The organism is Acinetobacter sp. 161(2023), assembly GCF_037027805.1.
In the GTDB taxonomy this organism is placed as follows: Bacteria; Pseudomonadota; Gammaproteobacteria; order Pseudomonadales; family Moraxellaceae; genus Acinetobacter.
The window spans coordinates 1-57,671 of sequence record NZ_JAZEYD010000013.1 but is presented as its reverse complement, the minus strand read 5'-3'; the positions used below and the strand labels follow the sequence as shown (position 1 = coordinate 57,671).

Genomic DNA, 57,671 nt, shown 5'->3' with positions numbered 1-57,671 from the left:
TAGTTTAAAAAAGATGAAAAATCGTTTGTCTTTTTATATTCGTTCGCCCTCACAAAGTGCCTTACAAATTACTGCATTGGCTTTAGGCTTAAGCCTCATTACGGTACTTAGTGTATTAAGGACGGATTTATTACAGCGTTGGCAGCAACAGCTTCCTGAAGGGACTCCTAATCAATTTGTATATGGTTTACCTCCATTCGATTTAAAACCTTTTGAGCAACAATTAAAGTTACATGGTTGGCAAAGCACGCCGCTCTATCCAAATATCCGAGGCCGAATGGTAGCAAAGAATGATGTGCCTTTTTCAGAAGAAGCCATAAAACAAAATAATTCTTTGCGCCGTGAGTTAAATCTGACGCAATCGGATCAATTACCGAATGACAATGCCATTACAAAAGGACAAACCCAGTTTAATGGCGTGGGGCAAGTTTCAGTCGAAAGTAAAACTGCCGAAAGTTTAGGAATCCAAATTGGAGACAAACTGACCTTTGGTCTGCCAGAAGGTACGTTACAAGCTAAAGTTGTGAATTTTCGCAGCGTAGAATGGGAAAGCTTCAACCCTAACTTTTTCTTTATTTTTTCACCTAAAACCTTAGACGAAAATGCTGGAAGTTATTTGGGTAGTTTTTATGTACCCAAGCAAGACCAACCCAAAATGATCAACATTATTCAGCAATTTTCAAATACAGTATTTATTGATGTTGATCGAATCTTGGATGAAGTAAAACGCTTAATGAATGTTTTGGTCAAAATTGTGACTGTATTAGCTGCCTTAGTCGGGTTTTCAGGCGTATTAGTACTGATTGCATGTTTAAACCTATTAATGGACGAGCGACGCCGTGAGGTTGCTTTACTACGCTCATTTGGTTTATCTAAAAATAAAATGAAGCAGATGCTTAGTTTTGAGATTGGTTTTTTGGGATTGTTAGCAGGCATAGTAGCCTGCTGTTTTGCAGAAGTGATTAGTGCGATTGCTAGTTATAAAATGAATATGGCAATACAGTGGCATTATGAAATATGGCTGATTTTACCCCTTGGCATGATGCTGGTTTGCGCGTTGATTGGTCGATATCGACTAGGTTACTTGTGTAACTTACCGCCATTACAAAGTTTACGCGAGCTAAACCAGATTTAAATTAGGGAATAATTCCAGGATTTTGGATGATGATTTCATGCCATAACGGAAGCAAAGGTGCGTTGAGTTGTATACAGTACATATAAAAACCACCTGTAATGATTACTGCGCCTAATAATCCTAAAATTTTGAGCGTATTTTTTAACTTGCTGACATAGCTTAAGTACCACATCAGTGCAAGCAATGTTCCAATCATCATGCCGCCAATATGTGCGGCATTATTAATGCCAGTTGCGACAAAACCAAAAATAAGGTTGATTGCCATAACCATTAATAATGCTTTTTTATCGAGTATGTAAGCTTGATGAGGCAGTGGTGGAAATAAGGAAAGTACTGTTAACGCAGCACCTAATCCCATCACGGCGCCTGAAGCACCTGCACTGACATGGGGAAGTAAGCTCTGATCAAAATGTTGCAGTAATACATGTCCATTTTGAATGGTCATATAGCTACTGAGAAGACTACCGAATAAGCCAGCAAGTAAATACAGACCAATAAAATATAACCGACCAAATAAAGCTTCAGCGACATTACCAAAAATATATAAGGCCCACATATTTAACATGAGATGAACTAAACCAAAATGAAAAAACATGCTGGTAAATAAGCGTTCGGGCTGTCCAGAAAAAGTAAGTGGTGTAAAATCAGCTCCCCAATGAATAGCATCTTTCATGGCTGGATCGCTAATATCGACGCCAGATAGAATTTGCCAGACAAACAAACCTACGTTAATTGTGATGAGCAGGGCGGTCAGCCACCAAGTTTGTACATTGAGTTTACGATTAATGTGCGGAGGCTGATATTGAGTCATGCTATGCTTTTGTTATATATGAACATGCTTTACAGCTTAACATGAAAAAAGTTGAATACAGGAGATCAAGACGAACATGAAAGCTTTTATTGTTCGCGTGTTGTTAATTTTTATTGGGGCGATTCTCCTTATTCAACTTTGGATTTTTTCGAGTTTGGTCTGGTGGCGTACGCATGATGTAGATACAACCATGTTCATGCGAATTGATTATTGGTCTGATACTTCTGAGCCAATCATTCATGAATGGCGTAACTATGATGATATTAGCGATAATTTCAAACATGCAATTTTAGCCGGTGAAGATGCAAAATTTATTCATCATCATGGGTTCGACTGGCAGGGTATTCGTTTTGCCCTTGAGCGTAATAATGAGGAGGGTGAAGTTGTTGCTGGTGGTTCTACCGTATCTCAACAACTTGCAAAGAACTTATTCTTATATAATAAGCGTTCATTTATTCGTAAAGGCCAAGAGACTGTCGCGACTTGGATGATGGAGCGGATGTGGACAAAACACCGAATTCTTGAGGTGTATATGAATTCGGTAGAGTTTGGAAAGAATCTATATGGTATTGAAGCGGCTTCTCAATATTATTATGGTAAAAGTGCTAAAAGCTTAACGCGTGAGCAAGCTGCTTTCTTAGCCGCATTATTGCCTGATCCGAAATATTATCAAGATCACCGTAACGATCATAAACTACAATATCGAAAACGCGTTATTTTACGTTATATGAATAGCACCCAAATTCCTGAATAATGCTGTTTTAAAGATGTATTATTTTTTTGGTTTTTACCAAATTGTCATATTTTTGCAGCATACTGGTTTATAGAGATTTTGGCTGGATAGAGAATAGAGTTAGACATGAATACAGCGATTACAGCAACGACCCCAATAGAATATAGTTATAATGACCGTTATATCAATCGTGAATTGTCTATTCTTGACTTCCATTTGCGTGTATTAGAGCAAGCGGTAGACCCTTTACATCCATTGCTTGAGCGAATGAATTTTTTGCTCATTTTTTCTCGTAATCTCGATGAATTCTTTGAAATTCGTGTTGCAGGAGTGATGGAACAATTCTCTCTAGGCAATGAAAGCCGTAGCCCTGACGGTCTTACGCCAAGACAGGTTTTACAAAAAATATCTGAAACAGCTCATGCTGCGATTGAGCGTCAATATCGTATTTTAAATGAGCAAATTTTACCTAAACTACGTGAAGAAGATATTTGCTTCCTACGTCGTGGTGAGTTAACTCCAGCCCAGTCTGCTTGGGTAAAAAAATATTTTCAGGAACAAGTTGCACCTGTATTAACTCCAATTAGTCTAGATCCAGCACATCCATTTCCTCGACTTGTTAATAAAAGCTTGAACTTCATTATTACGCTTGAAGGTAAAGATGCTTTTGGTCGTCAAATTGATTTGGCTGTTGTGCCTGCGCCACGTTCATTACCACGCGTTGTACGCCTACCAGACGAATTAACTGGTGGTAAAGAACATCACGTGATGTTATCGGCAATTATCCATGAACATGTGTCTGATTTATTCCCTGGAATGACAGCAACTGGATGTTATCAATTCCGTGTTACACGTAATGCAGACTTAGCCCTGAATGAAGATGTTGAAGACTTAGCTAAAGCATTAAAAGGTGAATTAAGTTCTCGACGTTTTGGCCGTGCAGTTCGTTTGGAAGTAACCCATAACTGCCCACAGCATATTTATGAGTACTTACTTGAAGAGTTCGATTTAACTGATGAGCAATTATATAAAGTTGATGGTCCAGTAAATTTAGCGCGTCTGGTTTCAAATTTTAAACGTCCTCATTTGCGTTATGACTCGCATACGCCGGTTGTGCCTAAAGTGTTTAAAAAGACCGAGAGTATTTTCTCGGCAATGCAAAAACAGGATATTTTACTGCATCATCCGTTTGAGTCTTTTGCACCAGTTATTCAATTGCTACGCGAATCTGCACGTGATCCGCAAGTATTAGCAATTAAGCAGACGTTATATCGTAGTGGTGCTGATTCTGAAATTGTGCAAATTTTGGCTGAAGCAGCACGTAATGGAAAAGAAGTTATTGCAGTTATTGAATTACGTGCTCGCTTTGATGAAGAATCAAATATTGAAGTAGCGAACGTTTTACAAGAGGCTGGGGCAGTTGTTGTTTACGGCATAGTCGGTTATAAAACTCACGCCAAAATGATCATGGTTGTGCGCCGTGAAAATAATAAATTGGTACGTTACGTTCATTTAGGAACGGGTAACTACCATGCGACGAATGCGCGAATTTATACGGATTATGGTCTCATGACCACGGATAAAGATCTGTGTGAAGATGTACACCGTATATTCCAAGAATTGACCGGTATGGGCAAAATGGCGAAATTGAAAAAGCTATTACATGCACCATTTACCTTACATGCTCAGCTCATTAACTTTATTGATGAAGAAATTGCTAATGCTAAAGCAGGACGTAAAGCTCAAATTATTGTTAAAGTAAATGCATTAACCGAAGTCCAGTTAATCAATAAATTGTACGAAGCTTCTCAAGCGGGTGTACAGATTGACCTGATTATCCGTTCGATTTGCTGTTTACGTCCAGGTTTGCCTAACTTATCAGAAAACATTCGAGTGCGTTCAATTGTAGGGCGTTTCCTTGAGCATACTCGCGTTTATTACTTCAGTAATAATGGCGATGCACGTATTTATTGTTCAAGTGCAGACTGGATGGACCGTAATTTATTTAATCGTGTAGAAGCGTGTTTCCCTGTTGAAGACCCTGCGTTGAAAAAACGTATTTATCAACAAGGTTTGGTGAACTACTTACAAGATAATCAACAAGCATGGCTGCTACAAGGTGATGGTACTTGGATTCGTGCTGAGCCAGCAGAGGGTGAAAAATTGCATAATGCACAAAGGGCATTATTGGAAATCATTAAATAATGAGTTCATAAGATTAAATAAAAGCCGACATTTTGTCGGCTTTTTTAATTGACTGAAATTCAAAGTAATTTAGTTAGTTTTTCTAAATGGTTGCTGGATAAACGATAATAATTTGAAGCACTGCAATATGTTTTGAAAATATGTGATTTTTTACATAAAACATTGAATTTTAAAAATATACAAATCACGAGAAATCTACTTTAATACGCCGCATTAAATATACTTAACTTTGGTAAATGAATAAGATGCAATGCTTTATTAGAAGTTTACTTATTAAAATACTTTTGGGGATAATACCAGTGACCGCCTATGCTGATCAGAAGTGTTATGGAGATATCATCGTATTTCAAAGGTTTGATGATCAAGCGATATATCCTTATTTTGTAAACTCATCTAATGAAAAAGCTAATAAAAGTGGAGAGAAAAATAAAAAAATAATCATCCAAAAAAGAAAACCAAAACAAGATGAGTTTGTAGCCCAAAAGAAAATTGAAGATACCCGCACCAAGAAAGTAGAAGAAAAGAAAAATTTTGAGAGTAAAAAGCAACTTGATACAGCTGTCGCTAAAGAAATTTTAGAAAATGGTGAAAAGAAATGGATGGTACAAGTGGCGCTAGCTGCTAATCAAAATAAGGCAAGTACGCTTCAGTCGCAGTTAGAAGCAAAAGGGTACAAGGTTGTAACGAGTGCAACGACTAAAGGAATACGAGTTATGGTAGACCCTGCAAATGATTATGCCATTGCACAAATTATTAGAGAAAAAATTATTGCTGATAATAGTTTGAATATGCCATCTGCTTGGGTGTTTAAGTGGGCATCTTTAACGCCGCAATAAAATAAAAAGGAGTCCGAAGACTCCTTTTTTTATTCATGTATTCTTGTGGTGATCTTCTGCATAATTTGCAGTAATACATCGAACTCACTTTGCAATGGTGTACTTTTACGAGTCACTAAAGCTAAAGTACGGCTCGGAGCATCTTCAATTGGTTTTGCAGTAATCTGATCATTAAACTTGATCATACTATTTTCAATTGCAATTTCTGGTAAAAGCGTAAAGCCTAAATCAGAAGAAACCATTTCAACTAACGTTGGTAAAGAACTTGCTTTTAAACGGTTGTCGTTTTTACGCTCACCGATAGGGCATGCACTTAAAACGTGGTCACGTAAACAGTGGCCTTCTTCAAGCAAAATTAATCTTGATAAATCAAGATCATCTAGAGAATTTGCTTGAAGAGCATTTGTATCTTGTTTACTACATACAAGGTACAAATTTTCTTTCGAAATTTCAGCGACTTTTAGACCTCTAGTGTCAAACGGTAGAGCAAGAACGATCATGTCTAGATTACCGTGTTCCAGACGCTCTACAATTTTTTCACTTTGTGCTTCATGTAAATGCAGCTGAATTTTAGGTAGCTGCTGATGCACTTCATTAAGTAAGCGTGTCAGGATAAAAGGTGCAATGGTTGGAATAACACCCAAGTGCAAATCACCCGTTAACGGCTCACTCATTTCACGGCTCAAACGCATTAAATCTTGAGCATCTGCTAGTAGTACACGGGCACGAGCAACGACTTGTTCACCTAAAGGTGTTAAACGCACATTCTGACGATCACGTTCTACCAGAACGCCACCTAATAAACGTTCAAGCTCCATGATGCCGCCTGATAACGTCGATTGAGTGACAAAAGAGCGGCGTGCTGCTTCAGTAAAATGCAAAGTTTCCGACAACGTAACTAAATATGATAGCTGTCTTAGTGAGGGTAATGCAGCCATAGTGTCCTAGTCTGATGATTTAAAATGATGCGCAAATAAACCGCTAAGCTGTGGAATAAAATGTGCAGGGATATCATGCCCCATTCCATCAATTAATTCAAACTTAGCACCGGAAATTGCTTTTGCTACAGCCTTACCGTGGCTAGGTGGAAGTAAGCGATCGCGAGAGCCATGTAAGACTAATGCGGGTTGCTTAATTTCACGGTCCAGTTGAAGTAAGGAGCCTGTACATAATATTGCTAAAAACTGCTGAAGTACACCAGCAGGATAGTAGCTACGTTGATAAAGCTTACGCGCAGTTTGTATTGCTTCAATCTGGTTGATATAACCAGGTGAACCAATCAATTGAAATAGTTTTAAACTGTGGTTAACAATACCTTCTTCGTCACGTGTCTCGGGTTTGCCAATTAAACTCAAAAGTTGTTTCGGAAAAGGTGGTGGTAAAAAGGGCTGGTTATTGCTTGTAAACATAAGCCCTAACTTCTCAACCTTTTCTGGATATTTTGCTGCAAGAATTTGAGCAATCATTCCACCCATTGATGCACCAATCACATGTGCTTTGCTCACGCCTAAACGATCAATAAGCATAGACACATCGTCTGCCATATCATGCAGCGTATAAGGTGCACCCTGATTAGTTAGCCCTAATGCAAAGCGGCCCATCAATTTGACAGTATTTAAGCGTTTACCTTCATGACGTACTTTCGAAGAAAGGCCAATATCACGGTTATCAAAACGAATAACACGAAATCCTTGATCAATCAGCGATTTACAGAAGAAATCTGGCCAAAAAAGCATTTGGGCACCAAGACCCATAATAAGCAAAATGGTTGGATGTTCTGGTTTTCCACCAACTTCTACATGTAATTCAATTCCATTGCCTAAGTTGACTTTGGTTTCTTGCATGAAAGATGTGTAAGGTGAAATGTTAAACTGTAAGGCGCTATTCATGTTATTCATTCCTTAAAGGAATACTCTCTAAGTGAGTATTCCTGATACAAACCTTATGCTTGGGCTGGAATAAGATCTGGAACAAGCTTTGTTAAAGTTAAGCGTTGTTTACCTGCGGTTGCACCTAACAATACAAAACCACGCAATGTTCCTTCATTGTCAATTGCTTTGGCAAGCATACCATCGTCGAACTCTTCTGTTTCCCAGTTCACTTCCGCATCAACTGGAGCTGGCAAAACTGTAAGTGGAGCAGCTGGCGTTTTTACTGCAACTGGCATAGCAGGGTAGTGCACAGCAGTTTGTTGTCCACTGAGTGTCTTCGCGAGGGCACGAGCTTGTTGCATAATCGGCATTACATATGGCAGTAAAGTACCATTTACCTCTGCACAATCCCCAATTGCATAGATGTCTGCTTGATTTGTTTCCAGTAAACCATTGGTAATAATTCCACGGCTTGTTTGAATATCTGCACTTTTAGCAAGTGAAATATTTGGCTGTAAACCAATTGCAGAAAGAACAAGGTCCGCAACCAATGTTTGTCCGTTTGCGAGTGTTATCGCATAATCTTCGCCATTATTAATTTTGCTTACTTTTTCAACCGTAGTTCCAAGTGCAAATTTTACTCCTGCTTCCTCAAGATTTTGCTGGAAAGCAGAAGCAATATGTCCTGGAAGTAAACGACCCAATGGTTGCGGAGCCAAATCAATCACAGTGATGTCATATTCACTATGAAGTAAGTCATTGGCAAATTCACAACCAATTAAACCAGCACCCAAAATAACAACACGTTTATCTTTACGCTGAGCTAGATTTTCACGGAAAGCGCGGTAATCAATCAATGAGTTCACAACATGAATGTCATTACTACCATCACCTGCAATTGCAAGGCGAATTGGGTTAGCACCCACAGCTAAAATCAGTTTTGAATAGGGTTGCTTTGACGTTACACCATCTTTTTCTAAAACAAGTTCATGGTGTTCAGCTAAAATCTCTTTTACAAAAGTAAAAGGTTCAATACGCATATTGAGTTGAGTACCCATTTTAGCAGCATCGCCTAAAGGAATTTGTTCAGGTGCTTTTTTACCTGCAAATGCATTTGATAATGTTGGCTTTGCATAGTTCACTGCATCATCCGCACAAATCATCACAAGTTCTTGCTCTGGGCTAAGCTTACGGAACTCACGTGCTAAGGTATAACCCGCCATGCCTGATCCGATAATGACGATAGGATGCATTTTTTTCTCCAGAGTTAGAATTATTTATTTAATACGGTGATTGGTAATATTCGTAAAAAAGACCATGTCTATCATGGCCTTTTACTTTATGTTCTTAGATTTCGATCATTTCGAAGTCAGCTTTTGAAACGCCGCAATCAGGGCAAGTCCAGTCATCAGGAATATCTTCCCATTTTGTTCCAGCTGCAATGCCGTCTTGTGGCCAACCTTCCGCTTCGTCATAAATCCATCCACAAACGATACATTGATATTTTTTCATGAGACTCTCCGCACTGATAAGTTTGCTCAAAGCTGCCTTTCAGTAAAACTATTCCATCTATTAATAATGTAACTACGATCCGGTCAATAATAACCAATGTGCCTTTGATCGGATATCAAATTTTTACGCAGTTCTACATTCAAAGTAAAGTAAATAACGGAGTTTAATCATTCGTAAGCAAAGATGAATGGCAGGTTAGGACAAATAACTGGTTATTTAGGCAAAACTTCGCCATAAACGAATAATAACTAATGCATTCTTATAATTAATTTTATTTTTGAAAATATTATGAAATAAAGAGTGTCTAATCATTTAAAAGATTCATCTCATTTGAAAGCTAAATAACAACAAACTACGACGCTCCAGAATGTCATGATTAAAACCGAAAATTAAAATTTGCTGTCATTTAAGACGGTATAAATCAGGGAAGTGAAATATGGAAAATTTAGTATATGAAGTGGAAATTGATGCTCCTATAGAAAAAGTGTGGGACATACTTTGGAATAGCGAGACATATAACGCTTGGACGAAATTCTTTGCACCAGATTCTTCTATGCGTACTGACTGGCAAGTAGGTGGTAAAACTTATTTTCTTGATGGTGAAGGCAATGGGATGGTTTCTACCATTGAACAAATGCAAAAACCGGAAATATTGATTTTTAAACATTTAGGCATGATTAAGGAGGGTAAAGAAGATTTAGAAAGTGAAGAGGTTAAAGGTTGGAGTGGTTCCTTAGAAAAATATTTTCTAAGCCAAAAAGATAATATAACCACCTTAAAAGTTGAATTGGCCACCTTACCTGAATATATGGGCATGTTGAAAAGTGGCTTCGTTCAAGGTTTTGATGTGGTTAAAAAAATGGCAGAAGCAAAATAGAGCTTCTTTTATTCACCTATAAACCATTTTTTCTATAATCAAACGATATAAATCTAAGCCAAATATTTTTTATAAATTTTTATAATCAGATCATTAATTCGAGAAGGATAGGCCAAACGATGATGTCCACCTTCAAACGTTTCAATATTCATGTAGGGTGCAAGTTTTTCTTGAACCTGATACATATCCAGTTGCTCATCTCCTAATTCTAAATAGGCCATTTTAGGATTAGAGAGAGTGAGTTCCTCTTCAGAAAGCTGAGGGTAGTCTTCCCGAAAATTAGGTGTAAGACTTGGATTTGCCACAATCACAGCTAATTTATGTTGAGCAGCAGTTTTTAGTGCCCAGTAGCCTCCAATGCTATGGCCCACCAATAGATCTGGTTTGATCGTCTGAATCGCCTGATGGTAAAAGTACTCAACAGATGCATAACTTAAGTTACGATAATCGACGTCAATACAAAATTTTTCAGGATGTAAAATGGCATGGAACTTTGTCGATTCACGGGACGAATCCAAGCCATGTAAAAATAGAATTTTCATTATTTACGACACAATCTCATTGATAAAATAAAAGGCAAATAGGGCCTTTCGAATATCGAGGTTATTTGGATTTTTTTATATTTTACTAAATGCTTTAAAAAATGATCTTAGCGATTGGTCTAAGTCATTTTGCCTTTAAAAAGTAGTGTTTTGTTCTATAAAATTGTCTTTTTTCATTTTTGTTTGATTGAAATCATTCGAAAAACTCCCGCAATCTGTTAGGATATAGCACTTAATTTTTACTTAATCGAGGCAGAGATGACGCAACAAAACGCTCAATCGACTTCTGAACCAACTATTTCCGAAAACGATTTAATTGCACAGCGTCATGCCAAATTAAAGCAAATCCAAGATGTTGCGAAGGAAACTGGAAAGAGTCCTTGGCCGAATACGTTTAAGCGTGAACATTACGCTGCTGATCTACAAGAACAATTTAAAGATCAGTCGAAAGAACAAATTGAAAGCGCTGAGCATGTCTATGTGAAAATTGCTGGTCGTGTCATGTTAAACCGTGGTTCTTTCATGGTTATTCAAGATATGACAGGTCGTATTCAGTTATATGTTGACCGTAAAGGTTTACCAAAAGATATTCTTGAGACCATTAAAGGTTTAGATCTTGGTGACATTATTGCTGCCGAAGGTTATATCGGACGCTCAGGAAAAGGTGACCTATATGTTCACCTTGAAGGTTTTGAACTTCTTACAAAATCTCTTCGTCCTTTACCAGATAAATTCCATGGCTTAAATGACACAGAAGTTAAGTACCGTAAACGTTACCTTGACTTAATTGTGAATGAAGAAACACGTAAAACTTTTGAAATCCGTGCCAAAGTTGTTGCAGGTATTCGAGCATTCTTAAACAATGAACGTTTCATGGAAGTTGAAACGCCAATGATGCACGTGATTCCGGGTGGTGCGTCTGCACGTCCGTTTGAAACACATCACAATGCTTTGGATATGCCGTTATTCTTGCGTATTGCACCTGAACTTTATTTAAAACGTTTAGTTGTTGGTGGTTTTGAACGTGTGTTTGAAATTAACCGTAACTTCCGTAATGAAGGGGTATCAACGCGTCACAACCCTGAATTTACAATGATCGAGTTTTATCAAGCTTATGCTGATTATAAAGACTTGATGCAATTAACTGAAAACATGCTTGAAAAGCTGGCTTTGGATATTTTGGGTACAACTGATGTGCCTTACCAAGGTGAAGTGTTTAGCTTCAAAGGGCCATTCAAGAAAATCTCTATGTCTGATGCGATTTTAGAGAATAATCCACAGTTTACACCTGAAAATGTTGGTGACCGTGAGTTCCTTGCTCAATTTATTCGTGAAGAGTTAAAAGAACAAGTTAAGCCTGGTTTTGGTTTAGGTAAACTTCAAACGATTGTATTTGAAGAAACTGTTGAAACCAAACTTCGTCAGCCAACATTTATTACTGAATACCCAGCTGAAACATCTCCACTTGCTCGCCGTAATGATGATAATCCACATATTACTGATCGTTTTGAGTTTTTCATTGGTGGTCGTGAATTGGCAAATGGTTTCAGCGAGTTAAATGATCCAATCGATCAGGCTGAGCGTTTCCAAGCCCAAGTTGCAGAAAAAGATGCTGGTGATGATGAAGCAATGCATTACGATGCAGAATTCGTTGAAGCGCTTGAGTATGGTTTACCACCTACCGCAGGTGAAGGTATCGGTATTGATCGTTTGGTCATGTTATTTGCCGATGCTCCAAGTATTCGTGATGTGATTTTATTCCCGCACATGCGTCGTAAAGAAGGTTAATCTTCTCTAAAGGCAAAAAAGGCAGTATTTATACTGCCTTTTTTTATTACTTTTATATCTCAAAAACTTACCTATTTAAACCAATCTTAAAATAGCGTTAAAAAATGTAATTGCACAGTTTAACAATTGCAAAGTTCTGATAAAAAAACTAATGTGTTGCTCATAAATAACTTTGAGAATTGTGCTGACATGTTTCTAAGAAAAACACTTTCAATTGCATTATTAGCAGCTGCCTCTTCAGCTGTTTTTGCACAAGGTTTAGTGTTAAATGATGCGAATTTACGCGCAGATTTAAACTGGTTAAATCAACAAGGTGTCATTCAAATCAGCACCTCAACCTGGCCATTAAGTGGAGATGAAATTCAGCGTGCCTTATCTCAGGCAAAAATTAATAATAATGCGCAGCAAAAAGTTGTGGATTCAGTAAAGCATGCTTTAGATGCAGATAATGAAACTGTGAAGCTTGGCGTATTTGCTGAAACTGATCAAAAAGCAATGCCCCATACTTTTGCTGATCAACAAAATGCAAAATATCAGCTTTCTGCCGAGTTTAATGCAGGTGGAGAAAATTGGGATGCTAAACTCCGTGTTAATGCAGAAGATAAATTACTTATTAAGAATAACCATAAAGTAAATGTTGAAGGTTCATATTTGGCGGGGAAATTCTGGAATCAATGGGTGATTGCTGGACAAGTTCCAACCTATTGGGGTCCTGCACATGATGGTAGCTTGATTCGTGGAGATGCAAGTCGTCCTGTGTATGGTGTGACCATGCAACGTGCTGTACAAGACGCTTTTGAAACAAAATGGTTATCTTGGATTGGACCTTGGCAATATCAATTATTCGCTGGACGATTACAGGATTATGAATCTGATCCAGGGGTTAAATTATTGGGCATGCGTTTGACTGCACAGCCTTTACCTTATCTAGAATTAGGCGCATCTCGAGCAATACAATTTGGCGGTGGCGATCGTTCTGAAAACTGGGACCGTTTCTGGAAAGCAATAGTTGGCCATGACAATGTACAAGATGGTAGTGAAGATCCATCAAATCAATTGGGTGGATTTGATGCCCGTTTATCTTTACAGCCTTTATTACAGATCCCTGTAAGTATATATGGGCAGATGATTGGTGAAGATGAAGCAGGTTATTTGCCTGCAAAATGGATGTATCTTGCAGGTACAGATTTTTCATCAGTTTATAAAAATATGCCATATCAACTGTATGCAGAATGGGCTGACACTCGTACAAATCTGGGAGAAAAGACAGGAATTTCTTATACACATTATGTATATCATGATGGCTTTTACCAACAAGGTTTTCCATTAGGTCATGCTATGGGCGGTGACGGTCAAATGTATTCAGTAGGGGGGAATATCAGCTTTGATACGATGAATCGTTTAAGTGGACGTGTTCTTTATGCCAAAGTGAATCCATTAAGCCTTACTGTCAATCAGGCTTTTCCTGAGAAGGATACAATTAAAGGATTAGACCTGACTTGGACGCATTATATAAAACCAACACTTCCATTAAAAATTAATGGTTGGATAACAGACTCAGATCGTAATGGTCGAGATAATGGAGTTTCTGTAGGTGTAGAAATTCCATTAGAACGTAAAATGTTTGGTTTCTAAGATTAGATCATGCTTTAGAAAAGAGAAGCTATTAAGGCTTCTCTTTTTTTATGGCTTTTAGAGAAATCTAAAGAGCAGATCATGATTTGCTTAAGTTGGCTACACAGGCTACGATTGCCAAGTTATGCAAGTGAATCAGCATATTATATGTATATGATGAAATCGAATATCAATATGAAAAAACAAGCAAAAGGAATCGGTTTTAAATCACTATAATGCATAACTAATGCTATAAGCCTTATATAGGCTTATAGTTGGATTATCTATCACGAAAAATTGGAGTTGTTATGGCACTCGTTCCTCCACATGGTCTTCTACGTGGTGGTGTAATACCACTTCTAGATTTTATGGGCAAAATGGATAGAGAAGGACGTGTTCATGACTGAATCAAGACTCACACATCTCAAGCAACTTGAAGCTGAAAGCATTCATATTATCCGTGAAGTTGCTGCTGAATTTGAAAATCCGGTCATGCTTTACTCAATTGGTAAAGACTCGGCGGTAATGCTTCATCTTGCGTTAAAAGCATTTTATCCAGCTAAACTTCCATTCCCATTATTACATGTAGATACTGGGTGGAAATTTAAAGAGATGATCGCATTTCGCGATAACATGGCAAAAACGCATGGCTTTGATTTAATTGTTCATCAGAACAAAGAAGGTCGCGAAGCTGGAATTAATCCATTCGATCATGGTAGCTCAAAATACACAGATATTATGAAAACCCAAGCTTTGAAACAGGCTTTGGATAAATATCAATTTGATGCTGCTTTTGGTGGTGCGCGCCGCGATGAAGAAAAATCACGTGCGAAAGAGCGTGTTTATTCATTCCGTGATAGTAAGCATCGTTGGGATCCGAAAAACCAGCGTCCTGAACTTTGGAATCTTTACAATGGTAAAGTGAACAAAGGTGAAAGTATTCGTGTATTCCCTTTATCTAACTGGACTGAGTTGGATATCTGGCAATATATCTATTTAGAAAATATTCAAATCGTTCCTCTTTATTTCTCTGCTGTTCGTCCAGTTGTAGAGCGTAGTGGTACGTTAATCATGGTTGATGATGAGCGTATGCGTTTAAAAGAGGGTGAAGTTCCACAGATGAAGTCTGTACGTTTCCGTACGCTTGGCTGTTATCCATTAACTGGTGCAGTTGAGTCTGAAGCAGATACGTTACCTGAAATTATCCAAGAGATGCTTTTAGCCACGAGTTCTGAGCGTCAAGGTCGTATGATTGACCATGATGAAGCGGGCTCAATGGAAAAGAAAAAGCAAGAAGGCTATTTCTAAGACAATTTCTAAATTTGTGGAGTTTGAGCAATGTCTCATCAATCAGAATTAATCAGTCAAGATATCTTGGCCTATTTGAAGCAACATGAACAAAAAGACCTTCTGCGCTTTTTGACTTGCGGTAACGTAGATGATGGTAAAAGTACTTTAATTGGACGTTTACTCTACGACTCAAAATTGATTTACGAAGATCAATTGCAAGCTGTAACGCGTGATAGTAAAAAAGTAGGAACCACAGGTGATGCACCAGACTTGGCATTGCTTGTAGATGGTTTGCAAGCTGAGCGTGAGCAGGGTATTACCATTGATGTGGCTTACCGCTATTTTTCAACGGAAAAGCGTAAGTTTATTATTGCTGACACACCTGGGCATGAACAATATACCCGTAACATGGCAACAGGTGCATCAACAGCTGATCTTGCAATTATCTTGATTGATGCGCGTTATGGTGTGCAAACACAAACACGTCGTCATACTTTTATTGCAAGTTTGCTTGGTATTAAGAATATTGTTGTTGCCATTAATAAAATGGACTTGGTTGAATATTCACCTGAACGCTTCACTGAAATTCAGATTGAATATGATGCTTTTGTAAGTCAATTGGGCGATCGTCGTCCAGCCAATATTCAATTTGTACCGATTTCTGCTTTAAATGGCGATAACGTGGTAAATGTTTCTGAGCATACAGCTTGGTACAAGGGTCAAACCTTGATGAACATTCTTGAGTCAGTTGAAATTAGTCGTGAATCAAACAAACACGAATTTCGTTTCCCTGTTCAATACGTGAACCGTCCAAACCTCGATTTCCGTGGTTTCGCTGGTACTGTGGCTCTAGGTGAAATCAATGTGGGTGATGAAATTGTTGCATTACCATCAGGTAAGCGTTCAACAGTTAAAGAAATCGTAACATTTGATGGAAATCTGGACCAAGCTGTTGCGGGTCAAGCCGTTACATTAACGTTGAATGATGAAATTGATATTAGCCGTGGCAATGTATTAGTACGTGCAGGCGAACAGCCATTAATTTCTCGCAGTGTTCGTGCTTCAGTAGTATGGATGAATGAACATCCACTAGTGAAAGGCAAGTTGTACAACGTTAAAATTGGTACACAGACTGTTCCTGCCAAAGTAACTAACATTCACTATCGTGTGAATGTGAATACGCTTGAGCATACTCAGGTTGAAGAGCTTGAGTTAAATGCAATTGCAGACGTTGTTGTTGAGTTTGATGCACCAGTTGTATTTGATCAATATCAAGATTCACGATATACAGGTTCATTTATTTTCATTGATCGTTTAAGCAATGTAACGGTTGGTGCGGGTATGGTTGAGTCTGCGGTAGAGTGGACTGCACATAGCAATCCTGTTACTGCTGAAGATCGTGCTGCACGTCTAGGTCAAAAACCTGCGGTGATTGGGATTTCTGCACAGTTAATCGAGAAAGCTCAAGTTTTAGAAAGCTTATTGATCCAACAAGGTGTAGTTGCGATTGCAAAAGCCAACTTAACTGCTGAGCAAATTATTTTATTGCGTGAGACAGGTGTTGTGGTTATCACTACGGTTGTGGATGGCATAGATACAGAAGTTACTGCTGAAACGATAGAAGAAGCAGTTGAAAAAGTTGTGGAATTAGTCCGTCTTTAGTAGATTGAATTGATTTTGAAAAACCCGCGGAAGCGGGTTTTTTTTATTGGGTTTAGAAAATACTTTGAGTTTTTAAAGTTAAATATTCTCTTAAATCTTTAGGATAGCTCTGAATCATCTTTAAAAATATATCTCGATCACCTTGATATAAGGCGCGTGTTGCTTCCTCGTAATTTGGCATATTACCCAACATGGCAGACATAAAACGGTCGATGGCTTGTTTAGCGAGCATAATATTACCTTCAGAATTTGGGTTATTTAACTCTTTATCAATTAACTTACGAATTACTGCTGATGCACTCGCACTTTGTTGATCTAACCAATCCCAATGTTTTTTCTGTAAAGTGATTTCACGAGAAATTACTCCGAGTTTAGGTCGTCCAACTTTTTTAATTTCTTCCGGTTCAGCATAACGTTGTTGAAATTCTTGTTCTGAACCAGAAAGATCAAGATCAATTTGTTGACCTGTTTGATCATTAAAAATCAGAATATTTTCCGTTGTTTTTGGAAGATCTTTGAGTTTTTTTGCAAGTTCAACTAGGGAGTCACTCGCAATAAGCGTGCTTCCAGTGAAAGCAGTATAGGTGATTTTAGTATTCATTTTAGCTGTATATTTTATCTGGGTAAAACTATATTATCTGGGTAAAATTAATTTTGCAAATAATTAAAATTATAACCAAAGAATTATCTGATTTTATGAGTGTAGTCTCTGAAGTTAGAACTATAAAAATAGTCAAGTTAATAGGCTATTTAAAATTTTACTCTGCTTTAGTATCGCTTTTATGAGAGAATATGCCTTTAGTTTTATGTATAAGGACTCCTATGTTTGAGCAATCTCCTGAATCTCTAAGCGATATCGAAATTTTAGACATTTTACAGTCTATGAAAAAAGATAAGCTTGATACGGAAGCAAATGAGATTATCCGTAATGGGGGGAAAGCTGGGCGTCAAGAAGCACATAAACAGGCTTTAGTTGCATTAAGCGCAAACTTTGAAGACAAGTTTGTAGAAGCTGCTACGTTGGCATTAGGCTTGAATTCAGGTCAGGCGAAAAAGATTCGTTATAAAAAAGACCGTATCCGTATTTTTAAAGCACGTGGTCTTGATTATTTAGCGATGGATGGGGCAGAAACCGCTCAGGTTTTAGCTCAAGTTGCTCAAGCGATTAGTCGTGAAGATGCGATCGTGACTGAGGGTCTACACAATATTTTTCCATTTTGGAAAGAAGGTTGGCCAATGGTGCAATTCGATAATGCCTATAAAATTTTAGAAGAAGACATTACATTGCATTTTCACATTGTGTTAGATCACTTAATTGAATATGTACAGAAATAAAAAAAAGCCCCGTTTGGGGCTTTTTTATTGCATATGAATAATTAAAGCGTGCTAAAGAGTGGGAAAACACCAATCACTAAAGCGGTTCCCATCAATACCATACAAGTTATAAATGCCCACTTTAAAGTGAACTTTTGATGGTCAGCAAAATCGACTTTAGCAAGACCACATAACAAATAGGTTGATGGAACAAGAGGTGATAGCAAGTGTACAGGTTGACCTACAATCGAAGCGCGAGCAATCGCTTCTGCACTAATACCATAATGTGAAGCAGCTTCAGCAAGAATAGGTAAAACGCCATAGAAGAAAGCATCATTTGACATAAAGAATGTCAAAGGCATACTTACTAAAGCAGTAATCGGTGCAAGGTATGGGCCCATGCTCGGAGGAATCATTGCGACGAACTCTTTAGACATCGCCTCAACCATACCTGTACCAGATAAGATACCTGTGAAAATACCCGCTGCGAAAATTAAGCCCACAACAGCTAAGACACTGTCTGCATGCATTGCAATACGTTTTTTCTGCATATCAACATCTGGGTAGTTAATGAGCATTGCGATACAGAACGCTATCATGAACAATACAGACATAGGCAAAATGCCTTTGATCAAAGCAATCATAAGAATGATTGTGAGCACCATATTTACTTTGCGTAAATGTGGGCGAGTCGCTTCAGGATCTTTCGATACGGTAATATTGTCGCCATGGTGACTTTCAAGCTCAATAACGCCTAAACGTTTTTGCTCGTAACGACCATATAAATATGCCAAGAAGAATAACCAACCAATACTAATGACCATAGGAAGAATCATTGGTACAAAAATGTGGCTTGGATCAATTTGCAGGGCGCTTGCAGCACGAGCTGTAGGCCCACCCCATGGTGTTAGGTTCATTACACCACTACATAACAGCATAAGTGCAGTCATGATGAGTGTATTCATTCCTAAGCGTTGATAAAGTGGCAGCATTGCAGCTACACAAATCATATAAGTTGTTGAGCCATCACCATCTAAAGAAACCATTGTGGTTAAGAACACGGTTCCCATTGTGATTTTTAAAGGATCACCTTTAACCTTTTTCAAAATCCATTTAACCGGTGGATCGAAAAGACCTGCATCGATCATTAAGGCAAAATATAAAATTGCGAATAAAAGCATTACGCCAGTTGGCGCTAATTTTTTGATGCCTTCTAGCATCATCTCACTGAGACCTTTGAGTTCAATGTGACTCAAACTTTCAAAGTAGTGACCTAGGCCCCAGGCAATAAGAGAAAAAATAAATGGGATGAGAATTAAAGCAATAATAGGGCTTAAACGTTTGGACATGATTAAGTACATGAAGCACAAAATCATGCCAACACCAAGTAATGTCAGCATACAATCAATCCTTTGCCTATAGTTTTACTGAACAAGTTTATTCAAAACTCTGACCTTGGTTATTCTTATTAATTTTTATTAAAAAGACAAATAATATATTTAGTTTATTTGGTTAATATATATTCAGTTGGAGAGGTATATTTAGGCGAAATACTGAACATATATATTAGGATTATAGTAAGCATATAATAAATATAACTCATTATAATGGATTATAAAGGTTTTATAAAAATAAAAATTATATGATATTTTTTTTCATTATATATGTTTTGATGAGTAAGATGAGAAGGAGAACCATTTAAAGACTGGCTTTGAGCTAAGTTACATAAGTTTGGTGGTAATGTAAATTGGGGCTTAGTCGCTTCGTGCTAATTGGGATATATGGATTATTCTATTATTTTTCAGTGTTTAAGATTTAATATAAGTGATGATTTAAATAATATTGCTTTTAGATTAAAAGAGCAACTTGAATTTATGAATCTAAAATAATTATTACATATATTTGAAAAATTTATTTAGATTAAAAAACACCCCACATAAAATTGTGAGGTATTTAAATTAATATAAATCAGTTTTCATCAATTGATGAATGTACTTCGGTTTGTTCTAAAATTCGAGTTACAAGGAGCTGGTCAATTTTAAAATGATCAACATCGACTACTTCAAACTTGTATCCACCAAATTCTACAAAATCTGCTGGACGTGGAATTTTGCGTAGGCGGTACATCATGAAGCCTGCTAATGTTTCATAATTTTCTTCATCAGGCATTTCGTCAATTTCAAGTGCGTGTCTTAAGTCATCGATTGGTGTGCTGCCATCAATTAACCATGAGTTATTATCACGTTTAATGATTTGCTGGTCTTCCTCAATTGGGGTTACCCAGTCGCCCATAACTGTAATCATAATATCGCTTAAAGTAATAACACCAACGACAAGCGCATACTCATTTATTACAACCGCAAATTTTTCTTTTGTAGAGCGGAAACGATCAAGTAATTCCGAAAGGGTTAGGGTATCGGGAATCATCAAAACAGTACGAATGGTTGTTTCATTCAATTGTGTTGGAGATTGATTATTTAAAATGCGAACAAGAAAGTCTTTGGCATCGACGTAACCAATGACCTGATCAATATTTTCATTACATACCAAAAATTTTGAATAAGGATATTCTGCTAGTTTTTGGCGAATGCTATCTTCGTGTTCATTTAAAGTGAAATAAACAACATTTTCACGTGTAGTCATGCTCGAAGGTACGTTGCGTTCTTCTAATTCAAAAACATTCTCGATAAAGTGATGTTCTTGTTTTTGAAGTACGCCTGCTTGAGCGCCTGCATCCATTACTGCTGAAATATCATCAAAAGTAATGTTGTCTTCTCGGGTTGTATTCACTTTAAATAAACGGAATAGCAGGTTGGCAATTGCATTAATTCCCCAAGCTAAAGGTTTGCAAACCTTAATAAAAACCTGAATTGGATTAATAACACTAATTGCAATTTTTTCAGGTGCAATCATAGCCAAACGTTTTGGCATAAGATCGGCAAATAAAATAAACAGTGATGTCACTAAAGTAAAAGATAGGGCAAAGCCGATTGTTTGTGTCCAGGGACCTGCGTAGAAGCGGTCCACTAAAGTGACGAAATAAGGACGAAAAGCAGCTTCACCTAAAATACCGCCTAAAATCGCGACTGCATTTAGACCAATTTGAGAGGCTGCAAAAAAGTCAGCAGATTGTTCTTGTAAATCTAGTACTTGTTGGGCACGTTCTTCACCCGCTTCGGCTAGAATTTTTAGCTTAACTTTTCTGGCACCGGCTAGTGCAATTTCGGTTAAAGATAAAAAGCCTGCTCCGATGATAAGCAGTACGATGATAATGATATTTTGAAAGAGACTCACAAATCACCTGAGATTCATCATTATTATGACTATGTTTTAACATAAAAAAGCGCTGAGGTAATCAGATTGATTGCCCAGCGCCTGAAATCGACAATTAAATTAAAATTTATTTAATAGTGAGAAAATTGTGAATTGTTGGTTAGAAATTCACGGTTTTCCTCTTCAATCATTTGACGAGCAACAAATAAGATAAGTTGGCGCAGCCAGCGATGAGCAGGGTGATGATGTAATAACGGACACCAAGCCATTTTAAGTTCGAACTCTGGAATATAAAAAGGAGGATCCTTTATAACCAGTTTAGGATTTTGTGTTTGTAGGCGTGCCATCCGTGTTGGGAGGGTGGCAATAAGGTCTACATTTTGAGCAAGTAACGCTGGCATTTGGTAGTGGCGAGTAAATACAGAAATTTTACGACGCTGACCAATACGTTCTAATGCTTGATCAATCCAACCTAAACCACCTTGTTTGTCGGGGTTTACGCCAAAACCTACACCCATACCTGTTTTAGAAACCCAGATATGTTGTGCATCTAAATAGCTTTTCAAATTTAGATGAGTCACAGCAGGGTGTTTGTCGTTAAGAATACAACTGAAACTATCACGCCAAACTAAAACCTGATGGAAACTTTGCGGTATTTCATTAAATCTATTAATTGCGAGATCAACTTTACCTTGTTCCATGTCTCTATAAGACACATCACTTGGTGTAAGAAAATCAAGAACAACGTTTGGAGCTTCAGAGCGGAGCGCTTTTACAAGACGAGGAACTAAAGTTGCCTCGGCATAGTCCGATGTCATAATGCGGAAAACGCGATTACTGGTATAAGGGCGGAATTCGGTACGGGGTTCCAAAATCATGGAGAGATCAGCAAGTGCATCGCGAATACGAGGTTGTAATTCAAGAGCACGTTCTGTTGGAGTCATCCCTTCAGAAGAACGGATAAGAAGAGGGTCATTAAATAAATTACGTAAGCGACGTAAAATATTACTCATGGCAGGCTGAGTTACCCCAAGTTGTTCGGCTGCGCGTGTAACATTTTTTTCACGAAGAAGTACATCAAGATATATTAATAGATTAAGATCTACTCGCTCCAGATTCATAAAAAAAATACCGAAAATAAAACCCTGAAATTGTTTCAAATTATGCCATATCTAATAACTATTGTGTGAAAAAATGATGAGAAAAACGACATTTTTTGTAGGAATTAAGTAGGTGTAAAAAGTACTTCAAACGCTCGATTTTATTGTCTTTTCAGCATTTTTAAGTATGAAGGTGACAAATAGAATATATTTATATATAACTTATTACTTTCTAGCATGAAAATTGACTTTTAACATTGGCATAATAGCCTAATTTACAATTGACTTTTAAGGTTAAAAATGGGTGGAAAAAACTTCAGAAATTGTATAAAAATAAGACTTACTAAGTTTTTAGAATAAAATTCTATACTCCTTTAGAATAATTTTATTTTTATAAACAAAGCGTTAAAGTTTTTGGTTTTATCTATAATATCGATTTATCGGTACATTTTTTAAATAAATACTGAAGATTAATAAAGGATATTGGATTAATTGATTGGCTAAGTCTAAGCTGTGTTCATGAAGAAGCAGCTGGTGTCATAAGAAATTTAAGTACATGACTCTAGGCTTTAATCGATGAAATCCTAAAATGAATACAGGACAATATCATGACTACATATCAAACAGCGATTGATGCAATCCGCGAACTAAAAGCAAAATTCGGTAGCACTTGGCGCGATATTAGCCCAGAAGATGCTGCACGTATGCAAATGCAAAACCAATTCAAAACTGGTTTAGACATTGCTAAATATACAGCTGCGATTATGCGTCGTGATATGGCTGCTTATGATGCTGACTCTAGCAAATACACTCAATCATTAGGTTGCTGGCACGGTTTTATCGCACAACAAAAAATGATTGCGAATAAAAAATACTTCGGTACTACTGAACGTCGCTATATCTACCTTTCTGGTTGGATGGTTGCTGCTCTTCGTTCTGAGTTTGGTCCACTTCCTGACCAATCTATGCACGAAAAAACTTCAGTACCTGCATTGATCGAAGAAATCTACACTTTCTTACGTCAAGCTGATGCAAAAGAATTAAACGATTTATTCCGTGCGCTTAAAAAAGCAAACGAAGCTGGTGATACTGCTAAAGCTGCTGAAATCACTGCTCAAATCGATGGTTTCCAAACTCACATCGTACCAATTATTGCGGACATCGATGCTGGTTTCGGTAACGAAGAAGCGACTTACTTACTTGCTCGTAAAATGATTGAAGCTGGTGCTTGTGCGCTTCAAATCGAAAACCAAGTATCTGATGCGAAACAATGTGGTCACCAAGCTGGTAAAGTAACTGTTCCACATGAAGATTTCATCTCTAAAATCCATGCATTACGTTATGCATTCTTAGAAATGGGTCTTGATGACGGTATCATCGTTGCACGTACTGACTCTGAAGGCGCTGACTTGACTCAAAAAATCCCAGTGGTTAAAGAGCCAGGTGACATTGCTTCTCAATACATTGGTTTCTTAGACACTGTTGAAATTGACATTGCTGATGCTCAAGAAGACGAAATCTTGATTAAACGTAATGGTAAATTACACCGTCCTAAGCGTTTAGCTTCTGGTTTATATCAGTTCCGTGCTGACACGCAAATTGACCGTGTTGTACTTGACTGTGTATCTAGCCTTCAAAATGGTGCTGACCTTCTTTGGATTGAAACTGCGACTCCAAACGTAGAAGAAATCGCTCACATGGTTAACCGTGTTAAAGAAGTTGTTCCAAATGCTAAGCTTGTTTATAACAACAGCCCATCATTCAACTGGACTTTAAACTTCCGTCAACAAGCTTACGATCGTTGGGTTGCTGAAGGTAAAGATGTATCGAATTACGACCGTGCTAAATTAATGAGCGCTGAGTACGATGCTACTGAATTAGCTGCTGATGCAGACGCTAAGATCCGTACATTCCAAGCAGATGCTTCTCGTGAAGCGGGTGTGTTCCATCACTTGATCACACTTCCTACTTACCATACTGCTGCTCTTTCTACACATGAGCTTGCACAAGGTTACTTCGGTTCTGAAGGTATGTTGGCTTATGTTGCTGGCGTACAACGTAAAGAAATCCGTGGTGGTATCGCTTGTGTGAAACACCAAGCAATGGCGGGGTCTGATATCGGTGATGATCACAAAGAAATATTCTCTGGTGACAACGCACTTAAAGCACATGATGATGCTAAAAATACAATGAACCAATTCGCAGCTCACTAAGAATTGATTTCAAAAGAAAACCCGCTCACATGAGCGGGTTTTTTTATTATTAAAAATAATTATTTTTTCAATACATAGTGCTCAGCTAAAGAGCCTTCAACTTTCTTACCTTCCATATCTAAAGCGGTTGCCGTATTTTCACCAATGAAGAATTTACGGTTTTGAGATTTATCATCTAAGGTAATTACAGAAGTATTATCTTTGTCAAAAGTAAACGTACCATGGGTTTCAAATGGTTTCTTATCACCTTTGCCAAGATAGGTTTCAGTCAATTCATAAGTTTTATTATCTTTTAACTCTAATTTAGTTTTGATACCTTCACAGTCTGCACATGGAAGAGTGCCTTTATATGTTCCGTCCCAATCTAGTGAGTTTTCGGCTGTATGCGCGGTATCTACTGCATTGTTATTCATCTCTGTAGTTTGTGCTGGAGCAGAGGCTTGTGTTGTTGTATCGGCTTTATTTTCGTTTTTGCTACAAGCAACAAGAAGAGCACTTACAAGTGCAACTGATAATAATGTTTTTTTCATGATGATCTAAACCTCGGAAAATAAATAAAAAACAAGTAAACAGGCTATGAAATATGAGAGCTTAATAAAAGTTTAAGTATGTAATTTAATTTTAACAAAAGGTAAAGTGAGTAAATTTTGAATAATTATTAGAACAAAAATAAAAAGCAGGTATCCACTAAAACAATTTAATGAATACCTTATAAATTACGGTTGCGCTGAAACTCCACCTAGAGAGTCACATGCTGATTTATAAAGTTCATATTGTTGCTTTACCACTTCATCCAAAGGCATAGCGAATAATTCTTCACCATCGTTATAGCTTTTTACATAAGAGGTTGCTTTGTCTTTACTGACTGCTAAAGTTTGTTGGTAATAAGAATTGATAGAACTTGTAGGTATTTCACTTGTTTCAACATTTTTACATTGAAAATTATTTAATAGTTTTTCTGCACGTTTGACCTCACTAGATTGGCCAAAAATACACCCAGTTAAAAATACAAATGGTACTAACACGAAAAAGATTTTCATGGAAAAATTTATAAGAGCGAGGATGGGCGCTATTGTATAAACAATTCCATAAGTTACTGTGGTTTTATGTTAGACATTGATTATTTTTTAACTCATTAAAATCGAAAAATTGTATCTAATTTTATCAATTGCCTTATTTTGATATTTGGTGCGTATTTTGCTTATAGGTTTAAGCACTTCTTTTGAACATATGACCCAGAATGAATCAGGCACAACCGTTTTCAAAAAATTCTTCAGCACCATTTTGGTATGCGCAACTAGAACTCGGTTTTTGTTTTGAAAATTCACGCACCATAATGAGTCATAGAAAGCATTGTGGCCCTGTTAGGGTGCAAAAAATGCTCTGGCCTGAAAGAACCGGTGTATGCCATGCGATTATTGTACATCCGCCAGCAGGAATTGCAGGAGGAGATCATCTTACTTTTGAAATTGAAACTAAAGATCAAGCTCATGCGGTAGTAACGACTCCTGGAGCAGGGAAATGGTACAAAACCAATGGGAAGCAAGCTTTTCAGCATATTCATTTACAAGTGAAAGATCAGTCCATTTTAGAATGGGTTCCACAAGAAACGATGTTGTTTGATGGGGCTTTAGCGCATTCAGAAACTCATATTTATCTTGATCAGGCTGCAAGTTTTATTGGGTGGGATATGCTGGTACTTGGGCGGCAGGCACGTGCTGAGCGTTTTGTTCAGGGGAGTTATCACAACCAATTTAAATTGTGGCGGGAACATAAATTGTTGGTCGCAGATACATTGTATTTTGAAGGAGAAGATCGTTGGCTGAGTTCATGTTTAGGCATGAATAATCAAGCCGTAATGGGAAGCTTTTGGGCAGTGGCTCCTGAGGAATATCGGTCATCATTTTACTTAGAACAACAGTTAGAACTCATTCGAGAATTAATGATGCGTATGCAGGCGCCTGTCACATTAACCTTATTGGATGATGTGGTTTCTGCCCGTTTTTTGGGAAATGATGTCCGACATTGTCATGATACATTTGCAGCTATACGAGCAAGATTAAGACATTATTGGTTTGATTTAGAAGAAGAATTTCCAAGAATTTGGAAAACCTAAGTTACGTTAAATTGCGTATTTAAAAAACAGTTAAAACAAGTATGCTGTTTTTGAGCACGTATTTTGCTTAAAGAAAGTTAGATGCTATTTAGGAAAGAGAAATGGAACTCAATCCAACAGAAAAAGATAAGTTACTCATTTTTACTGCGGGCTTAGTGGCTGAGCGCCGTAAAGCTCGTGGTTTGAAACTGAATTATCCGGAAGCTATTGCTTTTATTTCAGCAGCTTTACTTGAAGGTGCACGAGACGGCATGACGGTCAGTGACTTAATGCATTACGGTACAACTTTATTAAAGCGCGAAGATGTAATGGATGGTGTGCCAGAAATGATTGCTGAGGTTCAGGTCGAGGCAACTTTTCCAGATGGCTCGAAATTAGTCACTGTTCATCAGCCAATCGTATAAAAGGAACGCTTATGATCCCCGGCGAAATCATCACCCCAGATGCCGATATTGAACTGAATGTTGGGCGACAAACTTTAAGAGTTGTAGTTGCCAACATTGGTGATCGGCCTATTCAGGTGGGTTCTCATTTTCATTTTTATGAAGCAAATGATGCATTACAGTTTGATCGCGAAATGGCGAAGGGTTTTCGACTGAATATTGCAGCTGGTACAGCAATTCGTTTTGAACCGGGACAAACTCGAGAAGTGGAGCTTGTTGCTTTGGTCGGTAAACGAGAAGTTTATGGTTTCGCAGGCCGCGTCATGGGTAAGTTGGATTAAACATAACAACTATAATGAAAGAGATGAGTAATAAGTTATGAAAATGTCACGTCGTGCATATGCTGAGATGTTTGGTCCAACGGTTGGTGATCGTATTCGTTTGGCTGATACAGAGCTCTTTATTGAAGTTGAGCAAGACTTAACGACTTATGGTGAAGAAGTTAAATTTGGTGGTGGAAAAGTTATTCGTGACGGGATGGGGCAATCACAGCTTTTAGCTGATGAAGTTGCTGATACGGTCATTACCAATGCTTTAATCGTGGATTGGTGGGGAATTGTTAAAGCTGATGTGGGCTTAAAAAATGGCCGAATTTGGAAAGTCGGAAAAGCTGGCAACCCTGATATTCAACCTGACATTACGATTCCTTTAGGAGCTGCAACAGAAGTAATTGCGGGTGAGGGGCAAATTTTAACAGCAGGCGGTATTGATACGCATATTCATTGGATTTGTCCTCAACAAGTTGAAACTGCGTTAATGTCGGGTACAACAACAATGGTCGGTGGCGGTACAGGACCAGCAGCAGGAACCTCTGCAACTACCGTGACTCCGGGACCTTGGCACATTGCTACCATGTTACAGGCCATTGATGATTTGCCGATGAATATTGGTCTATTAGGTAAAGGTAATTTGAGTTTACCAGACCCAATTCGAGAGCAAATTAAAGCTGGGGTGATTGGCTTAAAGCTGCATGAAGATTGGGGTTCAACACCAGCAGCTATTGATAACTGCTTGAGTGTGGCGGACGAGTTTGATGTGCAGGTGGCAATTCATACAGATACTTTAAATGAAAGCGGTTTTTTAGAAGAAACTTTAGCCGCATTTAAAAATCGTACGATTCATACCTACCATACCGAAGGTGCGGGTGGTGGGCATGCACCTGACATTTTAAAAGCGATTGGGCAAAGTAACGTATTGCCATCTTCAACTAATCCAACGCGACCTTATACGATTAATACCATTGATGAGCATTTAGATATGCTTATGGTTTGCCATCATTTAGACCCTGCAATTGCTGAAGATATTGCTTTTGCAGAAAGCCGTATTCGCCGTGAAACCATTGCCGCTGAAGATATTTTGCAAGATTTAGGCGCGATTGCCATGATGTCATCGGACTCTCAGGCGATGGGTCGCGTGGGTGAAGTGATTTTACGTACTTGGCAAACTGCCCATAAAATGAAAATTCAACGTGGTCCTTTAGAGGGTGACAATGAATTTCATGATAACAATCGTGTTAAACGCTACATTGCCAAATATACAATTAACCCAGCAATTACCCATGGTCTAAGCCATGAAGTCGGTTCGATTGAAGTCGGAAAACTTGCTGATTTAGTGTTATGGAAGCCAGCCTTTTTTGGTGTGAAACCTTCGATGATTATTAAAGGTGGCATGATTGCAGCAGCGCCGATGGGTGATATTAATGCTTCAATCCCGACACCTCAACCAGTGCATTACCGTCCAATGTTTGGTGCCTATCCACGTGGTGTTCATAACACTTGTATTACCTTTTTATCTCAAGCAGCGATTGATGAAAAAGTTGCTGAAAAATTAAACCTCAAGAAGCTAATTAGTCCGTGTAAAAACACGCGCCAAATTAGCAAAAATGACATGAAACACAACACATATTGCCCTGTCATGCATGTACATCCCGAGACTTACGACGTACGAGCTGATGGTGAGCTATTAACGTGTGAACCTGCTGAAGTATTACCCATGGCGCAGCGTTATTTCTTGTTTTGATGAGTTTTATCGGGGTGATTTACCTCGTTAATTTATACATATGAATGAAATAAATAAGGAGAGAAGAGCTAAATGAAAATCTATACACAACGCCTTGAACATATTTCTCCTGATCAAACATTTGAAACGGTTGAACTGACTTTTGATACACGCCAAAAATCTCGCTTTCGGGCGACTTTAGTGAGTGGTGTAGATATTGGTGCTGATTTACCACGTACTGGCATTTTGCGTAGTGGTTCATATATTGCAACTCAACAAGGTGATGTACTACGTGTAGATGCTAAGCCTGAACATTTGATGCAAGTCAGTGCAGCAAGCGATTTTGATTTGCTTAAAGCGGCTTATCACCTTGGTAACAGACATGTGCCATTAATGTTGACGCCTACAGCTTTATATTTTGAACCTGATCATGTGCTTGCAGAAATGGTAGAGGGACTGGGGCTTACAGTCTCAGAAACTGAACATCCGTTTGAACCTGAAAGCGGCGCCTATGCACAGCATAGTCATGACCACCGCTTAAGCCCAATCAAAGCTTTGCATCATGTCCATTCATAACGCAGCGCAATTACTTCAATTGCTGACATTATCTTCTACGGCACTGCCAGTTGGAGCATATTGTTATTCACAAGGTGTAGAAACAGCCATCGATATTGGCTTAATACACAATGAAACCTCAGCAATTGCTTATTTTGAAGAAGTGCTGGAAATGCTGTTAGTACGGTTTGAGCTACCAGTATTAAAACGTCTCATGCAATATCATGATGACCAAGATCAGTTTCTGGTTTGGGCAAATTTATATAAAGCAAGTCGAGAAAGCAAAGAGCTTTTGGCAGAGTCTCAGCAGCTAGCATTTTCTTTGAATGCGTGGATTAGAGATGTTTTAAAAGAACCTGTTGAAGTTAAAAAGCAGTTTGGTTTTGTGCCTGTCTATGCACAGCTCTGTGGTCGACTTGGGCTTAACGATGTTGACGTGCTCACAGCTTATACCTTTACCGTTTTAGAAAATCAGGTTTTAGCAGCAGTAAAAACTGTTCCTTTAGGGCAAATGGCTGGGCAAAGAATTTTATGGCACTTACATGGTTTAGTGCCCCAAGCTGTGGAAAAAGCCTTGCAACTTGCTGATGAGCAATTAAGTAGTGCTTTACCTCGTTATGCGATGCTGAGCATGAAACACGAAACACAATATTCACGGTTATTCAGATCTTAAGTTTAGGAAAGAAGGATAAAAATCATGACAGAACGTAGTCCATTACGAGTTGGAATTGGCGGACCGGTAGGTTCGGGTAAAACTGCGCTTACACTTAATTTATGTTTAGCCTTACGTAATAAATACAACATGGCTGTGGTGACAAATGATATTTACACCAAAGAAGATTCAAACTTTTTAACCCGTAATGAAGCGATGTCGCCAGATCGTATTGTGGGTGTAGAAACAGGTGGTTGTCCTCATACAGCAATTCGTGAAGATGCTTCAATTAACTTGGCTGCAATTGATGATTTGTGTGAAAAGTTTGAAGGCTTAGAACTCATTATCATTGAAAGTGGTGGCGATAATTTAGCTGCAACATTTAGTCCTGAGCTTTCTGATTTAACTCTATATGTGATTGATGTGGCAGGCGGAGAAAAAATTCCTCGTAAAGGCGGGCCTGGCATTACCAAATCAGATTTACTGATTATTAATAAAACTGACCTTGCGCCAATGGTCGGTGCAAATCTTGATGTGATGGATCAAGATGCGAAACGCATGCGTGGAGAAAAGCCATTCTTATTTTCAAATATGAAAACGCAAGATGGTCTTGAAGAAATTATTCAATTTATCGAGAAACAAGGGCTATTTAAAGCTTAAGGAGAGATTATGAACTTCATTAAAAAATGGGGCATAGGGCTCCTTGCATTGTTACCTACACTTGTAATGGCACACCCAGGACATGACCATGAACATTCGGGTTTTATGGCAGGCTTTATTCATCCATTTACTGGTTTAGATCACTTAGTAATGGCTTTAGCTTTCGGTGTTTTACTCTGGTCAGCAGCTAAGCAATGGAAAATTGTAGGTGTAATGACTTTGAGTGTTACCCTAATTATTGGCTTTTTAATTGGTGCTCAAGGCTTAGTGCCTGCAAATGTCGCTGAATATGGAATTGTTGCTTCTTTAGTTGTTACAGCAATTGCTCTATGGACAAAATCAAATCGGATTTTACCTATAGCTGCGGCATTACTTGTAAGCTTTCATGGCATAGCACATGGTGTTGAGTTATCACACGCAGGCCATGTCGTGGCATTAGTAACAGGTATGGTTGCAGCTATGGCCTTAATTTATGTCGGTGGATTGGCATTAGGTGCTGCGCTTACACGATATGTGCCATATGGCAAAAAAATTGTTGGCGCCTGTGCAGCAGTTGTTGCAGTGATTGGATTAAGTTAGTCATAACTTTAAAAGTAAAAGGTAGCACTAGCCTACCTTTTTTATTCAGCTACTTTCTGATAAAGCCCTGCATGAACGGTACCAGCTTTCGTTGTTTTAACTTGTTGCCACGTTGAAGGGAGGAGAAGTTGAGATAAATCTCGATCAGCTTCCACATAAATATACCCATTCTTTTTAATATGTGGTTCTGCCAAGTTTGAAAGTTCTTGCCATAAATCTAGACTATAAGGTGGATCTAGAAACACAACATCGAATTGTTCTTTTAAACGGGGTAATGCTTGTTGAGCAGTCGCATTAATTAAATGACATTTTTGGGCTTTTAATAGCTCAACGTTATCTTTTAAAAAACGTGCCTGAGTTTTGTCTGGTTCAATCATATAAACTGACGCAGCACCACGTGACAACGCTTCAAAGCCTAATGCGCCAGAGCCTGTGCAGATATCAAGCACATGCGCATTTTGAATATCCCACATGAGCCAGTTAAATAGAGTTTCACGGACTCTGTCTGGGGTTGGGCGTAAACCATCAATGCTAGCGAAGGGAAGGACTCGCCTTTTCCATTCGCCACCAATAATACGTAATTGATTTTTCATTAGTCATCGACCTCATTGGTGGCAGGGCGAGCTGGGGTAGCCTGTGGTGTTGAAGCTGCAGGTGAAGTAGTTGATGCTGGAGTAGAGCTAGCAACTTCGCCGCCGCTTGAGAGTTCACCTGGCTTAATTCCAGCGGTCATCAGTCCACCATTGACTTGATGGTTTGCTGGTCGGACTGGATTTTTCTTACGAGTTAATAGCCAGTAATCAAAAATAGGTCTTGCAAGTTGAGCAGCCGAACCACCATGACGACCATTTTCCCAAATCACGGCAATCGCAATTTCTGGTTTATCAGCAGGTGCAAATCCAACGAATAAACCATGGTCAAGTTGGCGTTCGCTCAGGGCTGACTCATTGTAGCGTTTACCCTGTGCAATACTTTTAACCTGTGCAGTTCCTGTTTTTCCTGCAATTTGATAGAGAGGTGTACGAATGCCTCGGCCAGTACCTGATTGAATTACGTCAATCATGGCATCGCGCATTTGAACCCAGTCTTCATCCGTTCCATTGAAGTTAATTTTGCCATCAGGTGCATTACGTACAGTAAATGGTTTTGCACCATGAGTTGCCCGTAAAACATGAGGGGTGACATGAGAACCATGATTGGCTGTAATTGCAGTCGCCATAGCAAGTTGTAAAGGTGTAGCTGTAAATGCACCTTGACCAATACTCACAGAAATAGTTTCGCCCTTCATCCATTTGGCTTTGCGAGTACGCATTTTCCATTCAGGATTTGGATAAAGACCTTCACTTTCACTTGGTAAGTCGACACCTGTTTTTTGACCGAACCCAAATTGACGCATCCATTGGTTCATTTGATCAATACCCATTTGATGGGCAAGAATATAAAAATAGGTGTCACATGACATAATGATGGCTTTATGCATGTTTACGATGCCATGACCGGTTTTTTTCCAGTCGCGGAATTTATGAGAATCACCAGGTAAGTGAAAATAACCAGGGTCAGAAATTGCTGTTGACCAGTTTACAATACCGTAGTGTAAGCCACCCATTGCTTCCATTGGTTTAATGGTAGAACCTGGTGGATATGCACCTTGTACAGCACGGTTATAAAGCGGTTGATCTAAACTATCACGTAAAGAACTATAATCTTTATGGTTAATACCAGTCACAAATAAATTAGGGTTGAAACTTGGACTAGATACTAAAGCTAGAATTTCACCAGTACGAGGGTCGATAGCGACAATGGCACCACGACGGCCTGCGAGCTGTTGAGATGCAACAACCTGTAAACCATAATCTAAAGATAAATAGAGGTCATTGCCACGAGTAGGGTCTTTACGGCCTAAATGGCGCAATATGTTACTGTGAGCATCTGCTTCAACAGATTCATAACCTGGTGTGCCGTGTAGCAAATCTTCATAGCTTTTCTCAACTCCAATCTTTCCAATTAGGTTGGTTCCAGCATATAAATCTTTATCAATACTTTTTAATTCTTTATCGTTAATACGCCCGACATAACCAATCACATGAGCAAATAATTCACCGTGTGGATAGTAACGGGTCATTTGCGTTTCGATTCTTACGCCAGGAAATTTATATTTAGCTTCGCTGAACTTTGCAATATTGGCTTCAGTTAAATTAAGTTTAATCGCGACACGTTCAGTTTTTCGAGCAGTTTTTATACGACTTTTGAAGCGGTCAATATCTTCTTGTGTGAGATCTAAAATAGGCTGTAGCTGCTCAACAACATGGTCGGCATCTTCCACATCTGTTTTACTTAATGTTGCTGTAAAAACAGGATAATTATCTGCCAGTAATACACCATTTCGATCATAGATATAACCACGAGCTGGTGGAAGTGGTTGTAAGCGAATTCGGTTTTTATCAGATGCAGTAGAAAATTCGTCGTAGTGAAAAATTTGCAAATAAGCGTATCGGCTAATCAGCACTAATAAGCAAACGATAACCAGACCTACGGCAAAAAAGATTCGTCCTCGATAAATGCGCTTTTCTTGCTGGATATCTTTTAAAGGAAAGTGCTGCTTCATAAGGATCGACTTAATGACATAGGGTGGAAAAATAGCTGCTTATTCTAACGCAAGAGCGTTTAAAATATTGCATAATTTTCAAAGTTTCAGTGCATTTCGATAAGATACTTTTTGACTTTGCAGACAACAAAATTGTAGATACTTGTATATAAGAAGCAAAATAATTCTGTTAAAGTCTCTCATTCAATAGAATAGGGTTGTTCTCACCATACGATTAGGGAAAATGGAGAAAATAATGAGAAAAATTTATCCCTTACTTGCAGTTTTGACGGTAAGTAGTTGGGCCCATGCTCAAGACTATTCGTTTCTTCCAGAAGCAAAATTAGCAGGACATACTGCATCTACGTGGAATGTGGGTGCTGGTTTTACACAAAAACTATTACATTTAAACGGCGAATGGGTAAACCCTTATGGTATTGCCTATGCAAAAGTTGGCGCATTTTTGAATGGTGACAAAACTGCCGGCGGCCAAGTCGGGTTTCGATATCCTTATTATCTTACTGGCACAGATAAAAATGGCTACTATATCGGTTTTTATGCTGGGCATCTCGATAGTAAAGAGGTCGATGGCGATTATAAATCCCGTTTAGGCGCTGGTGTCGATTTGGCCTATGTATTGTTGAATTCAGAAAGAATTAGTACTTTTAGTGTGGGTATTGGTGCGGCGGAAAAATTAACTGACCAAAATGGAGCAGTTGCTGCGGATACTAAACCACAAATTCAATTTTCTTATTCTCTAAGTTTTGGTTTATAAAACAAAGCAGTTTATCGTTAACTCGCCATAAGCAGAGCACAAATAAATACGAGAGTCTTACATGTTAGAGTACGTCAGCGGATTGTGGCAGACCTTTTTACACAGACCTGATTTTTGGGCCGTTTTGAGTATCATTCCAGTCACTGCCTTTGTTACATGGGCACACGTTTGGATGGCTTTAAAAATGGTGTTTTACCCAATTAAATTTTGGGGATTCCATTTAGGTCCATTACCAGTAGGTTGGCAAGGTATTGTGCCACGTAAGGCTGGACGTATCTCAGGTATTATTACTGATAATACTTTATCTAAATTAGGTTCATTGCGTGAATTTTTAGAAGCAATGGATCCTGAAGACATGGCACGCATTATTGGTGAGCAGGTTGGGTTTGAACTTGAACACCTGATTGATGAAGTCATGATCGATCGTAATGCCGTACTTTGGGAAAATTTACCTTATTCGATTAAACGCCGTATTTATGCTCAGGCACATAAACAATTACCAGGCGTGCTAAGAGAATTAGTGACTGAGCTGACTATGAACGTCGAGTCACTGGTCAATATGCGTGAAATGGTCGTGAGTCAAATGGAAGGTGATCGCCGTTTGATGGTACGCATGTTCTTAAAAGTTGGACAAAAAGAAATCAACTTTATTTGGCATATTAGCGCTTTAATTGGAATGTTCTTTGGTATTTTCCAAATGATTGTTTGGTTTGTCGTACCTTGGCACTGGACAGTCCCATTTTGGGCTTCAATTTGGGGCTTTTTAACGAACTGGATTGCAATCTGGATGGTGTTTAACCCTCTTGAACCACATTATATTCGTTACCCACAGATTTTTAGATTAACAGAAGATCGTAAGTTTCCTTGGATTGTACCCGTTCTTCGAATTGGGACCTATAATTTCCAAGGTGCTTTCATGAAGCGCCAAGAAGAAGTCTCTGATGTGTTTTCAAGCGTAGTAACAGAAGATTTGATTACGTTAAAATCGATTATGACTGAAATGATGTACGGGCCACGTAAAGATAAAACCCGTCGTATTGTGAAGCGTCATATTAACGAAATTATGGAAACACCGTTAGTTCGTACATCTTTACAGCTTTCTTTAGGGCCAAGAGAGTACGCAAGGTTAAAGACGGACTTGATTGATCGTTCAATTGAAATTACGATGGGACCCGTATGTGACCCTGCGCTAAACGCAAGCCGGGCACAGAAAATTTTTCAAATGTTTAAAGAGCGTATTCGCGAACTGACACCAAAAGAGTTTCAGAATTTGTTACGTCCTGCATTTCAGGAGGATGAGTGGATTCTTATTGTACTAGGTGGGGTAACCGGATTTATTGCTGGTACAATACATTTGTTTGTGGCTTTCTTATAATTCGATGTCGGGCAGGATCTATTGAAGATTAACGAGACTTTTTCTGCCGGGCTTCACATTCATTGTTTTAAATGAGGATGTTTTTTATGCGCATTATCTTACTCGGACCACCTGGGGCAGGCAAAGGGACTCAGGCTCAGTTGATCTGTAAGCGCTACAATGTCCCACAAATTTCAACCGGTGATATGCTCCGTGCTGCGATTCGTGAAGGTACTGAATTAGGTCTAAAAGCTAAAAGTGTAATGGAATCTGGTGGTTTGGTTTCAGATGAACTTATTATCGGTTTAGTAAAAGAACGTATTGCTCAGCCTGACTGTGCAAATGGCTGCATTTTCGATGGTTTCCCACGTACTATTCCACAAGCTGAAGCTTTGGAAAAAGAAGGGATTAGCATTGATCACGTGATTGAAATTGACGTTCCTGACGAAGAAATCGTACAACGTCTTTCTGGTCGTCGTCAGCATCCAGCTTCTGGCCGTGTTTATCATACAGTTTACAATCCACCTAAAGTGGAAGGTAAAGATGACGAAACTGGTGAAGATCTTGTTCAACGCCCAGATGACCAAGAAGAAACGATCCGTAAACGTTTAGCTTCTTATCATACAGAAACTGAGCAATTGGTTGGTTTCTATCAAAGCCGCGCTGCATCTGGTGAGAATGCACCGACTTATGACAAGCTTGATGGCTTGCGTACAATTGAAGATGTACAAAAAGATTTGTTCAACATCTTAGACAAATAATTTAATATTGTTTGTGATAATGAGCCCTCTTTGTGAGGGCTCTTTTCTTTCATTCGGTGCAGGAGAACAATATGAAAATCATATTGATTTTGGTGGTATTGCTAAGTCTGGCACTCGTCATCTTTTTGAGTTATCAGAGTTATAAAATGCTTAGGCAGGTACAAAAACAAGCAAAAGAAGAGCGTAATCAGAACAAACGTCTAAAGTAAGATTGACCGGGTATATTATCTATACCCAACCATATTTTTAAGCTTCAATATTTTTAATAGTAATTTGTTTTTGTGCGCCAAATTCAAAGCGATCAGGCCAGTTGCAAACATCTGCAACTACACATTCAGCACATTTCGGTTTACGAGCGATACAACAATAACGGCCATGTAATATGAGCCAGTGATGTGAATCTAAAATAAATTCTTTAGGAATGACCTTAATTAAGCGGTGCTCAACTTCAAGTACATTTTTACCTACGGCTAAGCCAGTTCGATTTCCCACTCGGAAAATATGGGTATCGACAGCCATAGTCGGTTGCCCAAATGCTGTATTTAAAACAACATTTGCGGTTTTACGTCCGACGCCTGGTAAAGCTTCCAAGTCTTTTCTGTTGCTTGGAACTTCGCCGTTAAATTGCTCCATTAAAATCTTACAGGTCTTAATAACATTTTCGGCTTTCGCGTTGTAAAGGCCAATTGTTTTAATATATTCCTTTAACCCATCTACGCCCAAGTTATAGATTTTCTCGGCTGTATTAGCTACCGGGTAAAGTTTATCAGTTGCCTTATTTACACTCACATCGGTCGCTTGAGCTGACAACATAACTGCAATGAGTAACTCAAAAGAAGATGAGTATTTTAACTCGGTTTGAGGAGACGGCCGTTGTTCACGAAGGCGTTCAAAGAAAATTTGAATCTGCTTTTTCGTCATATTTTTGACAGCCATTCAGACCTCCTGTAGTTGCATGAGTTGTTGTTGTAGTTCTTCGAGTTGAAGACGCTTTTTAGCATCTTCACGCACACCTAGCTGTTTTTCCAGTTTCTTAATTTGTGTACGAATTTTAGCTAACTCAATTGTAGTTTTAGCATCAGTTAGTACAGTCTCTTTAGGTTTCTCGATAAGTTCAATTGACGGTAATTCATCAAGTGCCTGAGAAAACTGCGCAAACAGTTGAGTATCAATTTCAGCACGTACCACAGGCCCTTTACGGTGACTACGACGCTTTTCTTCACGTTGAATGTGAGCGTAATAGCGTTGTCTTAAATCATCTTGCTCTGCGTTACGCTGTTGTTCATTTGGTAAGGCTTGTGTGTCCTCAACCAAATCAATGCAATCTACTGGACACGGTGGAATGCATAGCTCACAACCCGTACATAAGTCGGTCAAGATGGTATGCATGAGCTTACCACTGCCAATAATAGCATCTACAGGACAAGCACTAATACATTTGGTACAGCCAATACATTCATCTTCACGAATAATTGCTTTCATTCGCTGTGGGCGACCATCTGTTTGTACAGGCCATACGCTACTTTCAGCAATTAATGGAGAGCGATTTAATAGATTTGCGAGTGCATCAGCAACAGGTTGTCCACCTGGAACACATTTATTTGCTTCTTCACCTTCAGCAATCGACTTTGCGTAAGGTAGACATCCATCACGATGTCCACATAGACCACATTGTGTTTGTGGTAATAACGCATCAATCTCGCGTATGAGAGAAATAGATGAATTCATAGTGGGCAAATAGCTTGGTTAAAACGATGCGATAATGAAGAAAAACCTAAGTAAGGTCAATGGATTTTAACGAATTTATCGGGTTTTAATTGACCTAAAATGTCGCCAATATTGCACAATAATAGATCAATAAAAGTGAAAAGTTAAATGACTATTTCTTATTTTTAAGCAGTTTTTCTAAAAATAAGTTTTTGATAATTAAGGTGAATAAAATAATTTAAAATAACTATTGTTAAAATTGATGGAAAGGGATTTAATATTTTGCTGCTAAATGATGCATTTAATAATGTATTGCACCAATTTAATTCATTACTATGCTGAGGACCGTGCATTGAAATATAACAACCTGAATGAATTCCTGAATTACGTGCAAGCGCGTGATCCGCATCAACCTGAGTTCTTACAAGCTGTCGAAGAAGTAATGACGAGTTTGTGGCCATTTATTGAAAAAAATCCGGAATATGCAGAGCAGGGTTTGTTAGAGCGCTTAGTTGAACCTGAGCGTGTGATTCAATTTCGTGTTTCATGGATGGATGATCAAGGTCAGACTCAAGTTAACCGAGCTTTCCGTGTTCAATACAATTCAGCAATTGGTCCATTCAAAGGGGGAATGCGTTTCCACCCATCGGTCAATCTATCAATTTTAAAATTTTTAGGTTTTGAGCAGACTTTTAAAAACTCACTTACAACCTTACCAATGGGTGGGGGGAAGGGTGGTTCAGATTTCGATCCTAAAGGTAAATCTGATGCTGAAATTATGCGATTCTGTCAGGCACTCATGATTGAGCTGTATCGTCATTTAGGACCGAATACTGATATTCCTGCGGGAGATATTGGTGTGGGTGCGCGTGAAGTCGGTTATATGGCAGGTATGATGAAAAAGCTGAGTAATGACACCGCTTGTGTCTTTACTGGTAAGGGAATTTCATTTGGTGGTAGCTTAATGCGTCCTGAAGCAACTGGCTATGGTACGGTTTATTTTGCAGAGGAAATGCTAAAAGCGCGTGGACAATCTTTTGCTGGTAAAACAGTATCTGTTTCTGGCTCTGGTAACGTTGCACAATATGCAGCAGAGAAGGCCATGTTCTTAGGGGCAAAAGTTGTTACGTTGTCTGACTCTAACGGCACAGTTTATGTAAAAAATGGTTTTACAGATGAGTTGCTTGTTGAAGTCATGAATCTTAAAAACGTTAAGCGTGGTCGAATTTCTGAGTTTGCTTCTAAACATGGTTTTGAATATTTTGAAGGAAAAACGCCTTGGCATATTCCTGTCGATATTGCTTTACCATGCGCTACGCAAAATGAATTAACAGGTGAAGATGCTAAAACGCTTATTGCAAATGGTGTAATTTGTGTGGCTGAAGGCGCAAATATGCCATCTACACTTGAAGCAGTTGAACACTTCATCGAAGCTAAAATTTTGTATGCGCCAGGAAAAGCATCTAATGCTGGTGGTGTTGCAACGTCTGGTTTAGAAATGTCTCAAAATGCAATTCGTTTAAGCTGGACACATGCTGAGGTTGATGAACGCTTACATGCAATCATGAAAGACATTCATGCCAATTGCGTAAGATACGGTACCAAAGAAGATGGTACTGTTAACTATGTTGATGGTGCCAATATTGCAGGTTTTGTAAAAGTAGCTGATGCAATGCTTGCTCAAGGTATTTTCTAAAAATAGAAATAAAAAATCCGATGCAAAAGCATCGGATTTTTTTTAGTCTAAAAACTTATTTTTTAGGTTTTTTAACTAACTCTTGCTCTACAACCATATCTAATACATCAGCTTGACTAGATTGGTCTGCTGCTGGGTTTTTCACTTCAAAACGTTTTACACGTAAAATTACGCGTTGATCTGGATTGTGTTCAAAACCTTCAATTTGGCCATAATATAATGACCAGTTTTTGTCAGCGTAAGTTTTAACGCCTTTGTCATCATATTTAATTTCACGAACTTGCATACAAGTTTGTGGGGCAACACCAGTACATGATTTAGTTTGTGGAGCAACTTCTAGGAAAACAGTTTTTCCTTCAGATTGATATTTTGCTTCAGGTGTCATTTTACCAGTAAAGGTATATTTTTGACCTTGAGCATCAGATACCGTTAGAGTTGGTTGATCAACGTTTGTGGTATTGAGTTCAAATGGAATCGCACGTTTTTGGAAAAGGCTGCTAGAAAATTGTTCCTGTTTCATTAAAGCAGGTTCACATGCCATCATAGTCGACATTACATCAGCAGTTACGATGGTGTTGTTTTCAACTTTCCAAGTTGTTCCTTGGCGGTTACAACCCGTTGCGATCGATAAACGGTCGTTGGTAAAGTTAAGAACGATAGGTTTTTTTGTATTTTCAGGCTGATAAGACCAAGAGTAGTCTGTTAAAGCTTGAGTATTTACTGCTTTTTGACCTTGGAAAATATGCTTTTGACCAGTTTTATCTGTCACGCTTAAAATCACCTGACCATTATTGTTGCTAATTTCGATTGGTAATTTCGCGTCATTAAAGATGCTATTAGAAAGTTGTTCTTGTTTCATTAAATCATCTTGGCAAGCCATCATGGTTGAAACAAGATTAGAAGTAACAAGTTGGTTGCCTTCAACTTTCCAAGTACCGCCTTGACCATTACAACCTGTATTGATTGCTAATTTGCTATCTGCATTAAAGTTAAGGATAAGTGGTTTAGAAGCTTTTACATTTTGATAAGTCCAAGCATATTCACCTAAAGTGGCCGCAAGGTTTTGTTGTTGCTCAGATACAATTGGAGCCGGAGTATTCGTAACTGTTTGACATGCCATCAAAGAAAAAGGTAATAACGCAAGAATTAAATATTTAATTTTCATTTAAAAAACTTCAAGTAAAAAAACAACAGCAATAAGCTTAAAACATTCTTAAAAAAAGAAAATGTAAACATTTGATTGTTTCGGTTTTTAAAATGTATAAGTTTGTAAGTTATTCTAGTTTTCAACAAAAATAATGGTATACCCCGAAAAACGGGGTATTTGTTAATAATTAATCAAAACGATAGATATCCATGCCTAGTGAGCCCATTGTGAAGCTACTATGAACAATCGTAAAGCGATTGCCTGTGCCCATAGCAAAAAACAAAGGGGCAAAATGTTCAAGGGTAGGATGATTACGTTTTACATAGGGCAATGATTGCCAATCCAGTACGCCATCATAATCTTGATGTGTAAGTTTATTCACAACAGCATTTCTAAAAGTCGAAGCCCATTCAGGAACTTTAGAGTTGTCTCCTTGCCAAGATAACTCTGCAAGATTATGGGTAATACTGCCTGAACCAATCAATAAAACTTGTTTGTCCCGTAAAGGCGCAAGTGTTTGCCCTATACGATAAATTTCTTGTGCGCTTAAATTGGTTGGCAAAGAAATCTCGACCACAGGTATGTCAGCATCAGGATACATATGCAATAGAGGCATCCATACGCCATGGTCACGAGGACGTGTACTATTCGCATGTGCAACAAGATGAGCATCTGCCAGTAATTTTAAGATTTCTTCAGCGAGTTCTGGTTGTCCAGGTGCGCTGTAGCGAATTTCATATAACTCTTTAGGAAAGCCGCGGAAATCATGCCATGTTTCTGGACGTGTCGAAATACACACTTCAAGTGCTTTACTTTCCCAATGGGCAGACATCACAATGATTGCTTTTGGTGTGGGAAGATTTGCACCTAAACGATGTAGAGCAGGTCCTACTTGTTCTGGATCAAGTGCAAGCATGGGTGAACCATGTGAAATAAACAGTCCAGGAAGGGTTTGTAGTTCCATTGCATTGCACCTGAGTTGAAAAGCAGAATAATAGTCATTATGCCAAAATCAGGGCATGTTAAAAGTATCCTGATTTCAACGGATTGTTCCTAAAATGAAACGGTTGTTGTTTTTATGCACGGTGATAGGGATGATTATGATTAATAGTCATTGCCCGATATAGTTGCTCAATTAATAAAACACGCACCAAAGGATGAGGCATGGTTAGTTTTGAGAGTGACCAATGCCATGCCGCAGCTTTGCGTACCTGATCCGACAAACCATCTGGGCCACCAATCGCGAGTACTACATCATTGCCTTCAAGCATCCATTGTTTCATGGTGTCTGCTAACTTTTCTGTGCTGAGTTCTCGGCCACCGACCTCTAAAGCAATTAAAGTTTCATTCGGCTTTAAAGCATTTAAAATACTTTCGCCTTCAATTTGGCAATATTTTAAAATATCGGCTTCTGAATCATTCTTACCACGTTTGGCCATAGGAAGTTCAATGACTTGGGTTTGAACAAAAGGTTGGATACGTTTGAAATAATCTTCAAAACCAGTGAGAACCCAAGCAGGCATTTTTTGACCAATGGTCAGAATACGAATTTTCATATGATCTATTCATTCAAAACAGCTTGCGCATTATACCTGAGGAAGAGATCAGTTCGTGGTAACAAAGAGGCATAAAAAACGCAGTCCAAAAAATGGTATTGGACTGCGATCAAATGATCACCTGTCTGGAGTTCAGATGATCATAGAGAATAAAAACAAGGCTATCTATAAAAATAATAGATAACGAAGAATACTTAATTTAACTAAATACTCTTAATACCTATTATGAGGATGGTTGGATATTTTTCAATCAAATTGTGTAACAAAAAAAAAGAGAGCCGAAGCTCTCTTTTTTCACATTTTAATTAGTGACGTGCTGCTTTTGAACCTTCCACCGGTTTTACAATCGGTGTTTTAGGTAAAGGTTTTGGCATCGAAACTAATGCTAAAGGTAAGATGTCATCAATACTTTTCACAGCTTTGATTTCCAAACCTTCTTTAACATTCGCTGGAATTTCTGCCAAATCACGAACGTTATCTTGTGGAATAAATACAAGTTTAATTCCACCACGGTGTGCTGCAAGAAGTTTTTCTTTTAAGCCACCAATACGCATTGCACGACCACCTAAACTTGTTTCACCAGTCATTGCAATATCCGGACGAATCGCAATGCCTGTAAATGCTGATACAAGGGCAGTTGTTAATGCTAAACCAGCAGATGGGCCATCTTTTGGTGTCGCACCTTCTGGTAAATGAACGTGTACATCAGTTTCTTCAAAACGAGAAGCTTCGATACCTAGCTCATCGGCACGTGTACGTACTAAAGTCATTGCTGTAGTAATAGATTCTTTCATTACATCACCAAGTGAACCGGTCGTAATGAATTTACCTTTACCTTTTACAGCTGCAACTTCAATGGTAAGTAACTCACCACCTACAGATGTCCAAGCTAGACCATTTACGCGGCCTACTTGAGCTTCTTCTTCTGCAATACCAAAGTCAAACTTATGTGGACCTAAGTATTCTGGAAGATTGGCAGAAGTCACATCAAGTTGTAAGTTTTTAGACTTTTTACTTACTGCTTCTTTTACCACTTTGCGCGCAATTTTAGACACTTCACGTTCTAAACTACGTACACCAGCTTCACGTGTATAGCGCTGAACAATATCACGAATCGCTTCTTCATGAATTGTTAACTCTTTAGCACGTAGACCGTTGTTCTTAATCGCTTTTGGAACAAGGTAACGTTCAGCAATATTAACTTTTTCATCTTCGGTATAACCCGGTAGACGAATAACTTCCATACGGTCAAGCAATGCCTCAGGAATGTTCATGCTGTTTGCAGTACAGATAAACATCACTTCAGATAGGTCAAGATCAAGATCTAAATAGTGATCGTTGAACTTACTGTTTTGCGATGGATCTAATACTTCAAGCAACGCAGAAGCAGGATCACCACGGTAGTCTTGTGCCATCTTGTCAATTTCGTCGAGTAAGAACAGTGGGTTCTTCACGCCAACTTTTGTTAAAGACTGCACGATTTTACCTGGCATCGCACCAATATAGGTACGACGGTGACCACGAATCTCAGCTTCGTCACGTACGCCACCAAGTGCCATACGAACAAACTCACGACCTGTCGCTTTCGCAACTGACTCACCAAGCGAAGTCTTACCTACACCAGGAGGACCTACTAAACATAGAATCGGACCTTTGAGTTTTTTAACACGTGACTGAACAGCTAAGTATTCAACAATACGATCTTTAACGTCATCTAAGCCGTAGTGATCGGTATCAAGAATCTCTTGAGCTTTCGCAAGGTTAATACTGACTTTGCTCGCCTTATTCCACGGCGTATCTAAAATTACTTCTAGATAGTTACGTACAACAGCTGCTTCACTAGATGCTGGCTGCATGGCTTTAAGCTTACGGAACTCAGCTTCGGCTTTTTTGCGCACGTGTTCAGGTAAATCAGCTTCAGCAAGACGTTTTTCTATTTCAGCAACGTCATCTTCAGCGCCACCATTCATGTCAGAAAGTTCACGTTGAATGACTTTCATTTTTTCATTTAGAAAGTATTCACGTTGGTTTTTTTCCATTTGGCGTTTTACGCTGTCATGCAAAGTTTGTTCAATTTGCTGTTCGGCAGATTGATTTACCAAGTAGCTCATAAGCTCTTGCAAATGTGCTTCAAATTCATCGTGCTCTAAAAACTTCTGTTTAATTTCAATATTTAGAGGTACACGTGTTGCTACGAAGAACATTAGCTGTAGTAAGTCTTCAATTTTATTAGCAGCTGCAACCAGTTCACGTGCATTACGTAATTTTGCTTCAGCATATTGAGCAAATAAAGTACGTAACTCTTGTAAACGAGTTTCTTGAGTAGCTTTATCTACGTTAATTGTCATTGGACTTAAGCTATGTTCAGCAGTCAAATGACTATCTTCATCGATAATTTTTTCAAGCTTAGAGCGCTGTAACCCTTCAATAAGTACTTTGATGCAGTTTTCATCATTCTCATGATTTACGACCTGAACAATCTTAGCGACAGTTCCGTACTGATAAAGGTTGTCGTGATCAATATCTTCTGTAAGCGAATCTTTTTGCGCAACTACAAATACTAAATTGTCACTGTTACGAGCCACATCAACTGCATTGATCGATTTTTCACGACCCACGAATAACGCAATTTGCATGTGTGGATAGACCACTACATCACGTAACGCTAAAAGTGGTAATACACTTGGAACCTGAGGCTCTAAGTCAGTTTTTTCATTCATAATAAGTTCAGACATGGGCACTCCTAATGAGTGACAACGAGGTTGCCATGTTTTTTATAGTGATGTGTATTTCAAAAAATACAAGGGCCTATTTATAGAAAATGTGGAAAAAATGACTAATTTAGTCAACTTTTCTTTAAAAGGTTTATAAATCAATAGATTAATTCTTAAGAAGAATAAAATTTTGTAGAAGACCTAAACGTTTTAACTTAATAATAGCTTTTCTTTTACAAACGAAATACGCATCTAACGATACAAAAAACTTTGTTTAGTTTTATTTAAAAATAAATACTTTTGTGAAGTATATTTAAAATTTAAGTTGTTTTATAATTTTATTATAAATAGAATGATTCATGATTATTTATAATATACGAGTGTATTTTTAATATATGGTTTTATAGAAAATGTACATAAAAATAGATATTAATTTTAGAGTTAATATTCTATTTTAATAAAAGTACATATGTATTTTAAAAATAATAAATACTATTAATTTTATAAAAAATATTCATTTAATTAGAGTTAATATTCTATTTTAATGTAAAATCACCTTTTGTTAACAAAAACTGAACAATACATTCATTTTTAATTTTTTATTTAGTATATTCAATATGTTGAAATTAACTATAAAATTATATTTTGTGATTAAAGTCTCATATTTTTGGTGATTGCTTCGGTTTTATATTTACCCTTTAAATTTATTCATTTAGGATGCCGCCTCTTTTTTAGGGCCTGAAAATTATAAAAATGTATTTCTACATTTTTATGGGTCTTTGATTTTGGTATTTGTCTGAGAAGTTTTATGAATAAAGTTTATAAAGTCATTTGGAATGTTTCGATTGGAGCATGGGTTGCAACATCTGAAATTGCAAAAGGTAAAACTAAGACTAAATCAAAAACTTTAAATGCATCAGCGGTAGTTTTAGCAGGCGTAATTAGTTTTGCTCCAAATGCTTTCGCAGGGACAAATACCGAAGGAGGGGTTGGCCAAGGAACATCTATTTCAGGTACAACTTCATGTCGTGAGGGGAATGCGAGCACTGCCAATGAAAAAGATATTGCTATTGGTTGTGGGGCCCAAACTCAAGACAGAACTGGTTCTAATATCGCAAACCGTAATAATCCATATAATAATTCTACTGGTGCTTATGCGGGTGCAATGAAACAAGGTGGGGCAACCAGTGTAGGTACTGGCGCCGTAGTTGAGAAAGGTTTAGGAACAGCAATTGGTTCTTATGCGACAACTCAAGATATTTCAGGCGTTGCAATTGGTACAGGTGCTTTATCTTCTGGGAATACTGCTCTTGCCGTTGGACGACAATCTGCAGCAACCGCTGATTTTTCTCAAGCAATTGGTAATGTTGCAGCCGCTACAGGTAAAGGTTCTTTAGCAATTGGGCATTCGGCAACTGCAGAAGGTTACCGTGCAATTGCGATTGGTTCGCCAGATATTGAAAATGCAGATCCAGTTGCTGGGCAAGCTGGTGCTGCTTATCAACCAAAAATGGCAACAAAAGCAACAGGTAAAGACTCGATTGCATTTGGTGGCGGCGCAGTTGCGACTGAAGAAAATGCTTTAGCGATTGGTGCGTTCTCTGAGTCGAAAGGTAAAAAATCTGTTGCGATTGGTACAGGTGCAAAAGCACAAAAAGATAATGCAGTTGTTATTGGGGACCAAGCTGAGGCTACTTTCGATGGTGGTGTAGCAGTTGGTAAAGGTGCCCGTTCAGAAGCAGAAAATAGTATTGCTTTAGGTAAAGATTCAAAAGCAATTCAAGCTACGGGTGAAAGTTTCTTAACTAAACAAACGGCTCCCACAGGTGTGTTATCAATTGGTGATGTGGGAAGCGAGCGCCGTATTCAAAATGTAGCAGACGGTGCAGCAGATTCTGACGCTGCCACTATACGTCAGTTAAAAGCTGCTCGTATCCACTATGTCAGTATTAATGATAATGGTCAGCAAGGTGGTAACTTTGAAAATGATGGTGCAACTGGACGTAATGCGATTGCTGTTGGAGTGAATACTTCTGCTGCTGCTCGTGATGCAGTAGCGATTGGTGGATATGCACAAGCGATGGGAATTGGTGCAATTTCAATGGGAAGTAGCAGCCAAACAGTTGGCAGTGGTGATGTTGCTATTGGACGTAATGCATCGACTAAAGGTGCGACAGGAACACCGCCTGGTTATAGCAATCAGTCTATTGCGATTGGTGATCAGACTAAAGCAATTGGAGATCAGTCTATTGCGATTGGTGCCGATGTAATTGCAAAAGGAAACTCTTCTGTTGCCATTGGTGGGGATGATGTAGATAAAATCGCCCAAGATGCTGAGCTGAGCAAAACTTATACAGAAATTACTGGCGGTGTGCTTCAAGCAGGTAAGTATCCAACAACTGAAGCGAATCATGGCTCAACGGCTGTAGGTACTCAAGCAGTAGGTACTGGTGCATTTTCATCGGCTTTCGGTATGACTTCTAAAGCTACGGGTGATGCTTCATCTGCTTTTGGTGTGATGTCAAATGCTTCGGGTAAAGGTGCTGCTGCATTTGGTGCGGTTGCTCAAGCAACAGGTGATGGTGCCTCAGCAATGGGTATTAACTCATTGGCATCGGGTACAAATTCAACAGCAATTGGCTCTGGTAACAAACCAGGTGAAGGGGCAAAAGCGACTGGAAACAGTGCTGCTGCAATTGGTAGTGGTGCCCAAGCAACAGGCGATAACTCGGCTGCAATTGGTAAAGGGGCCGAGGCTACAAATGAAAATGCTGCTGCTGTAGGTGGCGGTGCAAAAGCTGTAGGTAAAAATGCTGCAGCCATTGGTGGAGGTGCAATTGCTGACCAAGAAAATGCAGTTGCAGTTGGTCAAGGTGCCCAGTCTTTGGTTGAAGGTGGTGTAGCTCTAGGTGCACGTAGTAAAGTAGAAGCTAAAAATAGTGTTGCTTTAGGTCAAGATGCTGTAGCAACTGAAGCGACAGGAAATTCCTTCCTGACTAATCGTGATGCTTCTAAATCTAATGGTGTTATTTCTGTTGGATCGGCTGAAAAAGAGCGCCGTATTACTAATGTTGAAGATGGTTCGGCTGACTCGGATGCAGTAACAGTACGCCAGCTTAAAAATGTTGATGGACGTGTAAATCAAAACACGAGCAATATTAGTAAAAATGCTCAGAATATTACCAATCTAAATCAAAAGTTAGATGATACAAAAACTGACTTGGGTAACCAGATTACGGATACCAACACCAAGTTAAACAATACTAAAGATCAGTTAACGACTCAGATTAATGATACCAAAACTGAGCTAAACAATACGATTGGTAATACGAAAACTGAACTGAATAGCAAAATTGATAGCACTAAGACTGAGCTTGAAAACAAAGGTCTGAACTTTGCTGGCAATAGCGGTGTAGATGTACACCGTAAATTGGGTGAGAAGTTCAACATTGTTGGTGGTGCAGCTGCGTCAATGCCAACTGCGAAAACAAGTGGTGAAAATGTTATTACCCGTACCACTCAAGATGGTATCCAGATTGAACTGTTGAAAGATTCGAAGTTTGACAGTGTGACTACTGGCAATACCACTTTGAACAATAATGGTTTGACTATTGAAGACGGTCCAAGCATTACTAAAGACGGTATTAATGCGGGTGGCAAACACATTACCAATGTGGCTGATGGTGTAAATGCTAAAGATGCAGTAAATGTTGATCAGCTAACCAAAGTGAAAGATAACTTAAATGGCAAAATCACTGATACGAATAATCAGTTAAATGATGCGAAAAAAGATTTAGGTAATCAGATTGCAGATACCAACAAAAATTTAAACGATGCTAAGAATGATCTTGGTAATCAGATTAGTGATACCAACACTAAGTTAAACAATACCAAAGATCAGTTAACGACTCAGATTAACGATACCAAGACTGAATTAAACAACACGATTGGTAACACGAAAACTGAACTGAATAGCAAAATTGATAGCACTAAGACTGAGCTTGAAAACAAAGGCTTAAACTTTGCTGGCAATAGCGGTGCAGATGTACATCGTAAATTGGGTGAGAAGCTCAACATTGTAGGTGGTGCAGCTGCTTCAACTCCAGCTTCAAAAACAAGCGGTGAAAATGTTATTACTCGTACCACTCAAGATGGCATCCAGATTGAACTGTTAAAAGATTCGAAGTTTGACAGTGTGACTACTGGCAACACCACTTTAAACAATAATGGTCTGACGATTAAAGATGGCCCAAGTATCACAAAAGACGGTATTAATGCAGGTGGTAAACAAATTACCAATGTTGCAGATGGCGTAAATGCTAAAGATGCAGTGAATGTTGATCAGCTAAGCAAAGTGAAAGATAACTTAAATGGCAAAATCACTGATACAAATAATCAGTTAAATGATGCGAAAAAAGATTTAGGTAATCAGATTAGTGATACCAACACCAAGTTAAACAATACCAAAGATCAGTTAACGACTCAGATTAACGATACCAAGACTGAGTTAAACAATACGATTGGTAATACGAAAACTGAACTGAATAGCAAAATTGATAGCACTAAGACTGAGCTTGAAAACAAAGGTCTGAACTTTGCTGGCAATAGCGGTGCAGATGTACATCGTAAACTTGGTGAGAAGCTCAACATTGTAGGTGGTGCAGCTGCTTCAACTCCAGCTTCAAAAACAAGCGGTGAAAATGTTATTACCCGTACCACTCAAGATGGCATCCAGATTGAACTGTTAAAAGATTCGAAGTTTGACAGTGTGACTACTGGCAACACCACTTTAAACAATAATGGTCTGATGATTAAAGACGGTCCAAGCATTACTAAAGAAGGTATTAATGCTGGCGGTAAACAAATTACTAATGTTGCAGATGGCGTAAATGCTAAAGATGCGGTAAATAAAGGCCAGTTAGATGATCTTGCTGCCAAGCAAAATGCAACTGATGATGCTGCGGTGAAATACGATGATGCTAAAACTAAAGATAAAGTCACCTTAAAAGGTAAAGACGGTACAGTTTTAGATAATGTGAAAGCTGGCAACATTTCATCGACCTCGAAAGAGGCAGTAAATGGCAGTCAAATCCATAATATTTCAAACAGTATTAAAAACAGTATTGGCGGTAATACAGTTGTAAATCCAGATGGAAGCCTGACCACGAATAACATTGGTGGAACGGGTAAAAACAACATTAATGACGCAATCAAGTCTGTAGATGACAAAGTCACAAACAGTGTTAATGATGTTGAAAACAAAGGCTTGAACTTTGCTGGCAACAGTGGTGCAGACGTACATCGTAAACTTGGCGAGAAGTTTAATATTGTAGGTGGTGCAGCTGCTTCAACTCCAGCTTCAAAAACAAGTGGTGAAAATGTCATTACTCGTACTACTCAAGATGGCATCCAGATTGAACTGTTGAAAGATTCGAAGTTTGACAGTGTGACTACTGGCAATACCACTTTGAACAATAATGGTTTGACTATTAAAGATGGTCCAAGTATCACAAAAGACGGTATTAATGCAGGTGGTAAACAAATTACCAATGTGGCTGATGGTGTAAATGCTAAAGATGCAGTGAATGTTGATCAGCTAACCAAAGTAAAAGATAACTTAAATGGCAAAATCACTGATACCAACACCAAGCTAGACACGACTAAAGATCAGTTAACGACTCAGATTAACGATACCAAGACTGAGTTAAACAATACGATTGGTAATACGAAAACTGAACTGAATAGCAAAATTGACAGTAACAAGACCGAGCTTGAAAACAAAGGCTTGAACTTTGCTGGCAACAGCGGTGCAGATGTACATCGTAAATTGGGTGAGAAGCTCAACATTGTTGGTGGTGCAGCTGTTTCAACTCCAACAGACAAGACCAGTGGTGAAAATGTTATTACCCGTACCACTCAAGATGGTATCCAGATTGAACTGTTGAAAGATTCGAAGTTTGACAGTGTGACTACTGGCAACACCACTTTGAACAATAACGGTTTGACTATTAAAGAAGGTCCAAGCATTACTAAAGATGGTATTAATGCCGGCGGTAAACAAATTACAAATGTTGCAGATGGTGTAAATGCTAAAGATGCAGTAAATAAAGGTCAGTTAGATGATCTTGCTGCCAAGCAAAATGCAACTGATGATGCTGCGGTGAAATACGATGATGCTAAAACGAAAGATAAAGTCACCTTAAAAGGCAAAGACGGCACAATTTTAGATAATGTGAAAGCAGGCAACATTTCATCAACTTCAAAAGAAGCTGTAAATGGCAGTCAGATTCATAATATTTCAAACAGTATTAAAAACAGTATTGGTGGAAATACAGTTGTAAATCCAGATGGAAGCCTGACCACGAATAACATTGGTGGAACGGGTAAAAACAACATTAATGATGCAATTAGTGAAGTAAAAAATACTGCAACTAAAGCAAAAACTACCGTAACTGAAGGTGACAACATTGTAGTAAAAGAAACTGTCAATAAAGATGGCAGTACTAACTACGAAGTATCAACCAAAAAAGATCTGACATTAGACAGCGTAACTGCGGGCGATAGCGTACTTAATCATAATGGTTTGACTATTAAAGATGGTCCAAGCATGACTAAAGATGGCATTAATGCTGGCGGTAAGAAAATTACTGATGTCGCGAATGGTGTGATTGCACAAAACTCAAAAGATGCTGTAAATGGCGGTCAGGTTCATAACATTTCGACGAGTATTAAAAACAGTATTGGTGGCAATACAGTTGTAAACCCAGACGGTAGTTTGACCACCAATAACATTGGTGGAACAGGTAAAAACAACATCAATGATGCAATCAAGTCTGTAGATGACAAAGTCACAAATGGTGTAAATGATCTGACCCAAAAAGGGCTGAATTTTGGTGCGAATGACCAGAAAGCAACTCAGGGTAAAGCTGTCCACCGTAAGCTTGGTGACACTATCAATATTATGGGTGGTGCTGATGCAAAAACTGCTGAAGATAAAACCAGTGGTGAGAACATCCTTACCCGTACCACAGAAGATGGCATCAAAATCGAGATGCTAAAAGATGTGAAGTTCGACAGTGTAAATGTCGGTGGTCATGTCTTAAATCAGCAAGGTCTTATCATTAAAGAAGGCCCAAGTGTCACAATTAATGGTATTGATGCTGGCGGTAAAAAAGTTACCAATGTTGCAGATGGTGTCAATGCAAAAGATGCAGTGAACAAAGGTCAGTTAGACAAGCAAATTAATGATGTTAAAGATCAAATTGGTAAAGATATTGGCAAGCTTTCTGATCATGCTGTGCAGTATGACAAAGATAAAAATGGCAATGTTGACAAGAACTCAGTCACTTTAGGTGGTGGAGATAAGGGTACTAATCTGAAAAATGTGGCTGATGGTAAAGTTGCTTTAGACTCTAAAGACGCCGTAAATGGCGGCCAATTATGGAATGTTCAGAATCAAGTCGATAAGAACTCGAATGATATTAAGAATATTCAGAACAATATCGACAACATTTCTAATGGTAAAACTGGTTTAGTTCAACAGCAAAAACCAAATGGTGAAATCACGGTTGGTAAAGACACGGGTGGTACTAGCGTAAATATGGCTGGTAAAGACGGTGATCGTGTTGTCCAAGGTGTTAAAGATGGAGAGATTAAGGCTGGTTCGAACCAAGCCGTAAATGGTGGTCAGATTCACAATATTTCAGACAGTATTAAAAACAGTATTGGTGGAAATACATCAGTAAATAGTGATGGTTCAATCACGACTAAAGATATTGGTGGAACGGGCAAAGACAATATTAATGATGCCATTGGTACCTTAAATCAATCGAACCAAGAATTGGGCAACAAAATTACCAATCTGGGTGATCAGTTACAACAAGTGTTCTATGACACCAATAAACGCATTGATGACGTTGAGAAAAAAGCCAATGCGGGTATTGCCGCTGCGATGGCCTTAGAAAATGCGCCATTTGTAGCAGGTAAATACACCTATGCTGTGGGTGCTGCATATCATGGTGGTGAAAACGCAGTTGGTGTGACCTTACGTAAAACCTCTGACAATGGCCGTTGGTCAATCACAGGTGGTGTGGCAGCTGCTTCTCAAGGTGAGCCAAGCGTTCGTATTGGTATTAGTGGTGTTATTAACTAAGAAACTGGTTAGGAGAGTAGCAATGCTCTCCTTGCTCGACAGATTAAAGAGATTATAGAGATGAACAAAACAATCCAGAGCTTAGTCGTAGCAGCTTTTGCTGGTTTCGCGGTGACAACTTATGCAAATGAATCAGCTCAGCCACAGGAAATTCATTTTCCAGCGATTGAAAAAAGTTACTTGAAACAAGTAAACCGCTATGAATACCAAGATGTTGCCCGTTTAGATGCAGGACTGAATAAAGATCAAATTCGAGCTTTATTGGGTAATCCACAATTTAGTGAAGGGCTCTTTGCAGTAAAAGTTTGGAACTATGTATTGGATGTTCGTATTCCTAACACAAATCAGTACCAACGTTGTCAGTTGCGGGTTGATTTTGATAAACACTATTTAGCAGAACGTTTATCTTGGAAAGGTGAGGCATGTGAAGGTTTGGTTGCTTGGGGAGAAAATAATCAAGCGCCAACGCATAGCAACCTGATAGGTGAACGTACGGCCAGTGTATTATTTGCTTTTGATCAGTTTGATGCTAAAGCAATTGAACAAGGACATGATAGCGTTACTAAAATTGCCGAGCAGATCAAGAAAAGCCAAACAACGAATCCTATTATTGTTGCAGGCTTCACAGATCCATTAGGTAAATTTAGCTATAACCAGCAATTGTCTTCACAACGTGCCAACACAGTTGCCAAATTATTGGTACAACAAGGCATTGAAGCAAGTCGAATCCAAATACAGGCAAATAGCCAGACTGACTTATATAAGCAGTGTAGCGGTAACAATAGTTCACAACTTATTCAATGTTTAGCACCAAATAGACGTGTTAATATTACTTGGTAAAACGGTCTGCGCGAAAAAAGTAATCATCCTGAGGGTGGTTACTTTTTTCGTTTTAGGTGACTGAAAAGCAAAGAATGATTTTAATTTTCATATAAATATTATCTTTTAAAATAATAAAATTAATGGGATGTCAGAAAAGCACCTAATGTGATCCTAGCTTTGATGTTCTAATAAATATTCCTAAACAATAAGACTTTTTAAAAAGATTGTTTATAAAAAATAATTAAACTTATTTTTAATAAAATAAAATGATAGTTTTTAAGTATAAATTTAAATTTAATATTTTGTTTTTATTATCTTTTTAATGCAATAAAGCCGTACTTTACTTGCATAGTTATATCTATAGTAAAAAATCATAATATATTTTTTGTATTTATTTGATCATATATTGTTATTTTTATTATTTTTCATCACATTACAATATTTTTTGTGATTTACATCTCATTTTTCCTCTGATATATTCCGCGAAAATTGCCATACCTTTGGTTTTTTGAAACTTTATGTAACTCAAGGTAAGCATTGTCTATTTTGTGTAAAATTCGAGTGAGTGTATGAATAAGATATATAAAGTAATTTGGAATGCTTCATTAGGAATCTGGGTTGCCGTTTCTGAAATTGCAAAGGGCCATGCAAAAACTCATAGCCAAAGAACAGATGATGCTTTGTTGCCTTCAACTGAAGTTTCAAGCAATAATTTAATTATCGATCCCTCATCTCTCTCATCACCACTCCTTTTTCGAATTAAACCACTTACGTGGGGCATACTAACTATACTCGTTCCTTCTATCACTTTTGGTGCAGTTGGAGTTAATGGCGGTGCTCTTGGGCCAAATGGTACTGTTAACTCAACAGCAATGTCAGCATGTACTGGAACAACACCAGGAACGACTACTGGCCAAGCTTATGCAGGGGGAGACCGCTCACTAGCGTTTGGGTGTGGTGCTGTAACAGATTCAGATAGAGATATTGCAATAGGAAGCCAAGCTTCTACAGTAAATCCAGCAAATGCGACGGGAACTTATAATGAGTCTATCGCTATTGGAGCTCAAGCAACGGCAAGTGGAGCTCAAGCTGTTGCATTAGGTGGTCAGACTATAGCTAAAGGTAACTCATCTGTCGCTATTGGTGCTGATGATATGGACAAGGTCGCTAGCACCAATGCTCCAGCTTTTAACTATACGCCAGCTGCTGGAGATAATGCTGTATATAACAATACTGCTACAGCAACTGCATATAAAAATTTGACAGGTGATTACTTAGTCAACTTTGAACAAACAAATGGTGGTGCATCGGCAGTAGGAAATCGTTATACCAGTGTACAAACAGGTGAATCTGCGGTTGCAGTAGGGTCAAAGTCAACTGCTAATGATTTGGGGACAGCTTTAGGTCCTGTAGCGACGGCTGGGGCACTAGCTTCGGTGGCAGTAGGTACAAAAGCAGATGCAGAGGGGCAAGGTAGTTTATCTATTGGTGCATTGGCTTATACAGGTAAAACAGGTGATGTTGCTGTAGGTATTAATTCTGCTGCTACAGGTGGCGATTCAATTGCAATTGGTGCAGGAAAAGACTTAAAAAGTACTGCTTATGTACAATCAGGCGCAACAGCAACTCAAAAAGGTGCTAGTGCATCTGGGGCAAACTCGATATCAATAGGTACTAACACTGCAGCGACTGGTACAAATGCAGTGGTTGTAGGTACGCAATCAACTGCATCAAATTTGGCAGTAGCGGTTGGTTCGGTTGCTACGGCTGCAGACCAAAGCGTTTCTATTGGTTCAAATAGCGCTGCTTCCTCTCAAACATCTGTAGCAATTGGTGCTGGAGCGCAAGCAAACTTACAAAATAACTCTGTTGCCTTAGGTAGTGGTTCGGTTGCTGATCGAGCTTCAGGTTCACTCGGATATGACCCTTTAACTGAAACGAGTACAACAAATACGAATAGTACTTGGAAGGCTACAGATGCTGCTGTTTCAGTTGGTAATGGAACTACACGAACTCGTCAAATTACTAGCGTTGCAGCTGGAACGAATGATACAGATGCAGCCAATGTCGCACAGTTAAAGAAAGCAACTTCTAAAGTTTTAGCTGGAGCAGGTACGACAGTTGCTCAGGGAACTGATAGTAACGGTATAACGACTTATACCGTAAACGCAAATACATTTACGGTACGTCAAGGAACAGTAAATAAGGCGACTATTGGTGATAGCACCACTGATAAAGTTAGCTTTATCAATGGTAAAAATACTGTTGCCAAAGTAGCGGACGAATTAAATAGCAATACTGATGTTACTTTTGATTTAGCTGATGATATTTCATTAAATAGCGTAACAACTGGTAATACGGTACTGAATAGTACAGGTGTTACAGTTAATGGTGGAGCGAATGGTCCAGTAAAATTAACAAATACTGGGCTAGATAATGGTGGAAATAAAATCATCAATGTTGCGGCAGGTACCATTTCTTCTACCTCAACCGATGCAGTGAACGGTAGCCAGTTAAATGCCACCAATCAGAATGTAACGACTGCCCAGAATACTGCAAGTACAGCCGTGACTAATGCAGCGGCAGCCCAAGCGACGGCAGACAAAGGCCTGAACTTTAGTGTG

At 38.5% G+C, this 57,671-nt stretch carries 49 protein-coding genes (1 of these 49 running past the window's edge); 28 read left to right on the top strand and 21 right to left on the bottom strand.

All coding sequences use genetic code 11. From position 1 onward, the window contains the following. A protein-coding gene (locus WA249_RS13560; protein WP_336169422.1) for an ABC transporter permease crosses the window boundary here: on the top strand, positions 1-1,135 show its 3' portion. It extends 1,325 nt beyond the left edge of the window; the window shows 1,135 of its 2,460 coding nt (coding positions 1,326-2,460); its start codon lies beyond the left edge, outside the window; the stop codon is at positions 1,133-1,135. A gap of 1 nt (position 1,136) precedes the next feature. On the opposite strand, the gene WA249_RS13555 is transcribed toward WA249_RS13560, so the two are convergent. Then, on the bottom strand, positions 1,137-1,946 hold the full coding sequence (locus WA249_RS13555; RefSeq protein WP_336169421.1) for a rhomboid family intramembrane serine protease: 810 nt from the start codon (positions 1,944-1,946) through the stop codon (positions 1,137-1,139). A gap of 76 nt (positions 1,947-2,022) precedes the next feature. Here WA249_RS13555 and mtgA point away from each other — a divergent pair, with 76 nt between their 5' ends. Both mtgA and ppk1 read left to right on the top strand, forming a co-directional pair. Then, positions 2,023-2,700: a monofunctional biosynthetic peptidoglycan transglycosylase gene (gene mtgA / locus WA249_RS13550; protein WP_336169419.1), complete on the top strand. Its 678-nt coding sequence runs from the start codon at positions 2,023-2,025 to the stop codon at positions 2,698-2,700. Between the two features lie 105 nt (positions 2,701-2,805). Beyond that, complete coding sequence (ppk1, locus tag WA249_RS13545) at positions 2,806-4,884, top strand: polyphosphate kinase 1 (RefSeq protein ID WP_016138921.1); 2,079 nt, start codon at positions 2,806-2,808, stop codon at positions 4,882-4,884. Positions 4,885-4,943: 59 nt separating this feature from the next. On the opposite strand, the gene WA249_RS13540 is transcribed toward ppk1, so the two are convergent. Beyond that, positions 4,944-5,072, bottom strand: coding sequence for a hypothetical protein (locus WA249_RS13540; RefSeq protein WP_081399186.1), 129 nt, complete (start codon positions 5,070-5,072; stop codon positions 4,944-4,946). Positions 5,073-5,129: 57 nt separating this feature from the next. Between WA249_RS13540 and WA249_RS13535 the strand changes: the two genes are divergently transcribed. After that, positions 5,130-5,720, top strand: a complete 591-nt coding sequence (locus WA249_RS13535; protein WP_336169545.1) for an SPOR domain-containing protein — start codon at positions 5,130-5,132, stop codon at positions 5,718-5,720. A 29-nt stretch (positions 5,721-5,749) separates the two neighbouring features. On the opposite strand, the gene oxyR is transcribed toward WA249_RS13535, so the two are convergent. The 4 genes from oxyR to rubA all read right to left on the bottom strand — a co-directional run bounded on the left by oxyR (position 5,750) and on the right by rubA (position 9,103). Then, complete coding sequence (oxyR, locus tag WA249_RS13530; RefSeq protein ID WP_003653052.1) at positions 5,750-6,658, bottom strand: LysR family transcriptional regulator OxyR; 909 nt, start codon at positions 6,656-6,658, stop codon at positions 5,750-5,752. A gap of 6 nt (positions 6,659-6,664) precedes the next feature. Continuing rightward, the gene (gene estB / locus WA249_RS13525; protein WP_336169417.1) at positions 6,665-7,609 is read right to left on the bottom strand and encodes an esterase EstB; all 945 of its coding nucleotides are present in this window, start codon (positions 7,607-7,609) and stop codon (positions 6,665-6,667) included. A gap of 53 nt (positions 7,610-7,662) precedes the next feature. Further along, positions 7,663-8,844, bottom strand: coding sequence for a rubredoxin reductase RubB (rubB, locus tag WA249_RS13520; RefSeq protein WP_336169416.1), 1,182 nt, complete (start codon positions 8,842-8,844; stop codon positions 7,663-7,665). Between the two features lie 94 nt (positions 8,845-8,938). Beyond that, positions 8,939-9,103, bottom strand: coding sequence for a rubredoxin RubA (gene rubA / locus WA249_RS13515; RefSeq protein WP_000760495.1), 165 nt, complete (start codon positions 9,101-9,103; stop codon positions 8,939-8,941). 436 nt (positions 9,104-9,539) lie between these two features. Here rubA and WA249_RS13510 point away from each other — a divergent pair, with 436 nt between their 5' ends. Further along, positions 9,540-9,980, top strand: coding sequence for an SRPBCC family protein (locus WA249_RS13510; RefSeq protein ID WP_336169415.1), 441 nt, complete (start codon positions 9,540-9,542; stop codon positions 9,978-9,980). Positions 9,981-10,033: 53 nt separating this feature from the next. Here WA249_RS13510 and WA249_RS13505 read toward each other — a convergent pair whose 3' ends face one another. Then, positions 10,034-10,522: a YqiA/YcfP family alpha/beta fold hydrolase gene (locus WA249_RS13505; protein WP_042898226.1), complete on the bottom strand. Its 489-nt coding sequence runs from the start codon at positions 10,520-10,522 to the stop codon at positions 10,034-10,036. A gap of 258 nt (positions 10,523-10,780) precedes the next feature. On the opposite strand from WA249_RS13505, the gene lysS reads away from it, so the two are divergent. From lysS to cysN, 5 genes are all read left to right on the top strand, one after another. After that, the gene (gene lysS / locus WA249_RS13500; protein WP_016138915.1) at positions 10,781-12,310 is read left to right on the top strand and encodes a lysine--tRNA ligase; all 1,530 of its coding nucleotides are present in this window, start codon (positions 10,781-10,783) and stop codon (positions 12,308-12,310) included. Between the two features lie 189 nt (positions 12,311-12,499). Next, positions 12,500-13,945 (top strand): capsule assembly Wzi family protein, encoded by a 1,446-nt coding sequence (locus tag WA249_RS13495; protein WP_336169412.1) that lies wholly within the window; start codon positions 12,500-12,502, stop codon positions 13,943-13,945. A gap of 254 nt (positions 13,946-14,199) precedes the next feature. Continuing rightward, entirely contained in the window at positions 14,200-14,331 is a 132-nt protein-coding gene (locus WA249_RS13490; RefSeq protein WP_336169410.1) for a hypothetical protein, read from the top strand. Then, positions 14,324-15,232: a sulfate adenylyltransferase subunit CysD gene (gene cysD, locus WA249_RS13485; protein ID WP_336169408.1), complete on the top strand. Its 909-nt coding sequence runs from the start codon at positions 14,324-14,326 to the stop codon at positions 15,230-15,232. The genes WA249_RS13490 and cysD overlap by 8 nt, the downstream gene beginning before the upstream one ends. Before the next feature lie 30 nt (positions 15,233-15,262). Further along, the gene (gene cysN, locus WA249_RS13480; RefSeq protein ID WP_336169406.1) at positions 15,263-16,876 is read left to right on the top strand and encodes a sulfate adenylyltransferase subunit CysN; all 1,614 of its coding nucleotides are present in this window, start codon (positions 15,263-15,265) and stop codon (positions 16,874-16,876) included. Positions 16,877-16,928: 52 nt separating this feature from the next. On the opposite strand, the gene WA249_RS13475 is transcribed toward cysN, so the two are convergent. Next, a complete protein-coding gene (locus WA249_RS13475; protein WP_336169404.1) occupies positions 16,929-17,477 on the bottom strand; it encodes a DUF2239 family protein in 549 nt (182 codons plus the stop codon). A gap of 221 nt (positions 17,478-17,698) precedes the next feature. Between WA249_RS13475 and WA249_RS13470 the strand changes: the two genes are divergently transcribed. Then, a complete protein-coding gene (locus tag WA249_RS13470) occupies positions 17,699-18,211 on the top strand; it encodes a hypothetical protein (protein ID WP_336169402.1) in 513 nt (170 codons plus the stop codon). A 41-nt stretch (positions 18,212-18,252) separates the two neighbouring features. On the opposite strand, the gene WA249_RS13465 is transcribed toward WA249_RS13470, so the two are convergent. The 3 genes from WA249_RS13465 to WA249_RS13455 form a co-directional block, all read right to left on the bottom strand. Continuing rightward, entirely contained in the window at positions 18,253-19,590 is a 1,338-nt protein-coding gene (locus tag WA249_RS13465; protein ID WP_336169400.1) for a CitMHS family transporter, read from the bottom strand. Positions 19,591-20,158: 568 nt separating this feature from the next. Beyond that, positions 20,159-21,484 carry a hemolysin family protein gene (locus tag WA249_RS13460; RefSeq protein ID WP_336169398.1) on the bottom strand — a complete coding sequence of 442 codons (1,326 nt, stop codon included), beginning with the start codon at positions 21,482-21,484 and terminating at the stop codon, positions 20,159-20,161. A 110-nt stretch (positions 21,485-21,594) separates the two neighbouring features. After that, positions 21,595-22,584, bottom strand: coding sequence for a LysR family transcriptional regulator (locus tag WA249_RS13455; protein WP_003653025.1), 990 nt, complete (start codon positions 22,582-22,584; stop codon positions 21,595-21,597). Positions 22,585-23,171: 587 nt separating this feature from the next. Between WA249_RS13455 and WA249_RS13450 the strand changes: the two genes are divergently transcribed. Beyond that, positions 23,172-24,776, top strand: coding sequence for an isocitrate lyase (locus WA249_RS13450; protein ID WP_252609648.1), 1,605 nt, complete (start codon positions 23,172-23,174; stop codon positions 24,774-24,776). A gap of 59 nt (positions 24,777-24,835) precedes the next feature. On the opposite strand, the gene WA249_RS13445 is transcribed toward WA249_RS13450, so the two are convergent. Then, positions 24,836-25,306: a copper resistance protein NlpE gene (locus WA249_RS13445; RefSeq protein ID WP_336169393.1), complete on the bottom strand. Its 471-nt coding sequence runs from the start codon at positions 25,304-25,306 to the stop codon at positions 24,836-24,838. A 186-nt stretch (positions 25,307-25,492) separates the two neighbouring features. Then, entirely contained in the window at positions 25,493-25,816 is a 324-nt protein-coding gene (locus WA249_RS13440) for a hypothetical protein (protein ID WP_336169391.1), read from the bottom strand. Between the two features lie 200 nt (positions 25,817-26,016). Between WA249_RS13440 and WA249_RS13435 the strand changes: the two genes are divergently transcribed. From WA249_RS13435 to WA249_RS13400, 8 genes are all read left to right on the top strand, one after another. After that, positions 26,017-26,892, top strand: coding sequence for an urease accessory protein UreD (locus WA249_RS13435; protein ID WP_336169389.1), 876 nt, complete (start codon positions 26,017-26,019; stop codon positions 26,890-26,892). 101 nt (positions 26,893-26,993) lie between these two features. Beyond that, the gene (gene ureA / locus WA249_RS13430) at positions 26,994-27,296 is read left to right on the top strand and encodes an urease subunit gamma (protein WP_002117495.1); all 303 of its coding nucleotides are present in this window, start codon (positions 26,994-26,996) and stop codon (positions 27,294-27,296) included. An 11-nt stretch (positions 27,297-27,307) separates the two neighbouring features. Next, entirely contained in the window at positions 27,308-27,616 is a 309-nt protein-coding gene (locus WA249_RS13425) for an urease subunit beta (protein ID WP_336169388.1), read from the top strand. 37 nt (positions 27,617-27,653) lie between these two features. Next, positions 27,654-29,354, top strand: a complete 1,701-nt coding sequence (gene ureC / locus WA249_RS13420; protein WP_336169386.1) for an urease subunit alpha — start codon at positions 27,654-27,656, stop codon at positions 29,352-29,354. Positions 29,355-29,426: 72 nt separating this feature from the next. Continuing rightward, a complete protein-coding gene (ureE, locus tag WA249_RS13415; protein WP_336169383.1) occupies positions 29,427-29,909 on the top strand; it encodes an urease accessory protein UreE in 483 nt (160 codons plus the stop codon). Beyond that, on the top strand, positions 29,896-30,561 hold the full coding sequence (locus tag WA249_RS13410; protein WP_336169381.1) for an urease accessory protein UreF: 666 nt from the start codon (positions 29,896-29,898) through the stop codon (positions 30,559-30,561). The genes ureE and WA249_RS13410 overlap by 14 nt, the downstream gene beginning before the upstream one ends. 24 nt (positions 30,562-30,585) lie before the next feature. Next, complete coding sequence (gene ureG, locus WA249_RS13405; RefSeq protein WP_002117800.1) at positions 30,586-31,200, top strand: urease accessory protein UreG; 615 nt, start codon at positions 30,586-30,588, stop codon at positions 31,198-31,200. Positions 31,201-31,209: 9 nt separating this feature from the next. Continuing rightward, positions 31,210-31,779, top strand: coding sequence for a HupE/UreJ family protein (locus tag WA249_RS13400; RefSeq protein ID WP_336169379.1), 570 nt, complete (start codon positions 31,210-31,212; stop codon positions 31,777-31,779). Between the two features lie 41 nt (positions 31,780-31,820). Here the strand turns inward: WA249_RS13400 and rsmD are convergent, their stop codons facing one another. Then, on the bottom strand, positions 31,821-32,372 hold the full coding sequence (gene rsmD, locus WA249_RS13395) for a 16S rRNA (guanine(966)-N(2))-methyltransferase RsmD (RefSeq protein ID WP_336169377.1): 552 nt from the start codon (positions 32,370-32,372) through the stop codon (positions 31,821-31,823). Next, positions 32,372-34,384, bottom strand: coding sequence for a penicillin-binding protein 2 (mrdA, locus tag WA249_RS13390; protein ID WP_336169375.1), 2,013 nt, complete (start codon positions 34,382-34,384; stop codon positions 32,372-32,374). Before mrdA ends, rsmD begins: the two co-directional genes overlap by 1 nt. A gap of 235 nt (positions 34,385-34,619) precedes the next feature. On the opposite strand from mrdA, the gene WA249_RS13385 reads away from it, so the two are divergent. From WA249_RS13385 to WA249_RS13370, 4 genes are all read left to right on the top strand, one after another. After that, a complete protein-coding gene (locus WA249_RS13385; RefSeq protein WP_004793942.1) occupies positions 34,620-35,138 on the top strand; it encodes a hypothetical protein in 519 nt (172 codons plus the stop codon). Between the two features lie 61 nt (positions 35,139-35,199). Then, entirely contained in the window at positions 35,200-36,513 is a 1,314-nt protein-coding gene (locus tag WA249_RS13380) for a hypothetical protein (protein WP_016138897.1), read from the top strand. 86 nt (positions 36,514-36,599) lie between these two features. Then, the gene (adk, locus tag WA249_RS13375) at positions 36,600-37,253 is read left to right on the top strand and encodes an adenylate kinase (protein ID WP_016138896.1); all 654 of its coding nucleotides are present in this window, start codon (positions 36,600-36,602) and stop codon (positions 37,251-37,253) included. Positions 37,254-37,324: 71 nt separating this feature from the next. Then, the gene (locus WA249_RS13370; protein ID WP_336169372.1) at positions 37,325-37,462 is read left to right on the top strand and encodes a hypothetical protein; all 138 of its coding nucleotides are present in this window, start codon (positions 37,325-37,327) and stop codon (positions 37,460-37,462) included. Between the two features lie 37 nt (positions 37,463-37,499). Here WA249_RS13370 and nth read toward each other — a convergent pair whose 3' ends face one another. Both nth and WA249_RS13360 read right to left on the bottom strand, forming a co-directional pair. After that, positions 37,500-38,189 carry an endonuclease III gene (nth, locus tag WA249_RS13365; RefSeq protein WP_017391676.1) on the bottom strand — a complete coding sequence of 230 codons (690 nt, stop codon included), beginning with the start codon at positions 38,187-38,189 and terminating at the stop codon, positions 37,500-37,502. Continuing rightward, positions 38,190-38,981 (bottom strand): RnfABCDGE type electron transport complex subunit B, encoded by a 792-nt coding sequence (locus WA249_RS13360; RefSeq protein ID WP_336169370.1) that lies wholly within the window; start codon positions 38,979-38,981, stop codon positions 38,190-38,192. It abuts the gene before it with no gap. Positions 38,982-39,252: 271 nt separating this feature from the next. Here WA249_RS13360 and gdhA point away from each other — a divergent pair, with 271 nt between their 5' ends. Beyond that, positions 39,253-40,656: an NADP-specific glutamate dehydrogenase gene (gene gdhA, locus WA249_RS13355; RefSeq protein ID WP_336169367.1), complete on the top strand. Its 1,404-nt coding sequence runs from the start codon at positions 39,253-39,255 to the stop codon at positions 40,654-40,656. 55 nt (positions 40,657-40,711) lie between these two features. On the opposite strand, the gene WA249_RS13350 is transcribed toward gdhA, so the two are convergent. The 4 genes from WA249_RS13350 to lon all read right to left on the bottom strand — a co-directional run bounded on the left by WA249_RS13350 (position 40,712) and on the right by lon (position 46,094). Further along, on the bottom strand, positions 40,712-41,821 hold the full coding sequence (locus WA249_RS13350; RefSeq protein ID WP_336169365.1) for an META and DUF4377 domain-containing protein: 1,110 nt from the start codon (positions 41,819-41,821) through the stop codon (positions 40,712-40,714). A 169-nt stretch (positions 41,822-41,990) separates the two neighbouring features. Next, positions 41,991-42,767, bottom strand: coding sequence for a DODA-type extradiol aromatic ring-opening family dioxygenase (locus tag WA249_RS13345; protein ID WP_336169363.1), 777 nt, complete (start codon positions 42,765-42,767; stop codon positions 41,991-41,993). Positions 42,768-42,879: 112 nt separating this feature from the next. Continuing rightward, a complete protein-coding gene (gene rlmH, locus WA249_RS13340; RefSeq protein WP_003652981.1) occupies positions 42,880-43,359 on the bottom strand; it encodes a 23S rRNA (pseudouridine(1915)-N(3))-methyltransferase RlmH in 480 nt (159 codons plus the stop codon). Positions 43,360-43,664: 305 nt separating this feature from the next. After that, entirely contained in the window at positions 43,665-46,094 is a 2,430-nt protein-coding gene (lon, locus tag WA249_RS13335; protein WP_336169361.1) for an endopeptidase La, read from the bottom strand. 787 nt (positions 46,095-46,881) lie between these two features. Here lon and ata point away from each other — a divergent pair. The 3 genes from ata to WA249_RS13320 form a co-directional block, all read left to right on the top strand. Beyond that, entirely contained in the window at positions 46,882-54,225 is a 7,344-nt protein-coding gene (gene ata / locus WA249_RS13330; RefSeq protein ID WP_336169359.1) for a trimeric autotransporter adhesin Ata, read from the top strand. A gap of 60 nt (positions 54,226-54,285) precedes the next feature. Beyond that, on the top strand, positions 54,286-55,065 hold the full coding sequence (gene tpgA / locus WA249_RS13325; RefSeq protein ID WP_336169357.1) for a trimeric autotransporter adhesin/peptidogylcan-associated protein TpgA: 780 nt from the start codon (positions 54,286-54,288) through the stop codon (positions 55,063-55,065). A 551-nt stretch (positions 55,066-55,616) separates the two neighbouring features. After that, positions 55,617-57,671 (top strand): ESPR-type extended signal peptide-containing protein (locus tag WA249_RS13320; RefSeq protein ID WP_336169355.1); only part of this gene is annotated, 2,055 nt, incomplete at its 3' end.

Bases quoted from the DNA above. Each gene is read 5' to 3' on its own strand.
- WA249_RS13425 (WP_336169388.1), top strand. From the start codon at position 27,308: ATGATCCCCGGCGAAATCATCACCCCAGATGCCGATATTGAACTGAAT.
- WA249_RS13380 (WP_016138897.1), top strand. From the start codon at position 35,200: ATGTTAGAGTACGTCAGCGGATTGTGGCAGACCTTTTTACACAGACCT.
- estB (WP_336169417.1), bottom strand. From the start codon at position 7,609: ATGAATAGCGCCTTACAGTTTAACATTTCACCTTACACATCTTTCATG.
- WA249_RS13410 (WP_336169381.1), top strand. From the start codon at position 29,896: ATGTCCATTCATAACGCAGCGCAATTACTTCAATTGCTGACATTATCT.
- WA249_RS13445 (WP_336169393.1), bottom strand. From the start codon at position 25,306: ATGAAAAAAACATTATTATCAGTTGCACTTGTAAGTGCTCTTCTTGTT.
- cysN (WP_336169406.1), top strand. From the start codon at position 15,263: ATGTCTCATCAATCAGAATTAATCAGTCAAGATATCTTGGCCTATTTG.
- ureG (WP_002117800.1), top strand. From the start codon at position 30,586: ATGACAGAACGTAGTCCATTACGAGTTGGAATTGGCGGACCGGTAGGT.
- ureA (WP_002117495.1), top strand. From the start codon at position 26,994: ATGGAACTCAATCCAACAGAAAAAGATAAGTTACTCATTTTTACTGCG.
- WA249_RS13345 (WP_336169363.1), bottom strand. From the start codon at position 42,767: ATGGAACTACAAACCCTTCCTGGACTGTTTATTTCACATGGTTCACCC.
- WA249_RS13535 (WP_336169545.1), top strand. From the start codon at position 5,130: ATGCAATGCTTTATTAGAAGTTTACTTATTAAAATACTTTTGGGGATA.
- WA249_RS13470 (WP_336169402.1), top strand. From the start codon at position 17,699: ATGTTTGAGCAATCTCCTGAATCTCTAAGCGATATCGAAATTTTAGAC.
- WA249_RS13465 (WP_336169400.1), bottom strand. From the start codon at position 19,590: ATGCTGACATTACTTGGTGTTGGCATGATTTTGTGCTTCATGTACTTA.
- tpgA (WP_336169357.1), top strand. From the start codon at position 54,286: ATGAACAAAACAATCCAGAGCTTAGTCGTAGCAGCTTTTGCTGGTTTC.
- lon (WP_336169361.1), bottom strand. From the start codon at position 46,094: ATGTCTGAACTTATTATGAATGAAAAAACTGACTTAGAGCCTCAGGTT.
- WA249_RS13555 (WP_336169421.1), bottom strand. From the start codon at position 1,946: ATGACTCAATATCAGCCTCCGCACATTAATCGTAAACTCAATGTACAA.
- ureE (WP_336169383.1), top strand. From the start codon at position 29,427: ATGAAAATCTATACACAACGCCTTGAACATATTTCTCCTGATCAAACA.
- WA249_RS13350 (WP_336169365.1), bottom strand. From the start codon at position 41,821: ATGAAAATTAAATATTTAATTCTTGCGTTATTACCTTTTTCTTTGATG.
- ppk1 (WP_016138921.1), top strand. From the start codon at position 2,806: ATGAATACAGCGATTACAGCAACGACCCCAATAGAATATAGTTATAAT.
- ureC (WP_336169386.1), top strand. From the start codon at position 27,654: ATGAAAATGTCACGTCGTGCATATGCTGAGATGTTTGGTCCAACGGTT.
- WA249_RS13505 (WP_042898226.1), bottom strand. From the start codon at position 10,522: ATGAAAATTCTATTTTTACATGGCTTGGATTCGTCCCGTGAATCGACA.
- cysD (WP_336169408.1), top strand. From the start codon at position 14,324: ATGACTGAATCAAGACTCACACATCTCAAGCAACTTGAAGCTGAAAGC.
- WA249_RS13440 (WP_336169391.1), bottom strand. From the start codon at position 25,816: ATGAAAATCTTTTTCGTGTTAGTACCATTTGTATTTTTAACTGGGTGT.
- WA249_RS13510 (WP_336169415.1), top strand. From the start codon at position 9,540: ATGGAAAATTTAGTATATGAAGTGGAAATTGATGCTCCTATAGAAAAA.
- WA249_RS13370 (WP_336169372.1), top strand. From the start codon at position 37,325: ATGAAAATCATATTGATTTTGGTGGTATTGCTAAGTCTGGCACTCGTC.
- WA249_RS13495 (WP_336169412.1), top strand. From the start codon at position 12,500: ATGTTTCTAAGAAAAACACTTTCAATTGCATTATTAGCAGCTGCCTCT.
- WA249_RS13400 (WP_336169379.1), top strand. From the start codon at position 31,210: ATGAACTTCATTAAAAAATGGGGCATAGGGCTCCTTGCATTGTTACCT.
- rsmD (WP_336169377.1), bottom strand. From the start codon at position 32,372: ATGAAAAATCAATTACGTATTATTGGTGGCGAATGGAAAAGGCGAGTC.
- WA249_RS13475 (WP_336169404.1), bottom strand. From the start codon at position 17,477: ATGAATACTAAAATCACCTATACTGCTTTCACTGGAAGCACGCTTATT.
- gdhA (WP_336169367.1), top strand. From the start codon at position 39,253: ATGATGCATTTAATAATGTATTGCACCAATTTAATTCATTACTATGCT.
- WA249_RS13385 (WP_004793942.1), top strand. From the start codon at position 34,620: ATGAGAAAAATTTATCCCTTACTTGCAGTTTTGACGGTAAGTAGTTGG.
- ata (WP_336169359.1), top strand. From the start codon at position 46,882: ATGAATAAAGTTTATAAAGTCATTTGGAATGTTTCGATTGGAGCATGG.
- oxyR (WP_003653052.1), bottom strand. From the start codon at position 6,658: ATGGCTGCATTACCCTCACTAAGACAGCTATCATATTTAGTTACGTTG.
- lysS (WP_016138915.1), top strand. From the start codon at position 10,781: ATGACGCAACAAAACGCTCAATCGACTTCTGAACCAACTATTTCCGAA.
- WA249_RS13450 (WP_252609648.1), top strand. From the start codon at position 23,172: ATGACTACATATCAAACAGCGATTGATGCAATCCGCGAACTAAAAGCA.
- nth (WP_017391676.1), bottom strand. From the start codon at position 38,189: ATGGCTGTCAAAAATATGACGAAAAAGCAGATTCAAATTTTCTTTGAA.
- adk (WP_016138896.1), top strand. From the start codon at position 36,600: ATGCGCATTATCTTACTCGGACCACCTGGGGCAGGCAAAGGGACTCAG.
- rubB (WP_336169416.1), bottom strand. From the start codon at position 8,844: ATGCATCCTATCGTCATTATCGGATCAGGCATGGCGGGTTATACCTTA.
- WA249_RS13455 (WP_003653025.1), bottom strand. From the start codon at position 22,584: ATGAATCTGGAGCGAGTAGATCTTAATCTATTAATATATCTTGATGTA.
- WA249_RS13360 (WP_336169370.1), bottom strand. From the start codon at position 38,981: ATGAATTCATCTATTTCTCTCATACGCGAGATTGATGCGTTATTACCA.
- rubA (WP_000760495.1), bottom strand. From the start codon at position 9,103: ATGAAAAAATATCAATGTATCGTTTGTGGATGGATTTATGACGAAGCG.
- mrdA (WP_336169375.1), bottom strand. From the start codon at position 34,384: ATGAAGCAGCACTTTCCTTTAAAAGATATCCAGCAAGAAAAGCGCATT.
- WA249_RS13435 (WP_336169389.1), top strand. From the start codon at position 26,017: ATGAATCAGGCACAACCGTTTTCAAAAAATTCTTCAGCACCATTTTGG.
- rlmH (WP_003652981.1), bottom strand. From the start codon at position 43,359: ATGAAAATTCGTATTCTGACCATTGGTCAAAAAATGCCTGCTTGGGTT.
- mtgA (WP_336169419.1), top strand. From the start codon at position 2,023: ATGAAAGCTTTTATTGTTCGCGTGTTGTTAATTTTTATTGGGGCGATT.